Origin of the sequence: Acetobacter malorum (genome assembly GCF_002153605.1) — a bacterium.
Classification (GTDB): domain Bacteria; phylum Pseudomonadota; class Alphaproteobacteria; order Acetobacterales; family Acetobacteraceae; genus Acetobacter; species Acetobacter malorum_A.
On the sequence record NZ_JOPG01000015.1, the window covers coordinates 1 to 43,780 of the forward strand.

The 43,780-nt window shown below is 59.3% G+C and carries 39 protein-coding genes and 2 tRNA genes; 22 read left to right on the forward strand and 19 right to left on the reverse strand.

The window, feature by feature from the left end; genetic code table 11:
• Positions 1 to 266: 266 nt before the first annotated feature.
• Entirely contained in the window at positions 267 to 809 is a 543-nt protein-coding gene (locus HK23_RS07225; RefSeq protein WP_086653463.1) for a 2'-5' RNA ligase family protein, read from the reverse strand.
• A gap of 118 nt (positions 810 to 927) precedes the next feature.
• On the opposite strand from HK23_RS07225, the gene HK23_RS07230 reads away from it, so the two are divergent.
• From HK23_RS07230 to cyoD, 5 genes are all read left to right on the forward strand, one after another.
• Positions 928 to 1,704, forward strand: coding sequence for a Bax inhibitor-1/YccA family protein (locus HK23_RS07230; protein ID WP_063906839.1), 777 nt, complete (start codon positions 928 to 930; stop codon positions 1,702 to 1,704).
• Positions 1,705 to 2,331: 627 nt separating this feature from the next.
• The gene (gene cyoA, locus HK23_RS07235) at positions 2,332 to 3,255 is read left to right on the forward strand and encodes a ubiquinol oxidase subunit II (RefSeq protein WP_063906838.1); all 924 of its coding nucleotides are present in this window, start codon (positions 2,332 to 2,334) and stop codon (positions 3,253 to 3,255) included.
• 5 nt (positions 3,256 to 3,260) lie between these two features.
• Positions 3,261 to 5,252 (forward strand): cytochrome o ubiquinol oxidase subunit I, encoded by a 1,992-nt coding sequence (gene cyoB, locus HK23_RS07240; protein WP_086653464.1) that lies wholly within the window; start codon positions 3,261 to 3,263, stop codon positions 5,250 to 5,252.
• Complete coding sequence (cyoC, locus tag HK23_RS07245; RefSeq protein ID WP_063906836.1) at positions 5,252 to 5,857, forward strand: cytochrome o ubiquinol oxidase subunit III; 606 nt, start codon at positions 5,252 to 5,254, stop codon at positions 5,855 to 5,857. Before cyoB ends, cyoC begins: the two co-directional genes overlap by 1 nt.
• Positions 5,857 to 6,189 carry a cytochrome o ubiquinol oxidase subunit IV gene (cyoD, locus tag HK23_RS07250; RefSeq protein ID WP_061491281.1) on the forward strand — a complete coding sequence of 111 codons (333 nt, stop codon included), beginning with the start codon at positions 5,857 to 5,859 and terminating at the stop codon, positions 6,187 to 6,189. Before cyoC ends, cyoD begins: the two co-directional genes overlap by 1 nt.
• Before the next feature lie 198 nt (positions 6,190 to 6,387).
• On the opposite strand, the gene fdxA is transcribed toward cyoD, so the two are convergent.
• Together fdxA and HK23_RS07260 are read right to left on the reverse strand one after the other, a co-directional pair.
• Positions 6,388 to 6,720, reverse strand: coding sequence for a ferredoxin FdxA (fdxA, locus tag HK23_RS07255; protein ID WP_025826541.1), 333 nt, complete (start codon positions 6,718 to 6,720; stop codon positions 6,388 to 6,390).
• A gap of 168 nt (positions 6,721 to 6,888) precedes the next feature.
• Entirely contained in the window at positions 6,889 to 9,483 is a 2,595-nt protein-coding gene (locus HK23_RS07260) for a helicase-related protein (RefSeq protein WP_086653465.1), read from the reverse strand.
• A 106-nt stretch (positions 9,484 to 9,589) separates the two neighbouring features.
• Between HK23_RS07260 and HK23_RS07265 the strand changes: the two genes are divergently transcribed.
• The 3 genes from HK23_RS07265 to HK23_RS07275 all read left to right on the forward strand — a co-directional run bounded on the left by HK23_RS07265 (position 9,590) and on the right by HK23_RS07275 (position 12,227).
• Positions 9,590 to 11,035 carry a leucyl aminopeptidase family protein gene (locus HK23_RS07265; protein WP_086653466.1) on the forward strand — a complete coding sequence of 482 codons (1,446 nt, stop codon included), beginning with the start codon at positions 9,590 to 9,592 and terminating at the stop codon, positions 11,033 to 11,035.
• Between the two features lie 159 nt (positions 11,036 to 11,194).
• Positions 11,195 to 11,608, forward strand: coding sequence for a MarR family transcriptional regulator (locus HK23_RS07270; protein ID WP_086653467.1), 414 nt, complete (start codon positions 11,195 to 11,197; stop codon positions 11,606 to 11,608).
• A 169-nt stretch (positions 11,609 to 11,777) separates the two neighbouring features.
• Complete coding sequence (locus HK23_RS07275) at positions 11,778 to 12,227, forward strand: hypothetical protein (RefSeq protein WP_063909110.1); 450 nt, start codon at positions 11,778 to 11,780, stop codon at positions 12,225 to 12,227.
• Positions 12,228 to 12,254: 27 nt separating this feature from the next.
• On the opposite strand, the gene HK23_RS07280 is transcribed toward HK23_RS07275, so the two are convergent.
• A complete protein-coding gene (locus HK23_RS07280; protein WP_086653468.1) occupies positions 12,255 to 13,364 on the reverse strand; it encodes a glycosyltransferase family 4 protein in 1,110 nt (369 codons plus the stop codon).
• Between HK23_RS07280 and HK23_RS07285 the strand changes: the two genes are divergently transcribed.
• Genes HK23_RS07285 through HK23_RS07295 form a run of 3 tightly spaced genes read left to right on the forward strand, consistent with a single transcriptional unit; the run spans position 13,358 to position 17,012 of the window.
• Positions 13,358 to 15,397: a polysaccharide biosynthesis protein gene (locus tag HK23_RS07285; protein ID WP_063906833.1), complete on the forward strand. Its 2,040-nt coding sequence runs from the start codon at positions 13,358 to 13,360 to the stop codon at positions 15,395 to 15,397. The two genes, HK23_RS07280 and HK23_RS07285, sit on opposite strands and share 7 nt — an antisense overlap.
• Positions 15,394 to 16,533 carry a DegT/DnrJ/EryC1/StrS family aminotransferase gene (locus HK23_RS07290; protein ID WP_063906832.1) on the forward strand — a complete coding sequence of 380 codons (1,140 nt, stop codon included), beginning with the start codon at positions 15,394 to 15,396 and terminating at the stop codon, positions 16,531 to 16,533. The genes HK23_RS07285 and HK23_RS07290 overlap by 4 nt, the downstream gene beginning before the upstream one ends.
• A gap of 14 nt (positions 16,534 to 16,547) precedes the next feature.
• Entirely contained in the window at positions 16,548 to 17,012 is a 465-nt protein-coding gene (locus HK23_RS07295; protein ID WP_061500519.1) for a hypothetical protein, read from the forward strand.
• An 83-nt stretch (positions 17,013 to 17,095) separates the two neighbouring features.
• Here HK23_RS07295 and HK23_RS07300 read toward each other — a convergent pair whose 3' ends face one another.
• The 4 genes from HK23_RS07300 to HK23_RS07315 form a co-directional block, all read right to left on the reverse strand.
• Positions 17,096 to 18,382 carry an Hsp70 family protein gene (locus HK23_RS07300; protein ID WP_086653469.1) on the reverse strand — a complete coding sequence of 429 codons (1,287 nt, stop codon included), beginning with the start codon at positions 18,380 to 18,382 and terminating at the stop codon, positions 17,096 to 17,098.
• A gap of 3 nt (positions 18,383 to 18,385) precedes the next feature.
• Entirely contained in the window at positions 18,386 to 19,780 is a 1,395-nt protein-coding gene (locus tag HK23_RS07305; RefSeq protein ID WP_086653470.1) for a dihydroorotase, read from the reverse strand.
• Between the two features lie 82 nt (positions 19,781 to 19,862).
• A complete protein-coding gene (gorA, locus tag HK23_RS07310; RefSeq protein ID WP_086653471.1) occupies positions 19,863 to 21,266 on the reverse strand; it encodes a glutathione-disulfide reductase in 1,404 nt (467 codons plus the stop codon).
• A 31-nt stretch (positions 21,267 to 21,297) separates the two neighbouring features.
• Positions 21,298 to 22,212: a ferredoxin--NADP reductase gene (locus tag HK23_RS07315; protein ID WP_373270316.1), complete on the reverse strand. Its 915-nt coding sequence runs from the start codon at positions 22,210 to 22,212 to the stop codon at positions 21,298 to 21,300.
• Between the two features lie 241 nt (positions 22,213 to 22,453).
• Between HK23_RS07315 and HK23_RS07320 the strand changes: the two genes are divergently transcribed.
• Positions 22,454 to 24,820, forward strand: coding sequence for a helicase-related protein (locus HK23_RS07320; protein ID WP_086653472.1), 2,367 nt, complete (start codon positions 22,454 to 22,456; stop codon positions 24,818 to 24,820).
• A gap of 72 nt (positions 24,821 to 24,892) precedes the next feature.
• Here the strand turns inward: HK23_RS07320 and HK23_RS07325 are convergent, their stop codons facing one another.
• Positions 24,893 to 25,843, reverse strand: coding sequence for an SDR family oxidoreductase (locus HK23_RS07325; protein ID WP_086653473.1), 951 nt, complete (start codon positions 25,841 to 25,843; stop codon positions 24,893 to 24,895).
• Entirely contained in the window at positions 25,840 to 26,523 is a 684-nt protein-coding gene (locus HK23_RS07330; RefSeq protein WP_231888128.1) for a DedA family protein, read from the reverse strand. The genes HK23_RS07325 and HK23_RS07330 overlap by 4 nt, the downstream gene beginning before the upstream one ends.
• A 227-nt stretch (positions 26,524 to 26,750) precedes the next feature.
• On the opposite strand from HK23_RS07330, the gene HK23_RS07335 reads away from it, so the two are divergent.
• A complete protein-coding gene (locus tag HK23_RS07335) occupies positions 26,751 to 28,718 on the forward strand; it encodes a S9 family peptidase (RefSeq protein WP_086653474.1) in 1,968 nt (655 codons plus the stop codon).
• 140 nt (positions 28,719 to 28,858) lie between these two features.
• Here the strand turns inward: HK23_RS07335 and HK23_RS07340 are convergent, their stop codons facing one another.
• From HK23_RS07340 to HK23_RS07355, 4 genes are all read right to left on the reverse strand, one after another.
• Complete coding sequence (locus HK23_RS07340; RefSeq protein ID WP_063906827.1) at positions 28,859 to 30,493, reverse strand: NAD-dependent malic enzyme; 1,635 nt, start codon at positions 30,491 to 30,493, stop codon at positions 28,859 to 28,861.
• Between the two features lie 323 nt (positions 30,494 to 30,816).
• Entirely contained in the window at positions 30,817 to 31,347 is a 531-nt protein-coding gene (gene nusG / locus HK23_RS07345; RefSeq protein ID WP_062250505.1) for a transcription termination/antitermination protein NusG, read from the reverse strand.
• A gap of 9 nt (positions 31,348 to 31,356) precedes the next feature.
• Positions 31,357 to 31,551, reverse strand: coding sequence for a preprotein translocase subunit SecE (secE, locus tag HK23_RS07350; RefSeq protein WP_025825930.1), 195 nt, complete (start codon positions 31,549 to 31,551; stop codon positions 31,357 to 31,359).
• A gap of 113 nt (positions 31,552 to 31,664) precedes the next feature.
• Positions 31,665 to 31,741, reverse strand: a tRNA-Trp gene (locus HK23_RS07355).
• 220 nt (positions 31,742 to 31,961) lie between these two features.
• On the opposite strand from HK23_RS07355, the gene HK23_RS07360 reads away from it, so the two are divergent.
• The 6 genes from HK23_RS07360 to atpC all read left to right on the forward strand — a co-directional run bounded on the left by HK23_RS07360 (position 31,962) and on the right by atpC (position 37,654).
• Positions 31,962 to 32,035, forward strand: a tRNA-Gly gene (locus tag HK23_RS07360).
• A gap of 640 nt (positions 32,036 to 32,675) precedes the next feature.
• Complete coding sequence (atpH, locus tag HK23_RS07365; protein ID WP_063906826.1) at positions 32,676 to 33,260, forward strand: ATP synthase F1 subunit delta; 585 nt, start codon at positions 32,676 to 32,678, stop codon at positions 33,258 to 33,260.
• Positions 33,260 to 34,795 (forward strand): F0F1 ATP synthase subunit alpha, encoded by a 1,536-nt coding sequence (gene atpA / locus HK23_RS07370; RefSeq protein WP_086653475.1) that lies wholly within the window; start codon positions 33,260 to 33,262, stop codon positions 34,793 to 34,795. Before atpH ends, atpA begins: the two co-directional genes overlap by 1 nt.
• Positions 34,796 to 34,811: 16 nt before the next feature.
• Positions 34,812 to 35,711: a F0F1 ATP synthase subunit gamma gene (locus tag HK23_RS07375; RefSeq protein WP_063906824.1), complete on the forward strand. Its 900-nt coding sequence runs from the start codon at positions 34,812 to 34,814 to the stop codon at positions 35,709 to 35,711.
• A 31-nt stretch (positions 35,712 to 35,742) separates the two neighbouring features.
• Entirely contained in the window at positions 35,743 to 37,215 is a 1,473-nt protein-coding gene (gene atpD / locus HK23_RS07380) for a F0F1 ATP synthase subunit beta (protein WP_043549205.1), read from the forward strand.
• A gap of 28 nt (positions 37,216 to 37,243) precedes the next feature.
• Positions 37,244 to 37,654, forward strand: coding sequence for an ATP synthase F1 subunit epsilon (gene atpC, locus HK23_RS07385; protein ID WP_086653476.1), 411 nt, complete (start codon positions 37,244 to 37,246; stop codon positions 37,652 to 37,654).
• Positions 37,655 to 37,783: 129 nt separating this feature from the next.
• Here atpC and queF read toward each other — a convergent pair whose 3' ends face one another.
• Positions 37,784 to 38,254 carry a preQ(1) synthase gene (queF, locus tag HK23_RS07390; RefSeq protein ID WP_086653477.1) on the reverse strand — a complete coding sequence of 157 codons (471 nt, stop codon included), beginning with the start codon at positions 38,252 to 38,254 and terminating at the stop codon, positions 37,784 to 37,786.
• Between the two features lie 128 nt (positions 38,255 to 38,382).
• Here queF and rnd point away from each other — a divergent pair, with 128 nt between their 5' ends.
• A complete protein-coding gene (gene rnd, locus HK23_RS07395; RefSeq protein ID WP_086653481.1) occupies positions 38,383 to 39,570 on the forward strand; it encodes a ribonuclease D in 1,188 nt (395 codons plus the stop codon).
• A 60-nt stretch (positions 39,571 to 39,630) separates the two neighbouring features.
• Here the strand turns inward: rnd and HK23_RS07400 are convergent, their stop codons facing one another.
• A complete protein-coding gene (locus HK23_RS07400) occupies positions 39,631 to 40,629 on the reverse strand; it encodes an adenosine kinase (RefSeq protein WP_063906822.1) in 999 nt (332 codons plus the stop codon).
• 214 nt (positions 40,630 to 40,843) lie between these two features.
• Positions 40,844 to 41,026, reverse strand: coding sequence for a hypothetical protein (locus HK23_RS14900; RefSeq protein ID WP_156474629.1), 183 nt, complete (start codon positions 41,024 to 41,026; stop codon positions 40,844 to 40,846).
• An 11-nt stretch (positions 41,027 to 41,037) separates the two neighbouring features.
• Between HK23_RS14900 and HK23_RS07410 the strand changes: the two genes are divergently transcribed.
• The gene (locus HK23_RS07410; protein ID WP_063906821.1) at positions 41,038 to 41,544 is read left to right on the forward strand and encodes a bactofilin family protein; all 507 of its coding nucleotides are present in this window, start codon (positions 41,038 to 41,040) and stop codon (positions 41,542 to 41,544) included.
• Positions 41,545 to 41,656: 112 nt separating this feature from the next.
• Here the strand turns inward: HK23_RS07410 and HK23_RS07415 are convergent, their stop codons facing one another.
• Positions 41,657 to 42,253 (reverse strand): GcrA family cell cycle regulator, encoded by a 597-nt coding sequence (locus HK23_RS07415; RefSeq protein WP_086653478.1) that lies wholly within the window; start codon positions 42,251 to 42,253, stop codon positions 41,657 to 41,659.
• 144 nt (positions 42,254 to 42,397) lie between these two features.
• Positions 42,398 to 43,009, reverse strand: a complete 612-nt coding sequence (locus HK23_RS07420; protein ID WP_086653479.1) for a LysE family translocator — start codon at positions 43,007 to 43,009, stop codon at positions 42,398 to 42,400.
• Positions 43,010 to 43,332: 323 nt separating this feature from the next.
• Between HK23_RS07420 and HK23_RS07425 the strand changes: the two genes are divergently transcribed.
• Positions 43,333 to 43,780: alcohol dehydrogenase catalytic domain-containing protein (locus HK23_RS07425; protein WP_179193838.1), on the forward strand; the 448-nt coding region annotated here is incomplete at its 3' end.

Below are 43,780 nucleotides of genomic sequence, written 5' to 3' on the forward strand. Positions count from 1 at the left end.
CGAACGTCTCTTGGCGGAGGCGGGGCGGGTCATGCGTTAGCGTCCTCGACTGATATTAAGGTGAGGAAAGAAGAAAAAAAGCCGGCAGGCCGGTTTCTCACAATCAGCCAAGAGGCCCTGTTTCTGTCAATCACGCCAGATGAATAGCTGCCTCCATGTTCCTGGAGATTATCTAGCCGTTACAGCAGCGTAGAAGCGGCGCGCCGGCTTGTAGCTGCGTGATCACGAACTGTAATTGTTTATGTTATAACACGTGAGAAAATGACTTAGATAATCCCGCTGAAATGATATTCCTCCTCCGGAATAATGAGGGGTGTTTCCTCGTTTTTCCAAGAGCTGAAAAGGGTAATTTCGGAAATGACCTGTGTGGAAAATGTCTGTGGGTGATGCATCTGAATCCACTGACTGACGTTAAGGGGAGGGACGTCCGTAACAGTCGCCAGAGGAATGGTCAGAGGGGTATAAAGTTTTGGCTTATGCACCCCGGCCCGGAGCATGGCCGCCCGGATTTTCACGGAAAGGTGATCAAGCTGTGAGGGCTGCACTTTTATTCCGAGCGTGATTCGGTCCTTGCGCAGAGAGAGTTCAAATCCATCTGTCGTGAAGGAAAGCGGCGTACGCGGGCAAACGTTCCGCAAAGCGTGATCAATTTCTTCCAGAAGTGTGGGGTCGGTGATGTCTCCCACCGCGCAGAACGGCAAAAAGAGGAAAGACTCCGGCTCCCAGCTTTTGTCTGGAAAATGAGCCTGAAGCCCAAGCAGGGTTGTCCGGAGTTCTGCGGGGAGTGTCGCGCCAATTATAAGGTACATCGTCAGACCTTCATCACTCTCAGGCTGGGCATGAATGGAACCACCAACCCTTGACGCAGGGGCAGGGCAGCCACAAGTATAAAGCAACGCCGGCTTGTCCGGACAAGGAGAGGAAAAGATGTCGTTCAGTCACGACTACCGTTCACCTACAGCAGCTGCGGGCTTAAATGCCCAGACCGGCGCACTGGATGCAGGTCTGCGCGCCTACATGCTGCGCGTTTATAACTGGATGGCCTCAGGCCTGCTGCTGACAGGCATCGTGGCCTACGCCGTAGCCTTTACTGGCTTGCGGAACCTGTTTTTCCATCTGACCCCCATGGCAGGCGGTCTGGCCTTGCGCCCCACACTGCTGGGTGATCTGGCCATGATTGCACCGCTGGGCTTTGTGCTGGTGATGTCTTTTGGTGTGAACCGTCTGTCCCGACAGGGGGCGCAGGGTCTCTTCTGGGCGTTCTGTGCGACGATGGGTGCCAGCATGGCCAGCATTTTCCTGGTCTATACCGGCGTTTCCGTTGTGCGCGTCTTTCTGGTGACGGCCTGCACCTTCGCAGCAACGTCCCTGTGGGGCTACACGACCAAAGCTAATCTGCTGAAGTTCAGCTCTTTCCTGATGATGGGGCTGTTCGGACTGGTGATTGCCGGTCTGGTGAATATCTTCCTGAAAAGCTCGGCAGTGTATTTTGTCTACAGCATTATCGGGGTGTTCATCTTCACGGCGTTCAGTGCGTTTGACGCCCAGCGTATCCGCGTCACCTACCCGCAATTCGCAGCGTATGAAGGTCCGGATGAAGCGGCCAAACGCAGCGTCTATGATGCGCTGAGCCTGTATCTGAATTTCATCAACCTCTTCCAGTTCCTGCTCCAGTTCATGGGCGTGCGGAACTCCAACGACTAAGGTTGGAATAAGAGGTGCAGACTCCTTAATTCGGGGAGTCTGAATAAATCTGGAAAGCCCGGCCTGCACAGGTCGGGCTTTTTTGTGTGACCAGCTATGCAGTGACGGAAAGGGCGTCTGCCCATTCAGAATGCGTTCAAAATAAGACTTATATAGAGCGCGATGAGATGGCTCACATATCTGTGATTTGAGGTCTTGTGCTATAAGGCACTGATTCAGAACAGAAAAAAAATCAGGACATTTTTGGTATGAAATATTTCGTAACAAATTGTGAAGTCTTGCTACCCTCGAAATTTGGCGAAATAACACAGGAACGAAATGTTCTTTAGGGAATAGATCGACTGTGACGAAAGGCTGATGGAACTTTTCGGACATTGAGAATCTGCGCTTTAGGAATAAAGTAGGGCGCAAGGCGTTTTCGCTGCCCGAGGAGCCTGTTGAACTGTCGTTCCGGCTCAGGCTTTTCATCTCTTTTGCGGAGGAGATGGCCAGTCTGTGCAGGGTTGCCGGCATTTTGGCACCCAAGGGAAGCCGGAGCGCGGTTTCTTGCTGTTGTCGGGCTTCTATGGCAGCAGGAGCGAAGAGTCTTTGTGAGGCTAAGTAGATGTCAGAACCAAGAGGCGTGCGATGAAAAACAAGTTACTGGCGAGAATGGCGCGATTGGGCGGCCTATCGTCAGCGTTGCTGCTTGCCGGGTGTGAGATGGATGTCTTGGATCCGAAAGGCCCGGTTGGCGATGGGGTGAAATCACTGATCGCCACCTCTACAATCGCAATGCTGATTGTGGTCATTCCGACCATCATTCTGTCTGTGTATTTTGCCTGGCATTACCGCCAGTCCAATACCAGTGCAGAATATCTTCCCAAGTGGTCTCATTCTAACAAGATCGAGCTGATCATCTGGGGCGTGCCCTCCCTGATCATTCTCTTTCTTGCTGTGATCACCTACCAGACGTGTCATTCTCTTGACCCGTACAAACCGCTGGAAGCCGAAGCAACCACCAAGCCGCTTCACGTTGAAGTTGTGGCTCTGGACTGGAAATGGCTGTTTATCTACCCGGAACAGGGTATTGCGACTGTCAACCAGCTGGCTATTCCGGTTAACACCCCCGTCGATTTCGTAATCACCTCTGATTCCGTGATGAACTCTTTCTTCATCCCGCGTCTTGGTTCCATGATTTACGCAATGGCCGGTATGCAGACTCAGCTTCACCTTCTGGCTAACGAGCCGGGTGATTACCTGGGTGAATCCGCCAACTACAGTGGCCGTGGCTTTTCTGACATGAAATTCCGCACGCTGGCTGTCAGTGGTGATGAATTCAATGCATGGGTTGATAAAGTAAAGTCTTCCTCCGAGCAGCTGGATGGTCAGACCTATCCGAAGCTGGCTGCGCCGAGCGAAGCCAATCCTGTCGAATATTTCGCGCATGTTGAACCCGGAATGTTCAACACGATCGTTGCCAAATACAACAACGGCATGGTCATGGACAAAAGCACTGGCAAGATGATTCAGGTGCAGTCCGCGATGTCCGACATGAATATGAAGGAATAGGATCTATGCTAGGGAGACTATCGTTCTCGGCCATCCCGCTGGATGTGCCGATCCTGGTAGGCACGTTCTTGGGCGTTGCCATTATCGGTCTCGCGGTTCTGGGGCTGATTACCTATTACGGCAAGTGGGGCTACCTCTGGAAAGAGTGGCTGACTTCCGTTGACCATAAGCGTCTGGCTGTCATGTATATTGTGCTGGCGCTGGTTGCTCTGTTCCGCGGTTTTGCGGACGCCATCATGATGCGTACCCAGCTGGCCATGGCCTATGCTGGCAACCCCGGCTACCTGCCGCCGCATCACTACGATCAGATCTTCTCCGCTCACGGAACGATCATGATCTTCTTCCTGGCCATGGCTTTCATGACCGGGCTGTTCAACTTCGTTGTGCCGCTTCAGATCGGTGCCCGCGACGTTGCCTTCCCGTTCCTGAACAACCTCAGCTTCTGGATGACCGCCATTGCATTCATCCTGGTGAACGTCTCCCTGTTCATCGGTGAATTCTCACAGTGTGGCTGGCTGGCTTATCCTCCGCTGTCTGAGTCTCAGTTCAGCCCTGGCGTTGGTGTGGATTACTATATCTGGGCCATTCAGCTCTCCGGTGTCGGCACCCTGCTGACCGGCGTGAACTTCTTCGTGACGATCGTGAAGATGCGCGCTCCGGGCATGACCTGGATGAAGATGCCTGTCTTCACCTGGACGGCTTTCTGCTCCTCTATCCTGATCATGGTCTCCTTCCCCGTGCTGACCGTTGCTGTCGCACTGCTGGGTCTGGACCGTTACTTCGGTATGCACTTCTTCACCAATGATGGTGGCGGTAACCAGATGCTGTATCTCAGCCTGATCTGGTCCTGGGGTCATCCTGAAGTTTACATTCTTGTTATCCCCGCCTTTGGCGTGTTCTCTGAAGTTGTTCCTGCTTTCTCCGGCAAGCCGCTGTTCGGCTACGGCACCATGGTTTACGCAACCTGCTCCATCATGGTTCTGTCCTTCATCGTGTGGGTTCACCACTTCTTCACGATGGGTGCTGGTCCGGATGTGAATGCCTTCTTCGGCATTGCAACCATGATCATCTCGATCCCGACTGGTGTGAAACTCTTTAACTGGATGTTCACCATGTATAAGGGTCGCGTTCAGTTCCATGCTTGCATGTACTGGGCCGTGGGCTTCATGGTGACCTTCACCATCGGTGGTATGACCGGTGTGATGATGGCCATTCCGGGTGCTGACTTCGTTCTGCATAACTCCCTGTTCCTGATTGCTCACTTCCATAACGTGATTATCGGTGGTGTGTATTTCGGTTACATCTGTGGCATGAACTTCTGGTTCCCGAAGGTCATGGGCTTCAAGATGAACGAAACCTGGGGCATCCGTGCTTTCTGGTTCTGGTTCGTCGGCTTCTACTTTGCGTTCGTTCCGCTGTATGTGCTGGGCTTCGACGGCATGACCCGTCGTATGAACCACTACGACAATCCGGAATGGCACATCTGGCTGCTGATTGCTGAAGTCGGTGCTGTGCTGATCCTGTTCGGGATCGTGTGTCAGCTGACCCAGCTTTACGTGACAATTCGTGACCGCAACCTGCCCGCTAACCGTGATGTCACGGGTGATCCGTGGAATGGTCGCGCTCTGGAATGGTCCACGTCTTCTCCGCCGCCGCCGTACAACTTTGCTATTGTCCCGCACGTTCATGAACTCGATGCGTTCATGCACGACAAGGAAAACGGCATTGATACGCGTTGTGCTGGTGGGCCGTATGCTCCGATCCATATGCCGAAAAACACGGCTGCCGGGTTCCTTATCGGTGTGTTCAGCCTCGTCTTCGGCTTTGCTGCAGTATGGTATATCTGGTGGCTGGCAGCCATCGGCCTGATCGGTGTGATCGGGACGATTATTGCCCGTAGCGCCAACAAGGATATCGATTACTACATCCCTGCTGAAGAAGTTGCCCGGATCGAGAACGAGCATTCCCGTAAACTCATGGCACAGGCAGCTGAGTAATGGCGCACGACACAACTGTTCAGACCGCAGGCCACGACGAACACCATCACGAGTCCCCGGTGGTGTTCGGGTTCTGGGTCTATCTGATGACCGACTGCATTATCTTCGGCTCACTTTTTGCCGTGTTTGCAGTCCTGCATAACCAGGTTAACGGCGGCCCGAGCGGCCGTGACCTGTTCGAGTATAGCGGACTGGCGCAGGAAACAGCCCTGCTGCTGATCTCTTCCATCACTTATGGGTTCGGCATGATTGCCGCCCATAAGAATGAGGTCAGCAAAGTCATCATGTGGCTGGGTGTAACGTTCCTTCTGGGTCTGGGCTTTGTTGGCCTGGAACTGAATGAATTTGCACACATGATCCATGAAGGTAATGGGCCGGACCGCAGCGCGTTCCTGTCTTCCTTCTTCACACTGGTGTCCACGCATGGTCTGCACGTAACGTGTGGTCTGATCTGGCTCGTGACCCTCATCGTTCAGCTGATGGGCACGACTGAGATCCCGGAACGTATGATGAATAAGCTCACCTGCCTGAGCCTGTTCTGGCACTTCCTGGATATCGTCTGGATCTGCGTCTTCACCTATGTCTATCTGGCGAGCATGATCTGATGAGCGATCTTCACACATCCCCTTCGGGTGAAAGCCACGGTAGTGTATCGTCATACATTATCGGGTTCGTTCTTGCGGTTATCCTGACGGCAGCGTCCTTTGGCCTCGTTATGAGCCATAGCCTGTCTCCTTCAGGTACGCTGACGGGTCTTGCGGTTCTCGCCTTCATTCAGGTGCTGGTGCACCTGCATTACTTCCTGCATATGGGTAATGGGTCGGAACAGCGTTGGAACAACATGTGTTTCTTCTTCACTGTTGGTTTCGTCGTGATTCTGCTCATCGGCACCATGTTCATCATGAACAACACCGCCCTGCACATGATGTCCCGCTAATAAGAGACAGCTCTGCCGGTCTCGTACCGGCAGGGTCTTGTGTTTGGTAAGAAAAAAGCCCCGGAAGCAATTCCGGGGCTTTTTTTGTGCCTGATTTTCAGGAGATGGCTTTCCCAGAGACGGGCTCATAAAAAACGGCGCGGACCACCCGGTTGGGGGTCAACGCGCCGTTTTTAAAGCACCCAAAAGGGAGGGGCTTCAGCCTTTATGCGGCTCCGGAGAGAGCAGGCCAGCTTTGTCGGGCTTGTCTTTCCATTCTTCCGCATCAGCCGGGGGTGTGCCCTTGCGGGTGATGTTCGGCCATTTGGTGGAATAGGATGCGTTGAGTTCTGCCCATGCTGTCGCGCGATCATCACTGTCCGGGAAAATCGCTTCTGCGGGGCATTCAGGCTCACACACGCCGCAGTCAATGCATTCATCCGGGTTGATCACCAGGAAGTTTTCACCGGCGTAGAAGCAGTCAACAGGGCAGACTTCCACACAGTCCATGAATTTGCAGCGGATGCAGTTTTCAGTGACCACGTAGGTCATTGCCATCTCCGAAGATTTCTGGGGGATCGGAGCGGGTCCGGTCCCGGGACAAATGGCATGGTCATTCCGGGCCATGCCACCAAGGATGGCGAAGATATGAGGGGCTTTTTGCCCCGTGGCAACCCGCTTCTATTAGGTATTACTGTTTCTTTCTGAGCAGAGCTGCCCTTAACGACGTTTTTGCAACACCGCGAGGGCTGCAAACGGGCCTGTATTGTCCTGCATGATCTGCCGGCGTGCTCGTGAACCATTGTTGCGGCCTTTGCGCTCAGGGGCTGGGAGCCGTGGGGGTAAAAGCAGGACGGGCGTGGCTGGCCCGAATTGTTTTTTGCTCAGAACGGACGCTTTCTGCACTCTTAATCCCAGATCCGTCAGCACTCCCGGCAGGTCTGCCGCAGGTACACCCAGACGGGATGCCATACCGGGCTGAAGCGGGCAGCCGCCCGAGCGTGCTGCAAGTTCGGACAGGGTTTTGTGGGTCTCCTGAGCAATATCAAGCCGGATCAGGAAGTCAGCCGCGCATTGCCAGCCAATTTGCAGCAGCACGGCACGATCCTGTGCAGAGAGTTTGGTTTCTGGCGGCAGACGGCGGGAGACAGCACCCGGTTTGGGGAGTGGCGGCACGGGCTGGCCTGTATGCAATTGCACCAGCAAGGCCCGGAGCGTCATGGGGCGCGGGCGGAGAAGCTGCGGGGAAAACAGGAGTCCGTTCCCCACACGCAGGCCCAGCTTGTGCAGAAAATGACTGTCTTTTTTGTTCGTCAGACTATGCGCCGAGAGCGTCAAGACGCCGCCCTGCTCTGTCAGCCCATGTACCAGCCCGCGCAGGCCTGGTTTATCCGCTACAGCATGGGCTGCCCGGAAAAGGGGGGCGAGGGTGTTGTGCAGGGTAGCCGTCACAAAGGTGGCAAGCCTCATGCGGATGCGTTCCCGATGGGACGGCTCCAGAAATTCTGCTGTGGTCACATGCACGGCAGGCCGCAACAGTTCCTCGCCTTTTTGCAGATGCCCAATGGCATCGCCCAGCCAGAGCAAGGTGCCTGTGGCCGGGTCCAGCGTCAGGCTTTCATCCGGTGTTTGCAGGAATTGCGTCACACGGCGGGGGATCTCGCTGCGGGCCGCGCGGCGGGCGGCGCGCATCAGCAAGGGCTGATCGGACCGGGCCGCTTCCTGATCGGGAATAAAAGCAAAGCCGTGCATATGGCCAACGGCATGGCCTTCCACGCTCACTTCCCCTGTGCGGGTAATGGCGGAAAGAAGGGGCTTACTGTCAGCTTCCTCCAGCCTGCGGGCCAGACTGGTGGCGCGTTTGTCCACAAAGCGGGCCGCCAGACGTTCGTGCAGAAGGTCGGAGAGAGTGTCTTCAATTGTCCGGGTGCGGCTGCGCCAGAGCTGCGGGTTTTCCACCCAGTCCGAGCGCGTGGAGACATAGGCCCAGATGCGGATACCCATCAGCCGTTGCATCAGGGCGTCAATATCGCCCTCTGTGCGCTCCAGATTGGCCAGCCGGGGTTCCAGCCAGCTTGAGGGCAAATGGCCTTCCTTGACCAGAACGGTGAAAATCTGCGCGCACTGGCGGATATGACTGTCTTCCCCCAGCTTGCGGAAATCGGGGATCTGACAAACTTCCCACAGCAGACGAGTCCGGCCCGGTTCTTTGGTCAGGCTCTGGATGGTTGTGTCACGCATCAACGCGCTGAGCACGATGATGTCTGACGCCGGTTCAGCCGCGCGCAGGCCGGGGTAAGGCGGCTTTTGGCATAGGCTGGCATACAGGGCGCGTGGGGACGAATAATCCAGAGCGCTGTTGCGCCAATAGAGATGGTGAAGTGCCTCGAACTGATGATTTTCTACGGCCTCGGCAATGTTTTCCGGCAGTGGTGGGCAGTCTCCAGTCGTCCCAAAGGTGCCATCCTGCGCGCCGCGTCCGGCCCGGCCAGCAATCTGAGCCACTTCCGGGGCCGCGAGCATCCGGCGGCGGGAGCCATCAAACTTGAACAGCCCGGCAAAGGCGACATGCTGGATATCCATGTTCAGCCCCATGCCAATGGCATCTGTGGCCACAAGGTAATCCACTTCTCGCTTCTGGTAGAGTTCCACCTGCGCATTGCGCGTACGGGGGGAGAGCTGGCCCATGACCACGGCGCAGCCACCTCGCCTGCGCCGGATGGCCTCGGCAATGGCGTACACATCTCCCGCGGAGAAAGCGACAATGGCAGAGCGGGGCGGCAGGCGGGAGAGGCGGGTAAAGCCGGTATAGCTCAGCTCTGACAGCCGCGGTCGGGCCTCAATCTCAATACTTCTGATGAGTGTGCGGAGCAGAGGTGCAATGGTTTCGGCACCCAGAAACAGCGTTTCGGCCTGCCCGCGAGCATTCAGCAGCCGGTCCGTAAAGACATGGCCGCGTTCCGGGTCTGCACAGAGCTGGATTTCATCCACGGCGATAAAGTCCACAGGCCGGTCCATCGGCATGGCTTCCACCGTGCAGGAAAACCAGCGGGCCCCTGAGGGGATGATTTTTTCCTCCCCCGTAATCAGCCCCACGGCGCGCACGCCTTTCAGCCGCACCATGCGTTCATAATTTTCCCGCGCCAGCAGGCGGAGCGGAAAGCCCATGATGCCCGAGGTGTGCGCGAGCATCCGCTCCAGCGCCAGATGGGTCTTGCCGGTGTTGGTCGGCCCCAGTACAGCGCGAACCGGAGCATCCTCAGTACTGGCGGGGGGCCTCAGGCGGCTGGCCTGGCGGCTTGGGGTATCCATCATCCTGCCATGGTCCGCTGGTATGCGTTCAAAAGCAACCCGTTCCCTTCTGCGGGGGCATTGCGCCAGGGGGGCTCCCGGCGCAGGTTTGAGTAAGGAGGAACTGTCCATGTCCGTTCGTGAACCAGACTGTCTCGTCGTATCCCGTAGCCGTCGCAAGGCAGGAGAGAAAGCCATCCGCACCGTGCAGGGCGTGCGGGGAGCTGACCCGAAGGCTCTCGCTGCTCTGCTGGGGGCTGAAGGGGCCGCATTTGCGCAGGCCTGTGGCTTTACCGGTAAGCCGGGCCAGCTGGTGCTGGTGCCGGAGGCCAGCGGCGCACCGATGGGGCTGTTTGGCGTGCCGGAAAAAGGGCAGCGCGACCCGTATCTTTTTGGCGCGCTGGCACAGGAGCTGCCTGCCGGAGACTGGCAGGTGAAAATGCCCGCCGATATCGCGCGTGATGATGTGATTCTGGGCTTCTGTCTGGGAGCTTATCAGTTTTCTCTGAAATCTTCCGGGAAGGCCGCAAAGCATGAGGGGCCGCGTCTGGTGGTGACGGCTGCCGAGCAGAAAGGGATGGCCGTAGAGACGGCGCGTTCTGTCTGGCTGGCGCGGGATCTGATCAACACGCCTGCCAATCTCCTTGGCCCGTCTGAACTGGCGAAGGCTGCGCGCGAGGCACTGACGCCGTTTGGCGCGGATGTCGAGATCATCAAGGGGGCAGCGCTGGACAAGGCCTACCCGCTGCTGGCGCATGTGGGCAACGGGTCCGACCGTGGGCCGCGTGTGGCGCTTGCCCGCTGGAAGGGGAGCAAGGCCGGAAAATCCGCGCCGCTGCTGTCTCTGGTCGGGAAGGGCGTTTGCTTTGATTCCGGCGGCTATGACCTCAAGCCGTCCTCCGGCATGCTGCGGATGAAAAAGGACATGGGCGGGGCCGCGAGCGTGCTGGCGCTGGCCCGGTTGATCATGACGCAGGACCTGCCGGTGCGGTTGGAAGTGCGGCTGGGCTGTGTGGAAAACAGCGTCTCCGGTCATGCCATGCGCCCGCTGGATGTGGTGAAGAGCCGCGCTGGCCTGACGGTGGAAATTGGCAACACGGATGCAGAAGGCCGGCTGGTGCTGTGTGACCTGCTGAGCGAGGCCGGTGAGCACACCCCGGATCTGCTGATGGACATCGCGACTTTGACCGGCGCGGCCCGTGTTGCGCTGGGGCCGGATCTGCCGGCTCTTTTCAGTAATGATGACGGTGTCGCGCAGTCCATTCTGGCCGCCGGACAGCGTCAGGCTGACCCGCTCTGGCGGCTGCCTTTATGGCAGGGTTACGCCGGATGGCTGAAAAGCCCAGTGGCAGACCTTAACAATATTTCCTCCAGACCTATGGCCGGGGCAGTAACAGCGGGACTGTTTCTTGAGCGTTTTGTAAATGCAGGCCAGCGGTGGGCGCATATCGATAGCTATGCATGGAATGATAGCGGCAGACCCGGACGGCCTGAAGGCGGGGATTCTCCGGGGATTCGCGCACTTTTCGATGCGGTGTGTAAAATTTTTGAGACAAAACCCGGCGCGATGTCGTAAAGAAATGTCACATTCCTGGAACTATTTTTAGAGTACAGGTTTTAAACATGTACACCGGCTCCTATATAGGCCTCACCAAGTATGCCGGAAGTAAAAATGAAAAAGCCGAAATCTGCCCTTACAGGCGGGGATTGGACTTTTGGAAAGGACTAGAATCTGATGGCACAGACTGCCGCCAAAGCCGAAGAGCTGGTTAAAACTCTTCGTGATACCATCGTCTCGCTGGTGCGTGGCGAAGGCCCCGATCTTTCCGCAAGACAGCTTGCGGTCTTCCTGACCTGCTACCTTGATGAGTCTGGTCACACCGTGCGTGGTCTGGCCTCCAGCCTGAACGTCTCCAAGCCCGCCATTACGCGTGCGCTGGACCGTCTGGGTGAGCTGGATCTGGCCCGCCGCAAGGTTGACCCGCTGGATCGTCGTTCCGTTCTGGTGCAGCGCACGCCCAAAGGTGCTGCGTACCTGAAGGAAATCCGCTCCATCATGGGTGAAGCCGCCGATGAAGAAGCTAAAAAGGGCCGTCAGGAAGACAAGCCTGTGCGTCGCGCCACGCTGCGCCGCGTCGCTGCTGCCTGACGACCTTACGGTCCTGTCCGTCGATTCTTTTTTGCAGAAACGACGGACAGGCCCGTACTGAGAAACTTTTATCTGTATCGGGCGTTTTTTCTCAGCGCTTCCCAAACGCCTCCGGCTTTCTGCCGCAGGGGGATAGGGGAAGAGAAACAAAGAGATAAGGAACGTTCCAATGCGGTTTGCTTCTGTTGCCGCTGTGGCGGCACTGGCGTTTTCTCCCATCAGCATGATGCCTGCGGCTCATGCTGCTGATGCGATGGGGTCTCCCACCGGAAAAATCACCCTCAGTGCGAAATCCGCCGATGTTGGAGTGGGCTACACATGGGGTGATGGCAGGCTGACTTATGGTGGCCATACCTACAAATTCTCCGTGACGGGCGGGACGATTGCTGCGGTTGGTTTTTCCAAAATCGAAGGCAACGGTACCGTTTACAACCTGCATCGCGTGCAGGATTTTGATGGCACCTACGGCGCAGCCCACGGGGAAGCAACACTGGGCAGCGGTCTGGGCGGACTGGTTCTGGAAAACAAGAACGGCGTCCGCATCAAGATCGAGACAGCGACCAAAGGCGCGCGTCTGGCCAGTTCTGCTGAAGGTCTGACCCTGAAGCTGGAAAAATAAAAGCCAGACGCCTGAGAAATGAGCCGCTTACCAGGGGCCGACCGGGTGGCGGCGCGTTTGCAGGACAGCAAGAGCTGTCCAGAGCAACTGGGGCGCCAGAAGCAGCCCCAGCGCACTGGCGAGGCCGGGGAGGAAGGCCATAGGGGCAACCCAGAAGGCCACCCCGGCTCCCCAGACCACAAATCCCCATACTGCCAGCGTGATCAGCGCAGGGTTCATGCCGCTGCGATGCAGCACCTGATACAGGTGCCCCCGATGCGCCTGCACCAGAGAATGTCCGGCCAGTTTGCGGCGGACCAGCGTGAACAGCACATCATAAATCAGTGGAAACAGCAGGCACGGCCCGAGCACCCATCCGGAAGGCAGGGGCGTTGCGTGGGCCACGTGGAGGGCCGCCGCTCCGGCCAGAAGTCCGCAGCTCTGGCTCCCCACATCCCCCAGAAAAATACGGGCCTTTGGGTAATTGAAGGGCAGGAAGCCGCACAGGCAGGCGCACAGCAGCAGCGCAGGCCAGAACAGGTCAGCCACGCCAAAAGCGGGGCCGATCAGCGCGAGAATGCCACAGCCCACGGCCAGAGAGCCGGAAATCAGCCCGTTCAGACCATCCATGAAGTTGATGGCATTGGTGATGAAGACCAGCCAGAGTACGGAGAGTATCGCGCCGGCCACCGGTCCACCCCATGCAGCCGGCAGAGGCAGACTGGTCCCGCCAGCAACCACCAGAACTGCGGCCAGACACTGGGCGGCAAATTTGATGGAAGGCGGCCACTGATACAGGTCATCCAGCCAGGACACGCCCGCCAGCAGCGCCGTGGCGAGGGCCGTCAGCAACACCGGCGCGCTCAGGATCGGCTGGCCTGTTATCATTTGCACAATGGGAAACAGCACAAAAAATGTGGCCATTACGCCTACGCCGCCGCCTTTGGGGGTCGGGGCTTCATGCGCGCTTCTGTGGCCCGGATGGTCCAGAACGGCCACGCGGATCATCATCCTCACCAGAACGCTGGTGAAAAAAACTGCGCTGAACAGGCAGAAAACCGCCAGAAAAAAAGGAGAAGGGACGGTGGACATGGTCTCGTCTGGTTGTGCTGCTTCTAGGATGGCAGGTGCTAGGCTATAGGTGCAAGGTAATGGCACTGCAACGCTCTGAGTCTCTGCACCGTAGCCCCCGGCTGCGCCCGCTCAACAGAATCCTGGTCAACATCCTGCTGGACGGGATGCTGGCGGCTCTGGCTGCGCCGTTTGCCCGGTGGCTGGCCGCGCCGCAGGACGGGCTTTTGCACCCTTTATGGTTTCTGGCCAGCGGGGCGATTACGCTGGTGATCAGCGGCCTGCCATTCAGAATGCCGCAGCAATACTGGCGTTTTTCCGGTGTGTCGGACCTGCTGGGGATTGCCGGTGCTTCGGTGGCCAGTGCCGTCCTCTTTTCTGTAGGGCTGGTGTGGGCCGGCTTCCGGCTGCCCAGCCCGACCTTCCCCATTATCTACGCGTTGGTCCTGCTCATCATGCTGGGGGGGCTGCGCATTGGCTATCGTCTGGGGCACCGTCTGGCCGCTCGTAAGGCAGACCAGCGGTGCGTGGTGCTGGTTGGGGTGGATACGGAAGCAGACCTGTATCTGCGCGCTCTGGAGCGGAACCCGGCAGCGGGTATCCGTGTCGTCGGGATGATCGCACTCGGCACGCATCAGGCGGGCCGCAGGCTGCATAATGTGCCGATCCTTGGCCATGTGGATGAGACTGAGACGATATTGGACCGGCTGGAAAAAGCCGGGACACTCCCCGAGTCGCTGGTGGTGACGAACCCTTCCTTCCGTGGGGCCGCGCTTACAAAAGTGCTGGATGCAGGGGCCGCGCATGGCATTTCCGTGCTGCGCACCCCGGCTCTGACGGACCTGACCCCGGCCGAACGGGTGGAACTGCGGCCCGTGCCGATTGAAGATCTGCTCAACCGCCCGCAGGTGCCGCTTGACCGGGCAGGGATGGAACGGCTTGTCGGCCACAAAACTGTTCTGGTGACGGGCGCTGGTGGCAGCATCGGGTCCGAACTGGTGCGGCAGATTGCCATGCTGGAACCGGACCGGCTGATCCTGCTGGACCACGGCGAGTTTGAACTCTGGCAGATTGAAACTGAACTGGCGGAATGGGCACCCCACGTCCCGCGCGAGGTTGTGGTGGCGGACGTGCGGGATGAATCCCGTCTTGAAGAGGTGATGGCGCGGTTCCGGCCGGAACTGGTGTTCCATGCAGCCGCCCTCAAACACGTGCCGATTGTGGAAGCCAACCCGGCGGAAGGCCTGCTGACCAACGTGCACGGCACCCGCGTGGTAGCCGACGCGGCAGCCCGCAACGGCGCGCGGGCCATGGTGGTGATCTCGACCGACAAGGCCGTGAACCCCTCCAGCCTGATGGGGGCCGCCAAACGCGCAGCAGAGATGTACTGTCAGGCACTGGATATCAAGGCGCGCACCTCTGGGAATCCAAACGCCATGCGCTGCATTACCGTACGGTTTGGCAATGTACTGGGTTCCACCGGCTCGGTTGTGCCGCTGTTCCGGCGGCAGCTTGAGCGCGGCGGCCCGCTGACGGTCACCCACCCGGAAATGCGTCGCTATTTCATGACCGTGCCGGAAGCGGTTGGACTGGTCCTGCAGGCCAGTGTGCGCGGCACCTGCGGCGTGGATGGCTCAGGCACGGATGCCCTGCTGCGGGACGGCGGGATTTTTGTGCTGGATATGGGCGAGCCGGTGAAAATTGTGGATCTCGCCCGCCAGATGATCCGCCTTGCCGGATTACGGCCGGAAGAGGATGTTGGCATCCGCTTTACCGGTCTGCGTCCGGGTGAAAAACTCTATGAAGAACTGTTTCACGGACGCGAGGCTCCGGTGCCCACAGATGCGCCGGGCCTGCTGATGGCCACCCCTCGCGTGGTGGACCTGACGGACGTGACGCAGGCGGTGGACCAGATTGCAGACTATGCGCGCAAAGGGGAGGTGAAGGCAGCCCTGCGCATTCTGTCATTGCTGGTGCCGGAATTCGATCATAACCCCACAGGAGAAGTGCGGTCCGTTGCACCGCCGGGTGCCGCAGAGGCCGCAGCACGCTCCGGGGCGATACAGACCAGCGGCCCGGACAATGGGCCGGACGGCAGCAGGAAACAGGTGGCATCATGACCGATAAGACAGCAGATAAACCGATTGCGTTTCTTGATCTTCCTGCACAGCAGAAGCGTCTGGGCCCGGCCCTGCGCGCCCGTGTGGATGCGGTGCTCGACCATTGCCGCTTTGTGATGGGGCCGGAAGTGGCCGAGCTGGAACAGCGTCTGGCTGACTGGTGCGGTGCGAAGGAATGCGTGGGCGTCTCCTCCGGCACGGATGCGTTGCAGATTGTCATGATGGCTGAAGGGATTGGCCGGGGGGATGCCGTGTTCCTTCCTGCCTTTACTTATACCGCGACGGCGGAAGTGCCGCTGGTGCTGGGGGCAACCCCGGTTTTTGTGGATGTGGACCCCAATACTTTCCAGATTGACCCGGACCATCTGCGCGCCCGTATTCGTGCCGTGAAGGACGCTGGCAAGCTGACGGCCCGCGCCATTGTGGGGGTCGATCTGTTCGGCCAGCCCGCGCCCTGGCCTGAACTGCGCAAGATTGCGGAAGAGGAAGGTCTGTTCCTGCTGGCGGACTGTGCGCAGTCCTTCGGTGCGGATCTGGACGGCAAACCGCTGGGGCGGGAAGCAACTGCTACCACGCTGTCTTTCTTCCCCTCCAAACCGCTGGGCGGCTACGGGGATGGCGGGGCTATTCTGACGGATGACCCGGAACGCGCCGCCCTGTATCGCTCCCTCCGCACCCACGGTGAAGGCGGCACGCGATATGAAGTGCTGCGTACCGGCATGAACGGGCGTCTGGACACGTTGCAGGCTGCCGTGCTGCTGGCCAAGCTGGATGGGTTCAGGGAAGAGCTGGACCGGCGTGACGCGATTGCGCAGGCTTATGATGCGGGCCTTGCAGAGGTGGTGCAGGTGCCTGTGCGCGTGCCGAACAGCAAGAGCGCGTGGGCCATTTATGCTGTCCTGCTGAAAGACCCGGCAGAGCGCGCACCGCTTCAGGCGCGCCTGAAAGAGCGGGGCGTGCCCTCCGCCATTTATTATCCGCTGCCGCTGCACAAGCAGCCGGCGTATCGGGACCACCATGACGGCACAGCGTTGCCGGTGTCGGAAGATCTGGCACAGCGTATTCTGGCACTCCCCATTCACCCGGAACTGACTGATGATGACGTCGCCCGCGTGATTGCGGCAGTGCGCGGTTAAGGAGAGTTAGGGGAATGAGGAAGGAAACCGCGTTTCTTATCGGGTTTCTGGTGCTGACCATTGGCACGGCATCGTTGATCTGGATGGTGGCGCTGCCCAATTTCAAGCCGGTGGTCTTCCCTCAGGTCGCCAGTGGCGAGATTGAGGTCGGCCCGATGCGGCACAAGCGGATGCTGAGCGCGGAAGAAGTGAAATCCGTGAATGACTGGCTGAGCGAGCATAAAAGCGGCTGGGGTCCACTGGGCCGCACGCCGCCGTCTTCCGGCGATTCGCGCCTGATGCTGAAAGACGCCAGCGGTAAAGATGTGCTGGCTCTTACGCTATGGACAGGCATTAGTGCCGCTGACTGGAATGACACGGTGTTTGTGGAAGCGCCGGATGGCTCCAAGGTCTATACGGAAAACTTTTCCGATAAAGCCTTCGCACCCCTGCGAGCCCTCGTGGACCTGCATGTTTTTAAACGGTCTGCATTTCCGTAAAACAGAAAGGGCGCGGGAGATATCCTCCTGCGCCCTTCTTCAAACACTCTGCGTTTTTCCGGCTTTGGATGAACGGGGTGGTCTCAGGCTGCGCGGCCTGACATCAGGGCCAGCCCTTCCGCCACGGAGACGAACTCGCCTCCGGCATCCACGCGGTCTTTTCCAAAACGATTGATAAACAGATTGCGCACCGCAGGTACAAAGGATGTGCCACCGGTCAGAAAGACGCGGTCAATATCCGACGCCGCAAGGTTGGCGTTTTCAAGCGCCTTGTCCACTGCGCCGCCAAACCGGGCGAGATCCGGGGCAATCCATTCTTCAAACTCCTGCCGGGTGATGGTGCGTTCCACCTTCAGCCGTTTGTGCTGGAATTTCAGCACCGTGCTGTCTGCCGAGGAGAGTGCGCTTTTGGCAGCTCCCACGGCACGGTAGAGGGCCTGCCCCTGCTGATCATTCACCAGATCAAGCAGAGCACGGAGTTTTTCCGGCTCGGCGGCGGTGCGGGTGACGTCTTCAATATCGCGCAGGGTCTGCGGGGTACGCATCAGTGCCAGACGGTGCCAGTGGCCAAGGCTTGCGTACCACTCAATCGGCACAGGCAAAGGCTGACCGCCCATAATCCGATAGGTGCTGTCCCGCCCGAGCAGGGGCGCGATAACGGTGTTGATAATGCGGAAATCAAACTGATCTCCCGCAATGCCCACGCCTGCATGCCCCAGCGGCGTGGCGCGGCCGGTTGCCGGGTCAAACCGCAGGACGGAGAAGTCACTGGTGCCGCCGCCAAAATCGCCCACCAGAATGGTGGTGGGTTTTTCCAGCCGCTGGGCAAAGCGCCAGCCTGCGGCTTCCGGCTCCCACGCAATACCAATCGGGCCGAAGCCTGCTGCGGTAAAGCTCTCGCGCAGGCGCTGTTCGCCCAGTGCATCATCCGCGCGGTCTCCGGCAAAATGCACAGGCCGACCGACCGTGACCTGCACGGAAGCCGGGTCAATTTTCACGGCTTCCATCAGATGCGTCAGGAAGCGCGCAATCAGCATTTCCAGCGTCATGCGGCGGCTGAAAATCTGTGTCTCGCGGAAGGATTTCTGCGCAAGGTAGGACTTCATGGACATAATCATGCGGCTTTCCGCAGGATCTTCCAGATAGGCATCAACCGCACCCGCGCCGATGGCTTCATGCAGCTTCAGGCGGCCGTGTTCTTCATCATGCCAGAAGCACAGCAGGGTGCGGCAGGTGTCGGATGCGTCGTGGTGGGGGAAGGTAAACCGGGCGGTCTCAGTCCGTCCGTCCGGGTGGGCCAGCACCACCACACTGTTGGTGGTGCCGAAATCAAGACCAATTTTCAGGCTGTTGGAAGGCGTCGTCGTCATGTTTCAGCGGGCAGCCTGCGGTCTGTCGGTTGCATCAAAACGGAGGGGTTCGCCAAGCGCCTTGTCCGCCAGCGTGCCTTCCCACATCACCTGATTACCCCGGATGATGGTGCCCACCGGGCGGCCCGTGACGGTCTGGCCCGCAAAGGGAGACCAGCCACAGCGGGAAGCCATCCAGCTCTGCTCCATGGTCCAGCGGGACTTGAGGTCCACGATGGAGAAATCGGCATCATACCCCACGGCAATGCGCCCTTTGCGCACCAGCCCGAACAGGCGCTGCGGCCCGGCGGAGGTCATGTCCACAAGGCGACGCAGGGTCAGGCGGTTATTGGCCACATGGTCCAGCATCAGCGGCAGCAGGGTCTGCACGCCCGGCATGCCGGAGGGAGAGGCCGGGTAGGGTTTTTCCTTGGCAGAGAGCGCATGCGGCGCGTGGTCAGAGCCGATAATGTCCGGCATGCCCTGACTGACCCAGTGCCACAGGCCATCCCGATGCGCGCCGGAGCGGATGGGCGGGTTCATCTGCGCCAGTGTGCCCAGACGGGGATAGGCTTCTTCCCCGGCGAGTGTCAGATGCTGCGGCGTCAGTTCGCAGGAGGCAATGTCCCGATGTGCGGAAATCAGTTCCAGTTCCGCCGGGGTGGTGATGTGCAGGATATGCACGCGCCGCCCGGTCTTGCGGGCCAGATGCAGGGCTCGGGTGGTGGCCCGCAGGGCGGTCTCATCATCACGCCAGACGGGGTGGGATGCGGGGTCACCTTCCACGCGGTAGTCCATGCGTTCTTTCAGGCGGGTTTCGTCTTCCGCATGAATGGCCACACGGCGCATGCCGGACCGCAGGACGCGTTCCAGCATGTCATCCTCGGAAATCAGCAGATTGCCGGTGGAAGACCCCATGAACACCTTGATGCCTGCCGTGCCCGGCAGCTTTTCCAGCTCACCGCACTGGTCGGCATTGTCCACGGTGGCACCCACGTAAAAGGCGTGGTCACACCACATGCGGTGCTTTGCGCGGGAAAGCTTGTAAGCCACGGCGTCCGGCGTGGACGTCGGCGGGCGCGTGTTGGGCATTTCAAACACGCCGGTTACGCCCCCCAGAACAGCGGCGCGGCTGCCAGTTTCGAGGTCCTCATTGGCCTCAGCGCCCGGCTCACGGAAGTGGACCTGCGTATCAATCACGCCCGGCAGAATGGTCAGCCCCGTGCAATCCACGGTGCGGGCGGCGTCGGCCTGCCCGCCAATGGCGGCAATCAGTCCATCCCGCACATACACATCCGTCTGCACGGTGGCGTCCGGCAGCACAACGGTGCCCCCTTTTAGAACCAGATCGTAAGATCCGCGGGCGTGAGCGGCAACGCTGCCCGGCGTGGGGCCAGACGGTGTGGGGGAGGAGGACATGGCGTTTTTCCTGTTCTGGCGGCTGGAAAAAGAAAAGCGGGGCGAGGCAGAGGGGCGAGGGCCGCGCCGGAGCGCGGTCGGGTCAGGACGCGGAGGCTGCGGGTGTTTCCCGTGTGCGGGTGCGCAGGGTCACCAGTTCCTCGGCGGAGGTGGGGTGAATGCCGATGGTGCGGTCAAAATCCTGCTTGGTCAGACCCGCAGTCACAGCGACCGCCACGCCTTGCAGCATTTCCGGCGCGTCATCACCCAGAATATGTGCGCCCATCACCTTCTGGCTGCTCTGCTGCACAACCAGTTTCATGACCGTCTTGCGGTCTTTGCGGCCGCTCAGCGTGTGGCGCATGGGGGTGAAGCGCGTGAAGTAGATATCCACCACGCCATGATGTGCGGCTTCCGTTTCCGTCAGGCCAACCGAGGCCATCGGCGGGGAGAAAAAGACGGCCTTGGGCGTGGTGTCGAAAGACCATTCCCGCGGCGGTGCTTTGCCGAACAGGCGGTCAGCCAGATTATGGCCCTCGGCAATAGCAACGGGGGTCAGGTTGATGCGGTCCGTCACGTCACCAATGGCATACACGCCCGGTTCCGTCGTCTGGCTGTTGGCATCCACCTTGATCTGCCCGAGATCCCCCACGGCAATGCTCGTTTTGTCGAGCCCAAGCTTTTCAATCTTGGGTTTTCTGCCGGTGGCGAAGAACACGCAGTCAGCTTCCAGCGTTTGCCCGTTATCCAGCGTGACGGTGTAGGTCTCGCCCTCTTTGGTCACACGGCTGGAGGAACAGCGCGGATGCTGGGTGATGCCACGCACGGTAATGGCCTCAGCCATTGCGGCGCGCATATCCTCATCAAACCCGCGCAAGGGGAGAGCCTGCCGGTAAACCAGATCCACCTGAGAACCTAAGCCTGCAAAAATTCCGGCAAATTCCAGCCCGATATAACCACCGCCGACAATCACCACGCGCTGCGGGCGGTCGGGCAGATGAAAGGCTTCGTCAGACGTAATGGCCAGCTCTGCTCCGGGAATATCCGGGCGCAAAGGGGTGGAGCCGGTAGCGATAACGATGTTTTTTGCCGTTACGGTGCGCGGCGCTTCATGCGGGGCAAGCGGAGAAGCCTCAACGCGCACGGTATGGGCATCCACAAAACGGGCATGGCCCGTCAGCAGGGTGATGCCTGCTTTCTCCAGCATGGAGACGTAAATGCCGTTCAGGCGAGTAATTTCTTTATCTTTGGCGGCAATCAGCGTGGCCCAGTCATGGGTGCCACGGGTGGAGGACCAGCCAAATGCGTGGCTGTCATCCACCAGATCACCATACTCACTGGCCTGAACCATGAGCTTTTTGGGCACGCAGCCCAGATTGACGCAGGTGCCGCCCCAGTGGCGGCTTTCCACCACGGCAACGCGCGCGCCATGCCCTGCGGCAATACGGGCACAGCGCACCCCGCCGGAGCCTGCTCCGATGACAAGAAGATCAAATTCATGCGTCATGGCGCAGGCTCCGTTTTTTAGTTCACTAACCTCAGCGTTCAGCGAAGGCCTTTTCCACTACGTAAGAACCGGGGTTGGACATATTGCCTTCATCAAACCCACGGGCCTGCAGCAGGGCTTCCGTATCCGCCAGCATTTCCGGTGACCCGCAGATCATCACACGATCATGCTCGGGGTCCAGTTCCGGGATGTTCAGATCCGTGAAGATCTTGCCGGATTCGATCAGCTTTGTGATGCGGTCCGTCACGGCAAAGGCTTCACGCGTCACAGCCGGGTAGTACAGCAGCTTGCCGGAGATGTCCTCGCCCAGAAACTCATGTTCCGGCAGTTCATGACGGATGTGGTTGGCATAGGCCAGCTCACCGGAAATACGCACTGTGTGGCTGAGAATGACGTGCTCGAACCGCTCATAGCAGTCCGGGTCTTTGATCAGGCTCATGAACGGTGCCAGACCTGTGCCGGTGGACAGGAAATACAGGTTCCGGCCCGGGCGCAGGTTGTCCAGCAGCAGCGTGCCGGTCGGTTTGCGGCCAATCAGAACCGTATCGCCTACTTTGACGTGGCGCAGGCGGGAGGTCAGCGGGCCTTCCGGCACGGCAATGGAGAGGAACTCCATCTCATCCGCGTAGTTGGGGGAGGCAATGGAGTAGGCGCGGAGCAGGGGCTTGCCGTTCAGTTCAATGCCGATCATGGCGAACTGGCCGTTTTCAAACCGCAGGCCGGGGTCACGCGTGGTGGTGAAGCTGAACAGACGGTCCGTCCAGTGATGCACCGTCAGCACCTTGGCCGGATACAGGTTGCCGTATTCCTTGGTCGGGGGGGCAAGATGCCAGACACCGTCCTGACCTTCTACCGGCAGGAGGCCTGTCGGGACTTCAGAGGCCGTCATTTTCGGCAGAATGTCGGAAAATGTTCCGGTTGACGTTTCAGACATGGTTTCAGACATGGGCCGCTTATACTCCGCTTGCAGCAGATCGAGAGGATATGCCCCGTAGCCGGCCTGTGGTCCCGGTGCGGACTCTTGAACGGCACGGAGGCGTGCTTCTGGTCGTGGCGCGTTTCTAAGGGGCCAGGAAGCAGGACGCCAGTGCAAATTCATCACGCGACGCTTTCTGGCAGCGCACAGGTGCGGTTTTATTGCTTTTTCAGCCATTGTTCCGCCCGCGCGGATGCCGCATGAATACGCTATGACATCAGAGACTTTCGCATCCCCCGCCCGTGAGGCCTTTGTTCGTGTTTCAGCCCGCACTGGTCTGAGTATCGAACCACGGGAAGAGCAGGACGTTCTGCGCCGTATCGCCCGCGCTCTGGAGCCGGGCGCGCGGGATATTGAGGATGACACCTATCGCGCCATTCTGTGCACGGCCCGGCGCAAGAAGCGTGTCTCCCGCCTTGTGGACCTCACGCGGCGCAGCGGCCGCATCTGGGTTTCACGCGATGAAATTGAAGAAGCCGTTGGAACTATAGAAGAACCGGAAGCGGATGACCGCGTGCTGGAACGCGCTCTGGCCCCGGTCTCCCGCGCGCGGCTGCGCTCTTACGGGGCTAACCCGCGGGCGGTTTTTGAGACTGTGCAGGCTGATCTGGTTGATACCGGGCGGGTGCTCTCCCCGGTCCAGACTGACCTGCTGCTGATGGCCATTGCGCTGGCGTTTGACCTGCCAGAGGGCGACCCGTTTCTGGACACGGCCCGCCGGGAAGAAGCTCAGAGGCAGAAGACAGCCAGCACCATTGAGCGCACAGCGCGGGAAAAGCGCGAGAAGGAAGAATCGCGCCTCCGCACGTGGGAAGAAAGTCTGGTCCCGTTTCAGGAAGTACCGCGCCTGCTGCGCTGCTCCCATAAGGAAGCGCTACGCTGGATTGCAGAAAACCGCCTGCCCGTGGCCCGAAAGGTCCGCGAATCGGGCGATCGGGAACGCTGGGAGTTTGACCCGGCAGAACTTATCGCCCTACGCGGCAAGCTGGGCGAGTGGCGTAATGGGGGCGCTCCGGCTGTTGCCGGGGCAGGGGGCAAGGCCCCGGATATGGGCCGCAAGGTGGCCAATTCCGTCATTGCCCGCGTGGCAGCCCTTGACCGTTACGCAGCCCATTTCCGCACCGCCCGGGCGCTGAACCGGCGCATTACCCTCGTCACCGGGCCGACCAACAGCGGCAAGTCCTACACGGCGCTGAATGCACTGGCGCAGGCGGATAGCGGATTGGCGCTCGCGCCCCTCCGTCTGCTGGCGCATGAATTCCGGGAGGCGCTGGCGTCTCGCGGGGTTGAGGCGTCCCTCGCAACCGGGGAAGAACGCATTCTGGTGCCCAGCAGCCGCCATCTGGCGGCCACGGTGGAGATGTGCCCGTTCTATAATCCGGTTGATGTTGCGGTGATTGATGAAGCGCAGATGCTCTTCGATACCGACCGTGGTGCGGCCTGGACGGCAGCCATTATGGGGGCACCGGCCCGCCACCTGTATGTGCTGGGTGCGCCGGACTGTATCCCCATGGTGCGGCGGATTGCCGAACTGTGCGGGGACCCGCTGGATGAAATTTCTCTGGAGCGCAAAAGCCCGCTGAAGCCGGCCACTCAGCCCGTGCGCTTGCAGGATCTTCAGGCCGGTGATGCGCTGATTGCGTTCTCCCGGCGCGAGGTGCTGGACCTGCGCGCGGCACTCATGCAGCACGGGCGGCGCGTCGCTGTGGTGTATGGGGCGCTCAGCCCCGAGGTCCGTCGGGCTGAAGCACAGCGCTTTAACTCTGGCGCTGCTGATATCCTGATTGCGACCGATGCCATTGGCATGGGCCTCAACCTGTCCATCAAGCGCGTGGTGTTTGCTGCCCTCAAGAAGTTTGATGGCAAGCAGACGCGTGATCTTACGGTGCAGGAGGTCAAGCAGATTGGGGGCCGTGCCGGGCGTTACGGCAAGCATGAAGTGGGCGTGGTGTCTGTGCTGAGTGGCGCGGGCAGCCCGTCTTTCATCCGTCGCCAGCTGGATGCGGACCCGGAAATGCCGGACGATCTGCGCCCCTTCGTGCAGCCCGATGCGGATATCGTCAAAGCCGTTGCGGCGGAAATCGGGTCGGAAAGCCTCTATGGCGTTCTCTCCCGTATTCATCGCGCCGTGTTGCGTAAGGATGACCCCAATTACCGTCTGGCGGATATGGAGCAGGCCTTTGCCATTGCTTCCGCGCTGGAAGGGGTGGACGGGCTGGACCTCACCACCCGCTGGTCCTACGCCATGTGCCCGGTGGATGACCGGGATAACGGCATCCGCCGTCTGGTAGGCTGGGCAGCCGACCACGCCGCAGGCCGCCGCGTTCTGCCGCCCGGCACAGGGCGTCTGCCGCCAAGTGAGCGCGCCAGCCGCGAAGAGCTGGAACGCGCAGAAAAACGGCATAAGCGACTGGTTGCCTGGCGCTGGCTGGCCCTGCGCTTTCCGGAATTCTACCCGGACCGGGAAGATGCGGAAGAAACCACACGCCGCCTGAATGAGTGGATTGAAAACGTGCTGCGGCAGCAGAGCCGCACCCGCAGTTCCTCTCCGGGCAGCAGTTCCCGCAGACGCGGCTAACTAAAAAAGCCTCCCCGCTTCTGGCGTGGGAGGCTTTTTTATAACCGTATGGATGCTGAACGTCTGGGGCTGTTACCAGGCGACACCCGTCAGGCGTTCAGACACGTCCCACAGGCGGGCGGCCGTGCTGATTTTCTGGGCGGCAGGCGGGACTTTGGCCGGGCCCGGAGGGCCGCGCCGTTCACCAGTGCCCTGTGGCCCGTAATAGTCCCCATCACGCGCAGCCGGAGAGAGGGCCGCATAAAGCAAAGGTTCTGCCCCGCGGGCAGCAGACTGCCCCATCACGCGCAGAACAGCAGTGCCAATCACCTGCTCCGCCTTGCCGACCGCGCCGGGCAGGCTTGAGGCCGGACCATTGGCAATAATGGATGTGGAAGACCAGCCGGGGTGCGCGGCGCGGGAATGAATGTTCCAGCCATTTTCCCCAGCCCGTCGGGCCAGTTCCCTTGCAAACAGCAGGTTGGACAGCTTGCTTTGTTGATACGCGCCAAAGGGGCTGTAACGGCGGCGGGACTGCAAATCATCAAAATGGATCGCGCCCTTGCAGGCGGCCAGACTGGCGACAGTCACCACCGTGCCACCACCGGACGCCGCTTCCAGCAGAGAGCGCAGGCGGGTGGTCAGCGCAAAATGGCCCAGATGGTTGGTACCAAACTGCATTTCAAACCCGTCAGCCGTTTCCTGCCTGCGGGCAAGGGCCATCACGCCCGCATTGTTCACCAGAAAATCCAGTCGACTGGTCCGATGAGCTACCTCGGTCGCACAGGTCGCAATGGAGTCCAGTGAGGCAAGATTAAGTGTGAGCAGCTCAGCCTCAGCACCGGGGCAGCGGGCCTGCAGGGCAGCCAGAGCAGCCTCACCCCGCGCGGCACTGCGCACAGGCAGCAGCAGGCGCGCGCCACGCGTGGCCAGACCACAGGCGACTTCAAACCCAAGGCCGCTATTGCCGCCTGTGACCAGAGCCACACGCCCTTTCAGGCTGGGCTGGCGATTGGTCACAGACCATTCATGCTTACCGATCATGAGGGCATAATCCGCAGGCGTTCATCTTTTTCTGCTGCAGCCAAGGCTTCCTCCGTCAGACGTTTCTCATTGCGTTTCAGGAAAAGGAATGAAGCAATGATGATTGTCGCGGCGCAAACTCCGAAGACAATTCCCAACGGCCCCGAAAGCCGCAACACTTCATTCCCCAGCAAATAGGTGCAGATGGCATAGCCCCCTGCCCAGCAAATGCCGCCCAGCGCATTGTGCCACAGGAACGTGTGCCAGGGCATATGGTTCGCTCCGGCCAGCAGGGCGACAAACATGCGCAGCACGGCAATAAAGCGGCCAAAGAACACAACCGACCCGCCGTGTTTGAGGAACACATACCGTCCCAGCAGCAGGCGGTTGGGGGTCAGGCCAAATTTGGGGCCGTATTTCTGCAGCAGTCGCAGGCCCAGCGCCCGGCCAATCAGATAGCCAAAATTGTCCCCCATGATCGCCCCGATCACGGCGGCAATCACCACCCCGCTAATATGGAGTTTATGCGTGGTGGCACAGAACAGCGCCCCGGTGATGATCAGGCTCTCGGCAGGAAGCGGAAGCCCCATGCTCTCAAGCATGACCACGACGCCAATCACGGCATAACCGTAATGGGAGAACAGGCTGTTCAGGTAATGCAGTGAAAAAATGGATTCGAGAGAGTGTAACAGGACAAACAATCCACTTCTGGCTGGGCAGGCGTCAAAGGGGGCAGCAGGAACAGTTTCCGCCGCAGACTGTCAAGCCTCAGCGTGTTTCAGGCTTTGCTGCATCCGGGTCCGGGCGCACGGTGCGCCTCTTCTGTCCTACGGGTGTGCCGGGGAACTCTTTTCCAGTCATACGCCTGTATCTGTTGCAGGAATTACGGTTTGATAGACTGTAAGTGTGTTGTTCCGGAGTGCCTTATATGTCTGATCTGCCTTTTTCCTCTTCTGTTGCACCGGGTGCCCCCGTGCCGATGCCCTGTGGCACGTGGCCGTCCCGTGTGACGGCGGCTCTGGTGGCGGGGAAGACGCTCTCGCTCTCTGAAGTTAACGCTGATGGCAACGTGGTGTTCTGGCTGGAACGTCGTCCGGCAGAAAAAGGCCGCTCTGTCCTCATGCGCTGGGTCGAAGGGCAGGGCGTGGCGGAAGCACTTCCCGCAGGCTTTGATGTCGCGACCCGCGTGCATGAATATGGTGGCGGGGCGTATGCCGTGCGGGCTGGTCGCATTGCGTTTTCTGACAAACGGACTGGAGCGGTCTGGCTGGTGGCGCAACCGGGGGCGGACCCCGTGCAGGTCGCGGGGGAAGACGGGCTGCGTTATGCGGACCTGCGGTTTGACCTGACGGCCAGCACAGTTCTGGCTGTGCGGGAAGATCATCGCGGTGGCGGTGAGGCCAAAGCGGCTCTGGTCGCGCTGAAACTCCCAACAGAAGGCACGCAGGCGGAAGAGGTTGTGCTGTATAGCGGCCCGGATTTCCTCTCTTCTCCCTCAGTCTCACCCGATGGCACGCGCATGGCGTGGGTGGAATGGCAGCACCCGGATATGCCGTGGGATGCCACGCGCCTGTGTCTGGCAGAGGTCACGCGGGATGCGGAAGGGCGGATCACGGCGCTGAGCAAGAAACAGGTTCTGGCAGGCACAGAGCAGCGCGAATCGGTGCTGGAACCACGCTGGACCGAGAGCGGGCAGTTGCTGGCTATTTCTGACCGGTCCGGTTGCTGGACCGTATGGGACGTACAGTTTCAGCAGACTCCGCCCGCCCTGATGCCCTGCTCCATGCCAGAGGGCGAGATTGGGCAGCCTGCATGGGTGTTTGGTCAGCGGAGTTATCAGCCCTTGCCGGAGGGAGGCTGTCTGGTGCTGGCGGTGCGCGATGGCCGCACAACCTGCCTGTATCAAACAGCGCAGGGACAGGCTCTGGCGTTTGCGGCCCACCCCGATCAGTGCCCTGTGCCGTTGGCTGATGGTCGGTTTGCCTGGCTGGAGGTGCCTGACGATGCGCTCCCTGCCGTGGTTGTCGGCAGCATGACCAAAGGGGCGGAACAGGTGTTGCAGCGTGCCGCAACGCTCGACCTCGCGCCGGAGGATATTTCCCGTGCGGAAACCATCCGCTTCCCCGTGCCGGGGCAGAACGGTGTTCTGGGTCATGCACTGTTCTACCCACCCGCCAACAGTCGGGCCTGTGTGCCGGAGGGTATGTTGCCGCCCATGATTGTGCAGGTGCATGGCGGCCCCACAGCGCGGGCGCAGGAAGGGTTTTCCTTCAAGGTGCAGTGGTGGACGTCTCGCGGATTCGCGGTGCTGGACGTCAATTATGGTGGCTCCACCGGGTTCGGGCGGGCATGGCGTGAGCGGCTGAATGGCGCGTGGGGTGTAGTGGATGTGGCGGATTGCATTGCCGCCTGCCGGCATATGGTGGCCACGGGCTGCGTGGACCCGAAGCGTCTTGCCATTCGCGGCTCCAGCGCCGGGGGCATGACCGTGCTGGTGGCACTGGCCGAATCGGATCTGTTTGCCGCCGGGGTCAGCCTGTATGGCGTGACAGACCTGCGGGCGCTGGCGCAGGAGACACATAAATTCGAGGCGCGTTATCTGGATGGGCTGATCGGTCCATGGCCGGAGACAGAAGCGGTCTATCTGGCGCGCTCACCGCTATCCGTGGCGCACAAGATCAAGGCGGCGGTGCTGCTGCTACAAGGGTCTGACGATAAGGTCGTGCCGCCGGGGCAGGCCCATGCCATGGCAAAGGCACTGGAAGAAGCGGGTTCCCCCTGCACCCCGCATGAATTCCCCGGTGAGGGGCATGGGTTCCGTCAGGAGACCACCATTCGGAAGGCGCTGGAAGAAGAACTGGCGTTTTATGGCCGTGTGTTCGGGTTTGAAGTGTGAAGGGCGTGTGAATACGCGTTTGTGATCAGACAAAGCGCGCAACGGCTGAGACGTTTTCTCATCTGCTGACGTTAACGCTAAAAAAAGAAAAAGGCCGAATCATCCCTGTGGACGATTCGGCCTTTTTGTATGCGCCGGGCTTAGTGTTCGTAGCGCGGCGTGTAGATCAGGCTTTCAATCCATGCCCGGATATCCTGCGGGCGTTCCACCGTGGCGGCCCCCTGATCGAAAATGAATTCCGCAATGCGCGTGGCGGAGGTAATGGACACTTCCAGAATCTCGCTCTGCGGCGGGAACAGCCGGCCCCGTTCCTGTGCCGCCGGATCAACCTGATCCGCCAGTGCCTTGGCGGCCTTAATCACCATGTCATCGGTAATCAGATCCGGGCAGGTGGCGTAAACAGCCAGACCCAGAGCCGGGAAAATGTAGAAGTTGTTAGCCTGACCGGGGTAGAAGGTTTTGTCGTTCAGGGTCACTTCCGGATATTGCAGACCAGCGGCAAACAGCGCCCGCCCATCGGACCAGGTGTAAGCCTGCTCTGCCGTGCATTCCCCGTTTTTGGCAGGCAGCGAAAGTGCGAAGATAATGGGCCGCTCGTTCAGCGCGGCCATTTCTTCCACAACCGCCTGCGTAAAGGCGCCACCACAGGTGGACACGCCGATCAGAATGGTCGGCTTCACCGCTTTGACCATAGCCAGCAGGTCACGTGACGGCGGCATGTCCTTGGCAAAACGGGCCTGCTGAGGGGAAAGGTCGGTGCGGGATTTTTCCAGCAGACCATCCACATCCATCAGGGTCATGCGGGAGACGGCTTCTTCCTCAGACATCCCTTCTTTCTGCATGGCCGTAACCAGCATGTTGGCAATGCCCAGCCCGGAAGAGCCCGCGCCGAGGAAGAGCACTCGCTGTTCGGTCAGCGGTTCGTTCTTGATGCGCAGAGCGGTCGTCAGGCCGGCAAGCGTGACGGCGGCTGTGCCCTGAATGTCGTCATTATAGCAGCGGACGCGCGGATAATATTTTTCCAGATACCGGATGGCATCCGTGCCTTTCCAGTCCTCAAAATGCAGGCAGCAGCGGGGGAAGACGGTCTGTACGGCCTGCACAAACTCTTCCACAAACTCGTCCAGAACATCCTGCGTGGGTGGTTCACGCCGCAGGCCCAGATAAAGCGGGTCTGCCCGCAGAGCGCTGTTGGTGGTGCCAATGTCAAGCTGGATGGGGAGCAGCGGCTCAGGCGGCACAGCGCCGCAAGCCGTGTAGAGGTGCAGTTTGCCGATGGGGATGCCCATCCCGTTCACGCCGATATCGCCGAGGCCCAGAATCCGGCCGCCTGTGGTGACGCAAATGACACGCACATCGTCCACCGGCCAGTTGCGCAACACTTCTTCTATCCGGCCCTTCATCTCCAGGCTGATATACATGCCGCGGGGGCGGCGGTAGATATGGCTGAACTGCTGGCAGACGGCCGCCAGTGTTGGCGCGTAGATGATGGGCACATACTTGGCCGGGTTGGACATCAGAACCCGGTAAAACAGGGTCTCGTTCTGGTCTCGCAGGCCGCTCAGATAAATATACCGCTCAAGATCACTCGGTTTGGCTTCCAGGTGCCGATGGATGCGCTCAACCTGCCGGTCCAGACTTTCGACATGCGTAGGCAAAAGCCCTTCCAGCCCATACTGCCGCCGCTCCTCAGCCGTAAAGGCTGTGCCCTTGTTCTGACTGGCGTCATTCAGGAGGGACATTCCCCGGAGATGAGGGATGGAGGCTTTTGGCATTATAAACCCTTCAAACATGGTGAGACGTCAAAACGCATCGTGTGTGTAAAATCGCACACAGACGCAGGGATGCTCTTCTTATTGTGAAAGTAACAAAAATTTTTGCCCCGAAGTCTGAAAATTTCATGACGGAGCCATGTTCGGTGCAGAAAATTAATAAAATGTGCCAGCACCGCTCAATCCTCCACGGCAGTCGGGCTACCTGAGTCTTGTGCCTGAAACGCGGTACCCTGCAGGGCGTTCAAAGGCGCGGGCCATAAAAAAAGAGGCGGCACAAGGCCACCTCTTTTTTAAAACTTCTCAGATCCAGAGATCGGATAAAATCAGAGTTTTTCAACCTGACCATATTCCAGATCGACCGGGGTCGAACGACCAAAGATGGAAACGCTGACTTTCAGGCGTCCCTTTTCTTCATCAATCTCTTCAATCACACCATTGAAGGAGGTGAACGGCCCATCCGCCACGCGGATCTGCTCACCAATTTCAAAGGTCACGGCAGAACGCGGATGCTGGATGCCTTCCTGCGCCTGCTTGATGATACGCTCAGCTTCTGCGGCGGAAATGGGGGTCGGGCGGTTCTTTGTGCCAAGGAAACCCGTTACCTTCGGGGTATCCTTGACCAGATGCCAAGACTCATCCGTCATTTCCATCTTCACCAGCACGTAGCCGGGGAAGAACTTGCGCTCGGCATTCACTTTCTGACCGCGACGCATTTCGATGACTTCTTCTGAGGGAACCAGAATTTCATCGATATGGTCAGCAAGACCCTTCTGTGCTGCCTGCTCGCGAATATGCTGGGCGATTTTTTTCTCGAAGCCCGAATAGACGTGGACCACGTACCAACGTTTGGCCATGTCGTTTCCTCAGCCTCCCAGCCCGAACAATTGACGCACGCCGAGACCAATCAGTTGGTCAACGACAAAGAAGAACACAGATGCAAGCCCAGCCATGGCAAGCACCGCACCTGTTGTGATGAAAGTAGCACGTCGGGACGGCCATGTGACCCGTTCGGCCTCGGCACGCACATCACGCAGAAACTTACCGGGACTGACCGACACGAACTATCCTCTCTCCACTGCCCGGTCCGATCTGGTTTGGACAGACGGCGCAGCCAATATCTTTCTGTCGGAAAACGCCGCAGGCTTTGCGGGGCTTTCCAGCCAGTGTTGTCTGGCAGGGGTGGAGGGTCTCGAACCCACAACCTCCGGTTTTGGAGACCGGCGCTCTAGCCAATTGAGCTACACCCCTGCAGTGCGACAAGCCGACGCGGAAAGCAGGTATAACGGAAATCCGTCAGCCTGACCACCCATACGCGGCCCTTGCAGGAGGCGGAACAAAATATGTTGTGGCCCTAAAGTCAAGAGGCAGAAAACAATATCCTGTCAGATTGTGGAAAGAAGACGCAAAAAGTCCCCTCATCAGGGGGTTGCGAAGCGGTGCGGTTTGAGGGTAATAAGCCTCTCAGAGCGCGGGCGTAGCATAGTGGTAATGCTGTAGCCTTCCAAGCTACCGAGGAGGGTTCGATTCCCTCCGTCCGCTCCAAAATAAATTTCCCCAAAAATTAAAATTTTCTGCTGCCATGACTTAAGGCGAGAATTTTGCGCGCTATCGTATGGCGTCATGTTTTGCTGTGTTTTTTAGCGTGCGTGGTGCCCGCCACGCCGTCCTTTCCTGCTCTGAAGGATTCGGGGAGGGTTAGATCGGGCGCTTCATTAAATGGATATGTGGCAGCCGGGGGTGGGTGGCAATCTGCCCGACGCCTGTGAAGGATGCCTTCATGATAAAAGGCGCGTGCGTGAGCCCAGTGCGGAGTGCGGCCGTCCGCTGATGGATTCGCTGTTATCGAGCGCGTTGTGTCCCGGTGTGGTCGGGCAGCTCTCTCGTGAGCGGGTGCGAGAATATTTTCAGCAAAGATTTTCCACAGGACGCTCAAGGCCTCAAATGCGCGGAAATGCGCGCAAAGCGGTCTCTGCCGAGATGTTTTTTTGTCGAAAAGGTCATTTTCATGCGGCCCGACAGCGGGAAACCGGGGGCGTGGGTTCATTTTGGAAGAGGCTGCCGGTTGCGTGGCCGGTTTCAGCATGCTAGAGGCCGCGCCGACGCATGCTTGTGGCTAGATACAGCCAGAGGCGGAGTCATGTATGTGGAATGCCGGCGCGCACAGAAGGAAAGAGCCTAAAGAGTGGTGGCCTCGGGCGTAACGACAGCACAACCGGTTGCTTTTGCTTCCAACGGTCTCGAAGGCCGTTATGCAACTGCGCTTTATGAACTCGCAGCGGAACAGCAGCAGCTGGATGCAGTGCTTGATGAATGTGCGGCACTTGCCCGCCTGATCGATGAGAGTGCCCCTCTGCGCACTGTTCTGGATGATCGGCGGCTTGATATCCGTGTCTCCCGCAAGGCTGTTCTGGCCGTGCTGGACGCACAGGGTTTTTGCCAGACTCTTAAGAATTTCGTGGGTGTCGTTGCTGACAACCGCCGTCTGCCGAATTTGCGGCAGATTATGGCGGCAGTCGATGCCCTCGCTTCAGCCCGCCGTGGTGAAGTGGTTGCGGATGTCACATCCGCCCAGCCGCTCACAACCACGCAGCGCGCCCAGCTTCAGGTTCGTCTGGCCGAAGCCGGTTATTCCCGCATTACTATCCGTGAGCGTGTCGACGCATCCCTTCTCGGCGGCCTTGTCGTCCGTGTTGGGGCCAAGCTTTATGACGCCAGTCTTCAGACCCGCCTGTTTCGTTTGCATTACGCCATGAAGGGAGCCGCGTGATGGAAATCCGTCCCGCAGAGATTTCGGATATCCTCAAGCAGCAGATTGCTTCGTTCGACAAAGAATCCGATGTTGTCGAAACCGGCACTGTCCTGTCTGTCGGCGACGGCATTGCCCGTGTGTTCGGCCTGCAGCATGTGATGGCAGGGGAGCTCGTTGAGTTCCCGGCCTCCGGCCAGAAAGGCATGGCGCTGAACCTTGAGAGCGATAACGTTGGTATCGTGATCTTTGGTGATGACACCAACATCCGTGAAGGCGACACTGTCAGCCGTTCCGGTGTGGTGGTTGAAGTCCCCACAGGTAAAGGTCTGCTGGGCCGCGTAGTTGACGGTCTGGGTAACCCGATCGACGGCAAGGGCCCGCTGGCTGACGTTGAAATGCGTCGCGCTGAAGTGAAGGCTCCCGGCATCATGCCGCGTCAGTCCGTCAGCGAGCCGATGCAGACCGGCATTAAAGCCATTGACGCCCTCGTGCCCGTCGGGCGCGGTCAGCGTGAACTGGTGATTGGTGACCGTCAGACCGGTAAGACGACCATTCTGACCGACACGATCCTCGCTCAGAAGACCGTCAATGACGAAGGCGACGACAAAAAGTCCCTTTACTGCATCTACGTTGCGATTGGTCAGAAGCGCTCCACGGTTGCACAGCTTGTGCGTCTGCTGGAAGAAAAAGGCGCGATGAAATATTCCATCGTCGTCGCAGCAACCGCGTCCGATCCGGCTCCCCTGCAGTACCTGGCACCGTATGCTGCCTGTGCAATGGGTGAGTATTTCCGTGACAACGGCATGCACGCTCTGATCTGCTATGATGACCTGTCCAAGCAGGCCGTGGCTTATCGTCAGATGTCTCTGCTGCTGCGTCGTCCGCCGGGCCGTGAAGCCTATCCGGGTGACGTGTTCTACCTGCACTCCCGTCTGCTGGAACGTGCTGCAAAAATGTCTGACGCCAACGGCGCTGGTTCTCTGACGGCTCTGCCGGTCATTGAAACGCAGGCTGGTGACGTGTCCGCCTACATCCCGACCAACGTGATTTCCATCACCGACGGGCAGATCTTCCTTGAGACCGATCTGTTCTACCGTGGTATCCGTCCGGCCGTGAACGTTGGTGGCTCCGTGTCCCGCGTTGGGTCCGCCGCACAGATCAAGGCGATGAAGCAGGTTGCTGGCAAGATTAAGCTGGAACTGGCTCAGTATCGTGAAATGGCTGCCTTCTCTCAGTTCGCGTCCGATCTGGACCCGGCAACGCAGAAGCAGCTTGCTCGTGGTGCCCGTCTGGTTGAACTGCTGAAGCAGCCCCAGTCTTCTCCGCTGACGGTTGAAGAACAGGTGATTGTGCTGTTTGCAGGCACCCGTGGCTTTATTGACGGCATCCCCGTTGATAAAGTTGTGGCCTGGGAACACGCTCTGCTGGCTGATCTGCCGAACGGTGGGAAAGATATTCTGGCAACCATTGGTAAAGAGCGTCAGCTGTCCAAAGACACTGAAGCCCGCCTGACGGAATATCTGACCACCTTCAACCGCAACTTCGGCGGCTGAGGAGCAGGACTTATCCATGGCTTCCCTCAAGGAACTCCGCGCTCGTATCGGAAGTATCAAGTCGACACGGAAGATCACCAGCGCGATGAAAATGGTCGCGGCCGCAAAATTGCGCCGCGCCCAGGCCAGTGCTGAGGCTGCTCGTCCGTATGCTGCCGCCATGCGGCGGATGCTGGGTGAACTTGCTGCTGCCACGAAGGGGGAAGAGGGTGCGCCGCGTCTTCTGGCCGGAACGGGGCAGGATAAGGTTCATCTGCTGATCCCGATCACCAGTGATCGCGGGCTGTGCGGTGGCTTCAACTCCAACGTGCACCGGCTGACTCTTCAGACCATCAAGAAGCTTCAGGCTGAAGGCAAGACCGTCAAACTGCTGCCGGTTGGCCGTCGTGCCCTGAACTTCTTTAACCGCGAACATGCCGACCTGATCGTTGATAAGGTCATCGGGTTCAGCGGTAAGGACGTTCCGTTTTCTGTAGCAAGCGGCCTTGGTGACAAGGTGAATGCTCTGCTGGAAGCTGGCGAAATCGACGTTTGCACGCTTGTGTTCAACAAGTTCAGAAACGCGATGACGCAGGTTCCGGCATGCCAGCAGCTTGTGCCCATGGTGATGGATGATGCCGAGGCGAAAGCCGATGCTGCCTCCACCACGGCAGACGATGCAGCGCAGTACGAATTTGAACCGGATGAAGCAACGCTTCTGGCAATGCTCCTTCCGCGGAATTTGCAGGTTCAGATCTACGCTTCGCTGCTGGAAACAGCCGCAGGTGAGAACGGCGCCCGCATGACGGCCATGGATAACGCCACGCGCAATGCAGGCCGGACCATCGACAGTCTGAGCAAGGTCTATAACCGGACCCGTCAGACCAATATTACTAACGAACTGATCGAAATCATCTCGGGCGCACAGGCTGTCTGAGCCCGCTCGTTTGCCCCGCAGGAGCTGACCCATGTCGGATACCACAACCCAGACCCAGGCCCCTGCGGCCACAAAGACCAATTCTGTTGGCCGCATCACCGAGATCAGAGGGCCGGTTGTTGACGTGCAGTTCGAAGGTGAACTGCCGAAAATTCTCAACGCCCTTCACGTCAAGCTGGGTGAACAGACTCTGGTGCTTGAAGTGGCCCAGGAAATTGGCGAGCACGAAGTGCGTTGCATTGCCATGGACACCACCGACGGTCTGGTCCGCGGCGCAGAAGTGTCCGATACCGGCACGCAGATTTCTGTTCCGGTCGGCCCCGAGACCCTTGGCCGTATCCTGAACGTTATCGGTGAGCCGATCGACGAAAAAGGTCCGATCAAGACCGCACGTCGCGCTCCGATCCACCGTGATGCCCCGTCTTTTGAAGAGCAGGCTGCTGCTTCTGAAATCCTGATGACGGGTATTAAGGTTGTTGACCTGCTTTGCCCGTACCTCAAGGGCGGTAAAGTCGGCCTGTTCGGCGGTGCCGGCGTGGGCAAGACCGTTATTATTCAGGAACTGATCAACAACATCGCTAAGGCGCACGGTGGTGTGTCCGTGTTTGCTGGTGTTGGTGAGCGTACCCGTGAAGGTAACGACCTGTATTACGAAATGCAGGACGCTGGCGTTATCAAGCTGGACGAAAACAACAACACCGAGGGCTCCAAAGTGGCTCTGGTGTTCGGCCAGATGAACGAACCGCCGGGTGCCCGTGCCCGTGTTGCTCTGTCCGGTCTGACGCTGGCTGAATACTTCCGTGACGAAGAAAGCCAGGACGTGCTGTTCTTCGTGGATAACATCTTCCGCTTCACGCAGGCTGGCTCTGAAGTGTCCGCTCTGCTGGGCCGTATTCCGTCCGCAGTGGGCTACCAGCCGACGCTGGCTACGGAAATGGGTGCGCTGCAGGAACGTATTACGTCCACCAAGAAGGGCTCTATTACGTCCGTTCAGGCCGTGTATGTTCCCGCGGATGACCTGACCGATCCGGCTCCGGCTGCGACCTTCGCCCATCTTGACGCCACGACCGTGCTGAACCGCTCCATTGCTGAAATGGGCATCTACCCGGCCGTTGACCCGCTGGACTCCACGTCCCGTTCTCTGGACCCCGCTATTGTGGGTGAAGAGCACTACAACGTGGCGCGTGACGTGCAGCGTATTCTGCAGACCTACAAGTCTCTGCAGGACATCATCGCCATTCTGGGTATGGATGAACTGTCTGAAGACGATAAGCTGATTGTGGCCCGTGCACGCCGCATCCAGCGCTTCCTGTCTCAGCCGTTCCACGTGGCAGAAGTCTTCACGGGTGCACCGGGTAAGCTGGTTTCCGTGGCAGACACAGTTCGCTCCTTCAAGGCGATCTGTGCCGGTGAGTATGATGACCTGCCGGAAGCTGCGTTCTACATGGTTGGCACGATTGAAGAAGCCGTTGCCAAGGCAGAAAAAATGAGGGAATCGGTCTAACAACCGGTTCCGGGAAGGAACAGCATTCATGCCGATCCAGATCGAGATCATCAGCCCTGAAAAGGTTCTGGTGTCGCGTGAAGTAGATATGGTGGTCATGCCGGGTGCGGAAGGCGATATCGCCGCCATGCCCGAGCGTGCCCCCATGATGCTTCTGCTGCGTGGTGGTGTTGTCTCACTGTACGAAAATGATGCCGTGACGGACCGTTTCTTCGTCGGTGGTGGCTTTGCGGACATGACAGCAACCCGTTGCACCATTCTGGCTGATAAAGCCGAGCCTGTGAGCGAAATCTCTATTGATAACGCCACAGCCACGCTCGAAGCGCTGACGGAAGCCTGGGACAAAGCCGACAAGACCGATATCTCGCGTCTGGACGTGCTTCAGGACAAAATCCTGTCTGTGCGTGCTGAAATCGAAGCCGGCTCTTTCGCGTCCTGAACAAGAGCCGGGGTCTTCCCGGTTTCTGTCCCAGCAGACGTTGAATCATCGACCAGTTTCAAAAAAAGCCACCTTTGCGGTGGCTTTTTTTTATGCGCTGACTTCGGCTTGAAAGCCTCAAGTGGGCCTTTAGCCGCGACCGCGATAGGTCGGCACATCCTGTGACGGAATCCAGACATCGGCCGGCGGCGCGCCAGTCTGCCAGAACACATCAATCGGAATACCGCCGCGCGGATACCAGTACGCGCCGATGCGCAGCCAGACCGGGTTGAGGCGTTCAACCAGAGTGGTAGCAATCTGCACGGAGCAGGCTTCGTGAAACGCGCCATGGTTGCGGAAGCTTGTCAGGAACAGCTTGAGAGATTTGCTCTCCACAATCCACTGTTCCGGCACGTAATCAATCACGATATGCGCAAAATCCGGCTGGCCGGTGACGGGGCAGAGAGACGTGAATTCCGGGGCCGTAAAGCGCACCAGATAATTCTTGCCGGGGTAGGGCGCGGGCACGCGTTCCAGAACGGCTTCTTCCGGGCAGGTCGGGGCAGGCGTTGCGCGGCCAAGCTGGGTGAGGGCGTCACTGCCGTCATCAGGGCGGGTCATGGCGTTTCTTTCCGTTAGGGTCTGTGTTTGTCTCATGTCGAAGCTGTGTGGAGTTTCGTCAAGCTTTTCAGAAAGTCAGGGGCTGCTGTCCGCTTCTTTTTCCCGTCAGGTGGTGTATGAAGGCAGACATGGCCAGAGCTTCCTCCCCCGCATTTCCCGAACCCCGCCTCATTTCCACAACGGACGATCTGGCGACCACTCTTACCCGCCTGCGTGCAGAACCGTATCTGACGATTGATACGGAATTCATGCGTGAGCGCACTTACTGGCCGGAACTGTGCCTGGTGCAGATTGGCGGCGTGCAGGAAGTGGTGCTGATTGACACCATGGCGGACGGGCTGGATCTGGCGCCTCTGGCGGAACTGATGGCGGATGAGTCCGTGCTGAAAGTTTTCCATGCTGCCCGGCAGGATCTGGAAATTTTCCTGCATCTGTTTGATGCGCTGCCCACGCCGCTGTTTGATACGCAGGTTGCAGCGATGGTGGCCGGGTATGGGGATCAGGTCGGGTATGACAGTCTCGTCGGCTCAATCACCGGCCATGCGATTGATAAAAGTCACCGCTTTACGGACTGGTCCGTGCGTCCGCTGTCTGCTGCCCAGCTGACTTATGCCGCAGGCGACGTAACATGGCTGCGCCTTGTGTATGAGCGGCTTGTCAAAAAGCTGGAGCAGGAAAAGCGGCTGGACTGGGTTTCTGCCGAAATGGCGGTGCTGACAGATCCGGCTACTTTCCGGGCCGACCCGGAAAAACAGTGGGAGCGTCTGCGGGCCCGCACGACGAACCGCCGTATGCTGGGCATTCTGCGCGCTGTGGCGGCCCTGCGGGAACGGGAAGCGCAGCGTGTGAACGTGCCGCGTCAGCGTTTGCTGAAAGATGAAAGTCTGCTGGAAATTGCAGCCACAGCGCCGACCACGACTGAGGCGCTGGCCCGCGTGCGGGGTGTGTCCCGTGGGCTGGCTGAAGGGCGGACAGGACTGGGTTTGCTGGACGCTGTGAAAGAGGCACAGGCTCTGCCAGATGCTGAGCTACCGCGCCTGCCGAAAAACCGCAGCAAAGATGCCCCTCGGGCGTCCGCAGCTCTCATGGCTTTGCTGAAGGTGCTGCTGAGCAGCTGTTGTGAAGAACATGACGTTGCCCCCAAGCTGGTCGCGTCCATGGATGACCTGGAAGCGCTGGCGCTTGATCCGTCCGCCCCGAACCCGGCTCTGGCCGGTTGGCGGAAAGCAGTGTTTGGGGATGCTGCTCTGGCTCTGTGCAATGGCGAGATTGCGCTAGGCGTAAAAGGTGGAAAAGTCGATATTCTGACCCGCTAAAGTCTCTGCCTTCCTAAGTGAAAGGAAGGCAGAAACCGTAGCGAAAGTAGAGAGGACTTCTTAGAAGCCCATTTCCTGCCAGAGATTAGCCAGCGGGCGTGCGCCCACATGCGAAATAATTTCGGACGCCGCGACAGAAGCCAGACGGCCACATTCCGGCAGGCTTCGGCCAGAAGTCAGACCTGCAAGGAAGCCTGCGGCATAGGCATCGCCCGCGCCGGTTGTATCAACCACCTGTGTCGGGACCGGGGCGACGGTTGTCATCTGCCCATCGTGAATGACCACGCTGCCCAGACCAGAGCGGGTCAGTGCTGCAAAAGTGGTGTCTTCCAGCGTGTGGCGAGCGGCTGTCTCAAAATTTTCCGTTTCATACAGGGCGCAGATTTCATCTTCATTGGCGAAGAGAATATCGACGTGGCCTTTTACGAGATCCAGAAACGCTTCACGGTGACGACCAACGCAGAACGGGTCAGACAGGGAGAGTGCAACCTGACGGCCATTCTGATGCGCAAGCGTTGCAGCGCGGCGGAAGGCTTCCTGCGCATGCGGCGGGTCAAACAGGTAGCCTTCCAGATACACGATTCTTGAGGCCGCAATGACGTCCGTCAGCACATCATCCGGTGTGAAATGCGTGCAGGCGCCAAGATACGTTGCCATGGTGCGCTGGCCGTCCGGTGTAACCATGACCACGCAGCGCGCCGTCGGCAGGTTTTCCGAGATATGTCCGTCCAGCGGTGTGGAGGGGAAGGTAATGCCGTTATCGCGCAGATCCTGCGCAAATTTCTGGCCAGCCGTATCGTGCGCCACTTTACCAAGATACGCCACGCGTGCGCCAAACTGCGCGGCTACAACACAGGTATTTGCAGCAGAGCCACCGCCCATAACCTGTTCCACTTTCAGATTTGCGGTCAGGCTGTCGGCACGTGCGGCGTCAATCAGCGTCATGCTGCCGGGGGTCAGATTCTGCTCAAGCAGAAACGCGGGTTCGACAGTGGCAAGAATGTCCGTAATGGCATTGCCAATGCCGAGAATATCGTATTTTGCCTCAGAGCCAGTCATGACGATGTCTATTTTCCTGAAAAAATGTGCAGATCCGCTCTTTCGGTATCGCGCTGCCATAAAAAGGGCAACAGCAAGCGCTAACCGATGCTTGCCGCACGGTCTGTCAGCTGTATAACAAAATGGCTGCCAGCTTGATGGATCGACGCGGGCAAGTACAGACGTATAACCGCTGTCGCAGATACGGCAGCCAGCATGGCGGGGGGATTCTTGTTTAAAAGACGCAAGCCTGAAGATAACCGACCGGCCGGGCAAAATGCCGGTCAGAGTACCAGTCAGCCGGGCGCTGCGCGTCCTGCCGGAGCATTTGGTACACTTTTCCCTTCTTCTTCTCCCGCGGGTTCGCCTCCGTCATCCGGTAGCGGTGCGGCACCTGCTTCCCGTCCAGACGCAACAAAGGAGACCTCCATGGGTCGTGCGCCTCTTCCCCCCGGTTCCCCTCTTTCTCCCAACGCTGGCGTGCCCCCCATGCCGGGTGCAGCCGCCCGCGGCATGACACCGCAGCAGCCTAAAAAAGAAGTCCCGGAGCAGCGGACACTCGTTGTCGGTCGCGGGATCAGCGTTCAGGGCACCGTGCAGGATGCTGAGCGTCTGGTTGTGGAAGGCACTGTGGAATCCAGCATGATTTCCGCTAAGGAACTTGCGGTCATGCCGGGTGGCCTGTTCCGTGGTGGCGTGGAAGTTGAGAACGCAGAAATCGCCGGGACGGTTGATGGCACTCTGACGGTGCGCGGCAGCCTGACGGTGCGTGCAACGGGCCGCCTGCTGGGTAAAGCAGCCTGCCGCCGCCTGAAGGTGGAAGATGGTGGTCAGATCACCGGTCAGCTGGAAATGCTGGGCGATGACAATGCTGCACCGAAGCCTGCTGCGCCTGCAACGCCTGCTGCAGATGCACCGGTTAAAGCTGAAGGCTGATCTGGTTTTGACCAGACGGGGGTGAAAGCCCCCGCTTTCAGACACATACAAAAAAGCGCGCCCTTTGCTGATGCAAAGCGGCGCGCTTTTTTATGAAACGGAGTGCGTGCTGTCAGGCGACGTTATCGCGCCGGTCACGCAGTTTGACGTAAGCAATCTGCGCATGTTCTGCACAATAGGGCTTACCTGGCAGCGGTGTGGCACCACAGAAATGGAAGCCCGGGGTGCCGGGGTCGCCAATCGGCCAGCAGCAGGACGGGCCGCGGCGCTTTTTGGGTTCCGGGTCAGAAATGCTGCGCAGGGACGTTTTGGGCTTTGCCGAGGCACGCGGCGCTGCGGGAGCTTTTTCCGCCTTGGCCGGCTTGGCTTCAGCCTTGGGCTGTGGAGCCGGTTTGGGAGCCGGAGCCTCCACAGCTGGCGCTGCGGTCACAGCAGGCTTGGCGTCTGCTACGGGAGCCGCAGCCTGAGGTGCTTTTTCCTTCGCTGGCGCTGCGGTAGCCGGAGCCGCTTTTGCAGCACTTTCCGTGCCAGCCGTTTTGGATTTGTCACTCCGCCGGATGGGGGACGGACGCGGGGGCAGACTCAGACGATGCGCTTTGCCCACCACAGCGTTTTTGGTGATGGAGAGCCGACGGCCAATTTCTGCAGTTGAGAGGCCTTCCGCCCAGAGCTCTTTGAGCCGGGCGATCGTTTCATCGGTCCACTCCATGCACAGGCACCTTTTCGTATTGTCACGGGTCAGTGAAGCCAGATGCTTCAGTGCCGGGCATATTAAGGGCAGAGCAGGGGTATCTCAAGGAGAAAGGCCAGAAATTCTTGAAATCAGGCGCGTTTCAGGCTGTTTTCACCTGTCTCAGTGCGTGCTTGCCTCCATCATCAGGGGGTAGAGGGAGGCCACCAGCAGGGCGGCCATGGTCAGGTTAAACCCACGCAGAATGGCAGGCTGGCTCAGCCAGCGGCGCATGAGGGCGCCAAAACTGGTCCACAGGCTGACGCAGGGGAGGGTCATCAGGCCGCAAATCACGCAGGCGAGCGCTAACCCGAAGAGAAAATTGTCATGCGGCAGATAAGCGGAGACAATGCCAACGGCGATAATCCATGCCTTGGGGTTAACCCACTGGAACCCCGCTGCCTGTAAGAAACTGATGGGCGGGCTCGCTCCGGCTTCAGCTGATGCAGGTTTTGCCCTGGCGATTTTCCATGCCAGCCAAAGCAGATACGCAGCACTCACATATTTCAGCCAGACATACAGCAGAGGAAAGCGCTCAAACACCACGCCCAGCCCCAGCCCAACCAGCGCGACCATCAGCACAAAGCCAAGGGTGACACCAAGCATATGCGGGATGGACCGCCGGAACCCGTGGTTCAGGCCAGAGGCGGCCAGCATGGTATTGTTCGGGCCGGGCGTGATGGAGGCCACCAGAGCGAAAGCGGTCAGGGGGCCGAAGGTGCTCCAGAAGGACATGATGCACAAAACTCCATTTGCAGACAGTGGAAGCCCTCACGCCGTGCCAGGCACAAGGATACAGGATAGCCCGTGCGTGCTGATGTGCATCACGAAAGTGTTATGCACGAGGAAGGGATTTTCTGAAACCATTCAGAGGACTGTGGTTCCGCACTTTTTTATTACGATATGGATATAGATCCGTCATGACGGAAAAGCTGGTGTGAGCAGATAACACGCGCAGCATGGTGGCCCGTCAGGCTGCCTTGGGGTTATGGTTTAGACAAACAGGAGCAGCCTGCGCGCCGTATGACGCAGGGACACTCAGCCAACAGGGGGATGGAATGGACGTACGGGCAGCCGTAGCCTTTGAAGCGGGCAAACCGCTGGAAATTGAAACCGTGCAGCTGGAAGGCCCGCGTGCAGGCGAGGTTCTGGTGGAGATCAAGGCGACGGGCCTGTGCCACACGGATAAATACACCCTCTCTGGCGCGGACCCTGAAGGTCTGTTCCCGGCCATTCTGGGGCATGAGGGCGCTGGCATTGTGGTTGAAGTCGGCCCCGGTGTGCGGCATCTCAAGCCCGGTGACCATGTCATCCCGCTCTACACGCCCGAATGCCGGGAATGTAAATCCTGCCTCTCCCGCAAGACCAACCTGTGCACGGCTATCCGCTCCACACAGGGGAAGGGCCTGATGCCTGATGGCACTTCGCGTTTTTCTTTCAAGGGGCAGCCGATTCATCACTATATGGGCTGTTCCACCTTTGCGAATTACACGGTTCTGCCGGAAA

Bases quoted from the DNA above. Each gene is read 5' to 3' on its own strand.
- HK23_RS07225 (WP_086653463.1), bottom strand. From the start codon at position 809: ATGTACCTTATAATTGGCGCGACACTCCCCGCAGAACTCCGGACAACC.
- HK23_RS07230 (WP_063906839.1), top strand. From the start codon at position 928: ATGTCGTTCAGTCACGACTACCGTTCACCTACAGCAGCTGCGGGCTTA.
- cyoA (WP_063906838.1), top strand. From the start codon at position 2,332: ATGAAAAACAAGTTACTGGCGAGAATGGCGCGATTGGGCGGCCTATCG.
- cyoB (WP_086653464.1), top strand. From the start codon at position 3,261: ATGCTAGGGAGACTATCGTTCTCGGCCATCCCGCTGGATGTGCCGATC.
- cyoC (WP_063906836.1), top strand. From the start codon at position 5,252: ATGGCGCACGACACAACTGTTCAGACCGCAGGCCACGACGAACACCAT.
- cyoD (WP_061491281.1), top strand. From the start codon at position 5,857: ATGAGCGATCTTCACACATCCCCTTCGGGTGAAAGCCACGGTAGTGTA.
- fdxA (WP_025826541.1), bottom strand. From the start codon at position 6,720: ATGACCTACGTGGTCACTGAAAACTGCATCCGCTGCAAATTCATGGAC.
- HK23_RS07260 (WP_086653465.1), bottom strand. From the start codon at position 9,483: ATGATGGATACCCCAAGCCGCCAGGCCAGCCGCCTGAGGCCCCCCGCC.
- HK23_RS07265 (WP_086653466.1), top strand. From the start codon at position 9,590: ATGTCCGTTCGTGAACCAGACTGTCTCGTCGTATCCCGTAGCCGTCGC.
- HK23_RS07270 (WP_086653467.1), top strand. From the start codon at position 11,195: ATGGCACAGACTGCCGCCAAAGCCGAAGAGCTGGTTAAAACTCTTCGT.
- HK23_RS07275 (WP_063909110.1), top strand. From the start codon at position 11,778: ATGCGGTTTGCTTCTGTTGCCGCTGTGGCGGCACTGGCGTTTTCTCCC.
- HK23_RS07285 (WP_063906833.1), top strand. From the start codon at position 13,358: ATGGCACTGCAACGCTCTGAGTCTCTGCACCGTAGCCCCCGGCTGCGC.
- HK23_RS07290 (WP_063906832.1), top strand. From the start codon at position 15,394: ATGACCGATAAGACAGCAGATAAACCGATTGCGTTTCTTGATCTTCCT.
- HK23_RS07295 (WP_061500519.1), top strand. From the start codon at position 16,548: ATGAGGAAGGAAACCGCGTTTCTTATCGGGTTTCTGGTGCTGACCATT.
- HK23_RS07300 (WP_086653469.1), bottom strand. From the start codon at position 18,382: ATGACGACGACGCCTTCCAACAGCCTGAAAATTGGTCTTGATTTCGGC.
- HK23_RS07305 (WP_086653470.1), bottom strand. From the start codon at position 19,780: ATGTCCTCCTCCCCCACACCGTCTGGCCCCACGCCGGGCAGCGTTGCC.
- gorA (WP_086653471.1), bottom strand. From the start codon at position 21,266: ATGACGCATGAATTTGATCTTCTTGTCATCGGAGCAGGCTCCGGCGGG.
- HK23_RS07315 (WP_373270316.1), bottom strand. From the start codon at position 22,212: ATGTCTGAAACCATGTCTGAAACGTCAACCGGAACATTTTCCGACATT.
- HK23_RS07320 (WP_086653472.1), top strand. From the start codon at position 22,454: ATGACATCAGAGACTTTCGCATCCCCCGCCCGTGAGGCCTTTGTTCGT.
- HK23_RS07325 (WP_086653473.1), bottom strand. From the start codon at position 25,843: ATGATCGGTAAGCATGAATGGTCTGTGACCAATCGCCAGCCCAGCCTG.
- HK23_RS07335 (WP_086653474.1), top strand. From the start codon at position 26,751: ATGTCTGATCTGCCTTTTTCCTCTTCTGTTGCACCGGGTGCCCCCGTG.
- HK23_RS07340 (WP_063906827.1), bottom strand. From the start codon at position 30,493: ATGCCAAAAGCCTCCATCCCTCATCTCCGGGGAATGTCCCTCCTGAAT.
- nusG (WP_062250505.1), bottom strand. From the start codon at position 31,347: ATGGCCAAACGTTGGTACGTGGTCCACGTCTATTCGGGCTTCGAGAAA.
- atpA (WP_086653475.1), top strand. From the start codon at position 33,260: ATGGAAATCCGTCCCGCAGAGATTTCGGATATCCTCAAGCAGCAGATT.
- HK23_RS07375 (WP_063906824.1), top strand. From the start codon at position 34,812: ATGGCTTCCCTCAAGGAACTCCGCGCTCGTATCGGAAGTATCAAGTCG.
- atpD (WP_043549205.1), top strand. From the start codon at position 35,743: ATGTCGGATACCACAACCCAGACCCAGGCCCCTGCGGCCACAAAGACC.
- atpC (WP_086653476.1), top strand. From the start codon at position 37,244: ATGCCGATCCAGATCGAGATCATCAGCCCTGAAAAGGTTCTGGTGTCG.
- queF (WP_086653477.1), bottom strand. From the start codon at position 38,254: ATGACCCGCCCTGATGACGGCAGTGACGCCCTCACCCAGCTTGGCCGC.
- rnd (WP_086653481.1), top strand. From the start codon at position 38,383: ATGGCCAGAGCTTCCTCCCCCGCATTTCCCGAACCCCGCCTCATTTCC.
- HK23_RS07400 (WP_063906822.1), bottom strand. From the start codon at position 40,629: ATGACTGGCTCTGAGGCAAAATACGATATTCTCGGCATTGGCAATGCC.
- HK23_RS07410 (WP_063906821.1), top strand. From the start codon at position 41,038: ATGGGTCGTGCGCCTCTTCCCCCCGGTTCCCCTCTTTCTCCCAACGCT.
- HK23_RS07415 (WP_086653478.1), bottom strand. From the start codon at position 42,253: ATGGAGTGGACCGATGAAACGATCGCCCGGCTCAAAGAGCTCTGGGCG.
- HK23_RS07420 (WP_086653479.1), bottom strand. From the start codon at position 43,009: ATGTCCTTCTGGAGCACCTTCGGCCCCCTGACCGCTTTCGCTCTGGTG.